Source organism: Mesorhizobium sp. M0292, from assembly GCF_040321695.1.
Lineage (GTDB): Bacteria > Pseudomonadota > Alphaproteobacteria > Rhizobiales > Rhizobiaceae > Mesorhizobium.
Genome location: NZ_JAMYSB010000006.1, coordinates 1 through 52,870 on the forward strand (window position 1 = coordinate 1; position 52,870 = coordinate 52,870).

The window sequence follows — 52,870 nt, forward strand, 5'->3', positions numbered from 1 at the left end:
ACAAGCATCTCAAATCCACCAACATGCTGGAGCGGCTCAACGAGGAAATCCGCCGGCGCACCTATGTCGTGCGCATCTTCCCCAATACCGAAAGCTGCCTGCGCCTGGTCAGGGCGTTGGCCGTCGAGACCAATGAAAACTGGATGGAGGCCAACCGATACATCAACATGGACGACCTGCGCGAGCACAAGAAGCTCGCTCTGCGCCAAGCCGCATGACCAGCATCATGGCCGCCCCATTTTGCAGAACTTGACGCACACAACCTTTTCTCCTTCTTCTGCTTGGCCCTAGGCGTGTTGAGATTCAGGTCAGGCAGAGTCGAAAACGGTGACTTTCGAGAACCGGAGCGGAACGTACTTTCTGTACGTGAGCACCGGAAGCGCAGGAAGGCGCCGTTTGCAGGCCTGCCTCACCTGAATATCGGCGCGCCTAATCGAGCAACACAATCGCCGTCGGCGCATCCTCATGGCTTTCGGCAAGGTCCTCGAATTCGGTGATCTTGTCGATTTCCGTGCCCATGGAAATGTTGGTGACGCGTTCGAGGATGAATTCGAGCACCACCGGCACCTGGTATTCCTTCATCAGCCGCTGCGCTTCCTTGAACGCGCCGGCGAATTCTTCCGGCTTGCGCACCCGCACCGCCTTGCAGCCCATGGCTTCGGCGACCGCGACATGGTCGACGCCGTAGCCGGCCTCCGGATCGTTGGAGCGGTTGACGTTCTCGAAGGCGAGGCTGACCTCGAAATCCATCGCAAAACCGCGCTGCGCCTGGCGGATCAGGCCGAGATAGGCGTTGTTCACGACGACGTGGATATACGGCAGTTTGTGCTGTGCGCCGGCCGCCAGTTCCTCGATCATGAACTGAAAATCATAGTCGCCCGACAGCGCCACGATGGTGCGATCCGGATCGGCGGCGCGCACGCCAAGCGCTGCCGGCAGCGTCCAGCCGAGCGGGCCGGCCTGGCCGCAATTGATCCAGTTGCGCGGCTTGTAGACATGCAGGAACTGCGCCCCGGCGATCTGCGAGAGGCCGATCGTGGTGACGTAGGTGGTGTCACGGCCGAACGCCTTGTTCATCTCCTCATAGACGCGCTGCGGCTTCAGCGGCACCTGCTCGAAATGCGTCTTGCGCTTCATCGCCTTCTTGCGGGCCTGGCATTCCTTCGCCCAGCCCGACCAGTCGCGCAGCTTTCCTGCCGTCTTCCATTCGGTGGCGACGTCGAGCAGCATCTTCAGTGCCGCACCGGCGTCCGAGACGACGCCGAGATCCGGCGCGAACACGCGGCCGATCTGCGTTGGCTCGATATCGACATGAATGAATTTCTTGCCCTTGGTATAGACGTCGACCGAACCGGTGTGACGGTTGGCCCAGCGGTTGCCGATGCCGAAAACGAAGTCGGCTTCCAGCATGGTCGCATTGCCGTAGCGGTGCGAGGTCTGCAGCCCGCACATGCCGGCCATCAGCCGGTGATCGTCGGGGATCGTGCCCCAGCCCATCAATGTCGGTATGACCGGAACGCCGGTGATCTCGGCGAATTCGATCAGGAGATCGGACGCATCGGCATTGATGATGCCACCGCCGGCAACGATCAGCGGCTTTTCCGCGGCATTGAGCATCGCCAAGGCCTTTTCGGCCTGGGCGCGCGACATTCCCGGCTTGAACGGGACAAGCGGCTCGTAGGCATCGATATCGAATTCGATCTCGGCCAGTTGCACATCGACCGGCAGGTCGATGAGCACCGGGCCCGGTCGCGACGAGCGCATGAGATGAAACGACTTCTGCAGCGCCATCGGCACGAGATAGGGCTCCATGACCGTGACCGCCCATTTGGCGACGGGTGCGGCTATGGCGGCGATATCGACCGCCTGGAAATCCTCCTTGTTGAGCCGTGCCCGCGGCGCCTGACCGGTGATGCACAGGATCGGGATCGAGTCCGCCGCCGCCGAATAAAGCCCGGTGATCATATCGGTGCCGGCCGGGCCCGAGGTGCCGATGCACAGCCCGATATTGCCGGATTTGGCTCTCGTGTAGCCTTCGGCCATATGCGAGGCCGCTTCGACGTGACGAGCCAGGATGTGGCGGATCGAGCCCCTCGCCTTCAGCGCCGAATAGAACGGATTGATCGCCGCGCCCGGCACACCGAAGCCGCAGGAAACGCCTTCCTTTTCGAGAACGAGAACGGCTGCATCGACAGCGCGCATCCTGGCCATGTCCAGCCTCCTCAAGATTGTTGGTTGGTTAACAATGCCAGTGTCGTTTTCATTTTTCAATTTTTTCAGAATAATTTTTCATTTCGAGAAAACCGCTTCTATACCCTGATTCCCCTGGCTTTTTCGTTTTTCATGAATCCGGCCATCAAAATCGATGAAAAAGTTTTTCATTGCGATTTCGGCGAAACCGGCGACAATGCCGCCATGGAAACCAGCGAAAAACGCCAGCGCGGCCGGCCGCGCGCTTTCAACGGTCCGTCCGAGGCCGGTTCTGTGCAGTCGCTGGACCGGGCCTTGCGCATCCTGGCCATCGTCGCTGAAGGCAGTGGCCTGTCGCTGAGCGAGATTTCGGCGCGTAGCGAGCTCGCGGCGTCCACCGCCTACCGCATGCTGACGACGCTGCAGAACCACGGCATGGTCGAGTTCGATACATCGGACCAGCTGTGGTCGATCGGCGTCGAGACCTACCGCATGGGTGCCGCCTTCCTGCGCCGCCGCAAGCTTGTCGACCGGGCCCGCGTGGTCATGCAGGAATTGATGGAGAAGACCGGCGAAACCGCCAATCTCGGCGTCGCCGAGGACGATTGCGTCGTTTTCGTCAGCCAGGTCGAGACCCATCAGGCGATCCGCGCCTTCTTCCGCCCGGGCACGCGCAGCTCTTTCCATGCCTCGGGCATCGGCAAGGCGGTGCTGGCGCAGCTCGAGCCGGAACGCGTCGCCGCCATCCTGCGCAAGTCGGGCCTGCAGCGCTTCACCGACAAGACGCTGTCCGACATTTCGGCGCTGGCCCATGACCTGGCTGTCATCAAGCACCGTGGCTGGTCGGTCGACGACGAGGAGCGGCATCCCGGCATGCGCTGCGTGGCCGCCGCCATTTTCAACGAGTTCGGCGAGCCGATCGGCGGTGTCTCGGTCTCCGGACCGACGGTGCGGGTGACGATGGAGCGGCTGGACGAGATCGGGCCGCTGGTGCGCGACGCCGCCGCTGAGGTGACGAGGATGATCGGCGGGTTCCGATTATAATGCGGAGAACGCTTCAGCTTTTGCTCGCCGCTTCACTGTGCGGATGCGTGGCGACGGCGCCCGAACCCGCCCCTGTCTCCCAGCAAGTCAGCGAGATTCCGATCTCGCTCGCTTTGGAGGAGACAATCACGATCGGCATTCGCCAGCATTTGCAGGATCCTGTATCCGCCAAATTCGGGACGATGCGCGCCGGCGAGCGGACGCTCAACGGCCGCCGGGAAATCGTGGTCTGCGGCCATGTCGCCGCGAAGTCATCGTCCGGTGGTCATACAACAGACCAACCGTTCGCCGCCAAGATCTATCCGGATGAAGGAAGCAGCTTCGAACTCATCGCCATGGGCGATCAATCGCTGAATGCGAGCGGTGGTGTTGTCGGCACCTGCCATGCAGCCGGATTACCGATCTCCAAACCGTAGCTGACACTGCCACGCGCTCAAATGTAGGAAAGAGGGGCTGCGTACAGCCCCTCCTTCTTGTGGGGAGCCTCCTCTTAGAGGCGGCAATAGTGGCGGTAGCCGTCATAGCCGACATAGGTGTCGGAGTACGGATCGTAGCTGGCGTAGCGATTGGCGCAGCGGCGGACGTGCCAGGAACCACCCTCGTCGTCGACATAGACGGTGCGGGGCTGCTGGTTGAGCAGGCTGCCGAGCACGAAGCCGCCGACGCCGGCGGCGATGCCGATGCCGATTTCGCGGTTGTGGTGATGGCTGTGGGCGGCCGAGGGCTGGACGGTGCCGACCAGCGAGGTGGCGGCGACGGTGCTGGCGATGAGGGCAGAAGCGATTTTGCGCGTGAACATGACGATCTCCTTGTTTCGTTGCGAGAGGCGATCCATCCGCCTCTTGATCATCTGTCGTTTCGGCGCGGAAAAGGTTCGAAAGAATTTGGGATTTTCTTGAAGGCCGGAAATCAGCCGATGGAAACCAAGATCTGATCGATCGAGCGCTCAACGCAAAAAAGGGCGGCCGAAGCCGCCCTTCCGCGAGGCAGGTCGTCTCGCTCAAAGGAAGATGATCACCTTGCCGTGGTGATGATGATGCTTGTGGTGATGGTGCTTGTGTTGATGGTTCCACCACCAAGAGGGCTTGTCGTGGTGCTTGTGATGGTGGTGATGATGGCTGTGAGCGGAGGACGACTGCACGGTACCGGCGAGCGCGCCGGTGGCGACGAAGATGGCGACCAGGCCCGAAGTAAGACTGCGCTTCAACATGATGATCTCCTTGATCGAGGCGACCATTCGCCTCTGGAGATCAGTCGCGGTGACGTGGTGAAAGGTTCGAGGTTTTGAGCGAGTAGTGAGTAGTCAATGGTCCGAAAGGCGTTCGCCCATTCACCATTCACCATTCATCCCCATCCCAGTCACATGCCGCAGCCAAAACGCCATCGCGATAAAACCGACGATGGCGGCGATGCCGGTCCAGTCGACATTGGCGCTCTTCACGTCCCTGATGAGCTTTACCGCAAGCAGCCAGGCAATGACGACAAGCGGCAGGATGATGACAAGTCTGATCATGCGACACCCCGTTCGATGCGTTTGCACCTGAGAGATATGTAGGGATCGCATTGGCGGTTTTCAGCATGGCGGCCCGCCCACCTCGGCGGGGTCCATTAGCGATCGAAAACGGAGTTTTGTCTTTACTGGCGCACGAAATATGCTAACCGGAGCGCCGTGCCCTTGTAGCTCAGCTGGTAGAGCAGCGGTTTTGTAAACCGAAGGTCGGCGGTTCGATTCCGTCCGGGGGCACCAGCAAAATCAAGCACTTACCATGCCCTTCCCTACCGTCAGCCTGATGACATTTAGCTTTTGGGTAACGTTTCGGGTAACAGATCCAGCAAAAAGCCCGCCACCTCTCGGCAGCGGGCTAATCCTGCAAATTTGCAGCTTTTTGTTCAGGCGGCGGCCTTGCGCTCGTCCATCAGCTTCTGGTGGCAAGCCGCAGCGGTTTCGGTCAACCGCTCTGTCAAGTCTCTGGCTATCCAAAGCAGATGCTGGACCTGCTGCATGGTCTTATCGTCTGAGCCCGCGTCGGAGACTGTGACGATCGTGCTGATGAGCGTCGACAGATTCGTGATGTCGCCCTCTAGGTCGTTCAGGTTGTCGCTCGGGCCGCTCATGCCTGCACCTTTGGGCCGTAGTTGAGGCGGAAACGCTCCTCGGCCATGAGGACGCTTTTGTGGTTACTGGTGGCAGACGGGCCGATGCGAAACCAGCGCTCGCCTTTACGGTCATGCTCTGGCGCGCGCCGGACGAAGATCTGCTTCACCTCGCCCCATTCGTAGGGGGATGCATACCAGCCATCGCCCTCGTACTTCGTCGTCGTGCGGAACGCTGCGATCAGAACACCGCATTGCTTGTCGCCGTTGGTGCTGACGGTCCAGTTGTAGATGTTCGGATCGAGCGCTTCGGCGGCGGCCCTCAGTTCGGCTACAGCAGCCTGGAAGCGTTCGACGGGAGTCTGATCGGCCAACGCGGCGTTTGCCGCTGCAGCGCTACCTACGGCCGGGAGGGAGGCGATTGCGCCAAGCGCGGCGCGGCGGGAAAATCTTCCAAGGAAGGCAGCGGGCATAGCTTCGCCGGCAGCCGGAACAAGCGTGTTCGGCATTGTAAATCCCCTTTGGGTTCGATATGCTGTTTACAAGGTAAACATGCCATTGCCTGTATACAGTGTCAACAGGTGCGGGAATGATCACGCCATCACAGTGCCGAATGGCTAGAGCCGCGCTTCAGATTGGCGTGCGCCAACTGGCTCACAAAGCCGGCATCTCATCCATGACGGTTACTCGCTTCGAAAACGGCCATTCTGCCGGCGCACCTGAGACGGTCGCCGCATTGCGTGCTGCCCTCGAAGCTGCCGGCGTCGAGTTCATCCCCGAGAACGGCGGCGGCGCCGGGGTGAGGTTGCGGAAACAAAATGGCTGAAAGACCAGTTTCAACCTGCGAGTCGCTAGGGGCTTTTTTTGTGTCCCCCGCAGCAACCAGCCGTTTACTCAGCGCTAGCACCCTTTGGCTCCGGCGTGATCTCCTCGACCTGCGCGTTTTCGCCGATCTCTCTCGCCCAGGCCAAGGCTTTGGCCTTGTCGTTGGTCGTAAGCACCGTTCGCCAGTTCGCCGCTTCAAACACGCTCACAACGTAGGTTGTCACCGTCTCGTCGACCATGCTCCACCTTTGCCTACTTCATAAAGGTGTGGTGCCTTCATGCGGGGAGATAGAGCCCCCGCATCTGCCTAAGATACGAGCATATTAGCAATCACGCAATTAACCATGTGGCGCTGCCCGGTCGAAACTCAGGCAAGGCCCTCTTGAAGGCTCAAACGAGAGGACAAGCTAATACCGTTGAGAGGCGCGGGCATGGACGACGGTATGGGCGAGCATCTTGGGGTTTTCGACCTTGACGCTTTGCGCAAGGCTTTCCTCGAGTTCGTAGAAGAGCATAAAACCACGGATCATCCTGAGTGGGGCGAACTCGCCAAGCTGTTCCTTGAACAACAAAGGGATCGCTACCGGCGAGCGCCGACCCTACCCAGCCGTTAGAGGTGGACGCACCAGCGCTGTGACCGGACCGGCGCAGAAGCCATGACCAGAACAAACCGGACGTGTGGCGCCCTATTCCGCGCCGTTGGCTTTGGAATGGCGGTGGCGGGTTAGCGTAGATCTGCCCCCGCGATGCGCCGCGTGAATGCCCGCTCGACTCCAGCAACAGCCTCATCCTTCGTTTCGACTGTTCCGTGCGCGCCGCCGTCATGGCACGTCCAGAACCAAGTGCCTGCGGCTGGGCCGTGCATCCTCTTCATGATGCGGCCGACCTTTTCCTGCTGAAACGCTGCGGTGAAATCGAAGGGCGCCGTCTGCCCTCCTATGACGGTCCGCGACCAGGCCAGCCACACGCGAGCACCCCGGCCGAGCACAAACTTGAAAGCCTCATCCTGTTTCTCGAACGTCTGGAGGATCGCGCTTCCGTCGAGGACCTGAAAGCCGATTTGATAGGCGAAGCGGACGGTAAGGCGATCTGCTGCTGGCATGGCTCCGATATAGCGTTCAATCTTCCTCGCGGAAATCCTGCAGCGAGGCATGGCGCAGGTCTTCTTCGCCGCGCAGGTGCTTCACGCGGCCAATGAGCCCCGGTTTGACCCATTGCGTTGCCGGTCGCTTCATTCCCTTCGGTGCCGGCCCAGCGTGCTCCTGGACGCGCTTCCATAGCCGTTCGCGAATTGCGCGGCTGGAGTTGATGAACGCCGAGCCGACATACTGCCCGGTCTTCCGATCGGCCATCAGCGCGAATGCAGGCTTGCCCGGCTCCCGCTCGATGCCGAGCAAATCGTATTCTTGCACCATGTAGCTCTTGATCTTCAGCCAGGCTGTCGACCGACCGCTGCGGTAGTTGCTGTCACGGCGTTTCGAAACCATGCCCTCGATGCCGGCTTCATCGATCAGGTGGAAGATGGCTTTTGCGTCACCGGGCAGCGCCTGACTGAATTGAATGCGAATGTTGGCGGGGATCATGCTCTCAAGGATCTCGCGCCGTTCCTGCAGGGCCATGTCGCGCAGATCGTGGCCGTTGAGGTGGAGGAGATCGAAGGCAACGAAGTAGAGGTCGTGCTGCCGGCGTGTGATCGCCTTGCGCAGTTCGCCGAAGTCCGACAGGCCAGCATCATTCAAGACGACGATCTCGCCGTCTATGATTGCGCTCTGGGCGCCGAGCTCCGCGCTTGCCGCCACGATGTCGCGGTATTTGGTTGTCCAGTCGAGGCCACGACGGGTGTAGATCCGCGTCCCGTTCTCGTCGATGATCATCTGCGAACGGTAGCCGTCAAACTTCACCTCATGAGTCCATCCATCGCCCTCGGGAGGCTTCTCCACCAAGGTCGGCATTAACGGCTCGATGAACTTCAAACGCATGCACTGACCCACACCCGGCGATTCAAGCCGCGAGCCCGAAATCGGTTCCGGAACATTTTAGACGAATTGCATGTTTGAAGAGTTATGAAGATTGAAGCCGACGAATGCCGGTCAGGCAATCTCCCACTTCGGCGCCGGCCATTTTCATTGCACCCCGCGCGGGAGCCGCCTTGGCTGACGTCCATTAGCTCCCGCTCATCTTGACCCCGGGCGCAATGTATTGTCCGTATATGAACTCGACGAGTGAGGGCACTGCATCGCCATGTAGGCGGTCGGCCCCCGCGGCTGTCGAGCGATGTTTGAGGGAGCAGCGCATTGTTCGTCGATTACTACGAACTCTTGGAGATCAGCCCAAACGCCAACTCGGAGACACTTGAGCGAATATTCCGCTACTTTGCGATGCGCTATCATCCCGACAATCAGCAAACTGGAAACGAAGCCCGCTTCAGCGAAATAGTAGAAGCACACAACGTCTTGAGGGATCCCGTTAAGCGCGCCCAGTACGATATCTCCTATCGAGAGCATGCCGGTGAGCGGCTTAAATTGGTCGAGGAGGCAAGCGACCCCAAAGGGGTCGAGAAGGACGCTTTGGTCCAGGCCAAACTGCTTTCGCTGCTCTATGTGAAGCGCCGCCAGGATGTCGGCAATCCGGGCATTGGCGACGTCGAAATCGAACGGTTGTTAGGCTGTCCACCAGAGCATCTGGAGTTTCATCTCTGGTACATGAAGGCGAAGGGGTGGATTGCAAGAATTGAGAACGGGACAATCGCGATCACGGTTGAAGGCGTCGATCGCGCCGATTCCGAACTGCGTCGCGATACCAGCACTCGGCTCCTGAGTAGAGACTAGAGAGGGTATCTGCCCAAGATTCCGCAAGGCTCCAGGGGAGCCTCGCGCGTCATGTGGCTCCGGTTCCCGATTGCCGCGCTGCCCTGGCTCTGGACCTAACACTTTAGCGGTAGAGCTGTGCCTCGTTGCGGAAATGCTTTGTCGACAAGGCTGTTGTTGGCAAACCCGCCATCGATTGCGGCTGGTGAAGCTCTAGCTTTCCCGACCTTACCGCCCTAACGGCTGCTTCGAAAGCGAGAGAAGTTCGGCCTCATCTTTTATCCCGGCCATGTAGTTGGCAATGATCCGAGAAGCCAACCGGCCCTGCGCATCAGGTGATTGGTCGTCGACCAGTTTAAGCTGCTCGAAAACGCGCCCTAGCAAGGCCAATTCGGCAGGCTTAAAAATCCCGGCATCCACGGCTTTTCGTCTGATGGGCATGACTGGTGTTCTTCCCTCACAGTCTCAAGCCGCCAACCTGAAATCGGTTCCGGAACATTTTAGCTAAAGTGAATGTTTCAATGGTTATGAAGATCGAAGCCGCTGAATGCCGGGCAGCGTTGACGCTCATCCGGCGCACAATCGAGGATCACTGCCCGCCCGGCGTGCTGCCCAGCGAGGAAGCTGTGAATGGTCTCTATGGGCCGGGGCTCATGGATGAGGCGGAAGCACTGGCGGCTGCCATCGTCGCAACAATCGACCAGATGCAACTGCGCGTGATGACGAAACCGCCGTCGCCTAGTATCAAATAGAGGCCGACACAGGGGAAATCGCCAGCGCCGTGAGAAAAATAACGGGATATATCTGGCAAAGGACAAGTCTACAAACTGAGAGCAGGCTGAGTTTCTCGCAGGATTTACCAGATTTGTTCTCTACTCTTGCGCCGATTTCAACTTTGGGAGATGCTAGCTCAGCCTTGGGAGGGCTGGGGGATGAAAATAGCAGCATTGATGGCACTTGGTGCCGCGGCAACGCTATGCGGTTGCCAAACAAGCAATCAAGCCGACTACATGCAAATAGGCTACGGGCCTAGTTTCGAGGTCGCGCACGCTCAGTGCGAGATGCGGAAAGGATCAGTGGACCAAGGTTATCTTGCGATCGGATCGCCGGCCTTTGTTGCGGGGGCTGGGATCGGCAATGCGCTGGGCAATTTGGCGGCTGAAGACCAGTATATGAAGAATTGCCTTATCCTGAGCGGATGGAAGCGTGCCCCACATGGCCAAAGTGCCGCCGCTGCGACCGCCGTTGCTTCTGGTACTACGCCGACACCCTACGGGATACAACGGGCACCTGGCAGCTGGATCAATACGGCACTGCTTGATTGGTCCGACGCAAATAAGAAATGCGTCGCCGGCGACAAGGCCGCCTGTGGAACGCGGGCGAATCTCGGAGCGCAACTGAGAGCCGCCGGCATAAGCCCGGCCCCGGTCTAGGGGTCATGGAGCGGAACCTGGCGGTCTGCGTTAGCATCATTCTGACACTGAGCGGATGCGCAGCGGACTATCTCAATCACTACGACAGCGTGACGCTCGCCGCCGGCGACGCCTACCGTGCCAACAGCCTTGCCCAGACCATCGACCCGCTCAATCCGAACAGTCAGAACACGCACATCGAGGGCGACGGCCACCGCATTGCTGGTATCGTCCAACAATATCGGGGACCGGCCAATGCCGCCCCAGCCGGGGGGAACTGTCCGAAGGACGGCAGCATAGCGGCCGATGGTTCGCGATGCGGCGGGCGCTCCGCTGAAAGCCGTCCCGGTGGAGCAATGTGATGAGCTTCCGATTTCGTCGTAGCTTCAAGATCGCCCCAGGCCTCAGGCTAAACGTTGGCAGGAAAAGCTTGAGTGTTCGGGCCGGAATCAAAGGTTTTGGGCTGACGTCGGGAACAGCCGGCAGCCGTATTAGCGGCGGGATTCCCGGCACGGGGCTTAGCTACACGAAAAGCATGAAGGGCCAAGGTTCTGCACCAGTGTTGGAAGCGGATGCGGCCGAGACACCTAAACCCCGGAGTCTTTTGGTCCGCCTGTTTGTCGGAGCGTTCGAGGTGGTGGCAGGCATATTGCTCCTCGGCCTGCTCGCAAGATTGTTGGGATATTGACGGGGTCGCAAGCGTGGACAAATACCGATACGACAATCGTTCTGATCACTGGCGAAAGCGGACTGGTGCCAAGCACAGCCGTGCGCGCCGATTGGCGAGCGTGCCGCTGCGCCTGATCTTTGTGACTGTGGTTGCCGCTGGCGCGCTGGTCGCGCAGACCGCCATCCAGCACAGCGAAAGTTTGCAAGAGATCAATGCATCGAACTGGTTCGGCTCGAAGCCGGCGCCGATCGCCGGCGTTGCATCGGTCATTGATGGCGACACGATCGAAATCCACGGCCAGCGCATCCGCTTCAACGGCATCGATGCACCCGAGAGCAAGCAGTATTGCGATGACGCCAAGGGGTTCGAATATCCTTGCGGCCGACGAGCAGCACAGGCGCTCGACAGATTCCTAGCGACCTCCAAGCCCGTGCAGTGCTCCTTTGTCTCCTGGGACCGCTATGGCCGCTTCGTAGGCGATTGCAGGCGTGCTGACGGCACCAGCGTGGCCTCATGGATGGTCGAGCACGGTCAGGCCTTGGATTGGCCCCGCTACAGCCGCGGAGCCTATGCAGGGCAGCAGGCGAAAGCCGAGGCGGCGAACGTCGGTCTGTGGGTCGGAAAGTTTCAGGCGCCCTGGGATTGGCGTGCAGGGCATGCGGATAAGGCACCAGCGATCAGCCAACCGCTAGGGATCATCAACAACCGAGTGGCACAAAGCTACTCCTGCCAACCGCGGCGAACGTGCCCGCAGATCAGTTCGTGCGATGAAGCAAATTGGTATCTGGCCAACTGCTCTTGGGGCGGCAAGCTCGATCGCGATAAGGACGGCATCCCTTGCGAGAGTCTATGCTGAGTGTCTTTCGAAAGAGTGCAATGCGAGCGCTATTACCTTGGAGAGTGCATCAGTTCGGTTCAGCCATGAGTCATCCCGAGAACGGCGGCGGCGCCGACGTAAGGATGGCGAAGCGAAACCCGTGAGCAAAGAGGCGGCTGAAGACGACAGGAACGAGCGGACAAATCCGATCGGCCTCTACAACTATGCTGTTTCATACCATGAAGCAGCGCGCGCTCTGGGGAATGTCAAAGCCAAAACGACGCACCCGGATTCGCCTATCTACTTTTTGCACTATCACGCAGTAGAGCTATTTCTGAAATCGTACCTGAGATTAAAGGGCGTTTCGGTCACTGAGCTTGCGAGCAACAAATTCGGCCACAAGGCCGGTCGCCTCGGAAACCGGGCCGCTGAGCTTGGGCTTTTCCTGTCAGTTGAGGACATTGAAATCCTAAGAATAATGGCGGAAACCGACATCGTGATCCGTGCGCGGTACATAAGCACTGGGCGTTTTTCGATACCCTCTTTGGATGCCGTTGACCGGACGTGTCAAAGCCTGCGTGAGTCGGTGTGCCAGGCTATAAAACAGACCGGTACCTTTGTTCGATCGTAAAGCGCGCTCGCTAGGCTGCACCCGGGGGCGCCCCCGCTTGCGCGCGCGCCGCGTTTGCGCAATTGTTGGCCGGGGAAATAAACGGGAGGGGTTTTACTATGCCGCATATAGAACGCATCGAGAAACGCAAGCGCGGTTTCTTCGGCATGATTTTCTGGTGGATGTTCCTGGCCTTCAACGCGCTAATGGGACTGTGGGTATTCTACGCCATCAAGATTTCCAGCGAGCACTATCAAGCCACCTCAGATGCGGCCGGACAGGCTGGCACTGCCATCGGCGGGACACTCGCGGTCGGCATGCTGCTTTGGCTTTGGGTGTTCGGCGACATCATTCTGGGTTTGCTGGTCGCGCTCTCCCGCGGGAAGAAAGTCACGATTGAGCGGACCGTCGCCTGAATGCAGTACGAAAAATGGGAAGTCCTCACGCCCGGCCAAAGAATGCTGCGAAAGGCGGTCTATCTGGTCCCGGGAGCTCTGGTTGTAGCTGGTCAGATAATCGCCCTCGTTTTAATGAACATCGGCTTCGACAAGGTGCCGCTCAGCGTCATATTGGCGGGAGCGGCCGTCGTTTTGTTGGCTGGGTTCTCGATCTTTATCATGCTCTGCATCTTGGCCTACTGGACGAGAGAGCACCGCCGATGGCTGTATGGCTTGCTGGAGATCTTCTTTGCCCTCGTCTTGCTGGTCGTGACCGTCTATCAGTCGATGAGAGGGGTGCCTGTACCGCAGGGCTGGTCGTTTCCTCTCGTGGCCGACCTCTCGAAATATGCCGCCAGCCTCTACGTCATGGTGCGTGGATTCGATAACATCGGCCAGGGCTTGAAAGACGATCCAGTCTGGGGCCGCAGGTGGCGTTGGTTCAGCCTTCAAAAGGTCGACCCATAAGGGCCGCCAGCGCGCGTTCTTCGCCGCCGCCGTCCTACGCCCCCGATGCGCTCCGCGCGCCGTGGCGCCCGCCTGTGGCCAGCGCCATGCACTGCGACGCCATGTGCCGGGAAAGACCTTCCTGCTTGTCCAGCCATGGCCCAAAATGCCCGTGTGGCAATGAGGCCTTGTTGCGGAGGAGCCAGCGGCCGATGGCGAGCTTCTGATTGATCGACAGGTGGCCCCGCGGGATTACGCGCGTCTCGGCCGGCGCCGGATCTGCGAGCGGCACGACATTGCTCGGCGACATCAGTGCGAGATAGGCCTTGTGCACCTCATACTGCTTGTCGGCAGGCAGTTTGTTGAACTGGTGCATCGTCATCCCGCAACCGACCGCCAGCACAGCGGTATGGCGATCATCCCCACGAAGGCGCCTCAGCCGCTGGCCTTGCCACTGGTTTGGCAAACGATAGATGCCCACACCCTCGATCTCGATCTCGGTCATGCTGCCACCTTCTCGAAAAGCGACGTTCCGGCCAGCATCGGATACAGCATCGCCACCATGTTGTTTGCCGTGCTGCCTGGCATCGCCCTGGCAAGCCGACGGACGTGGCCAAGGTCGACCCTGTCGAAGGCCTCGAACAAGTCGGAGCCGATCGGCATGACCTCGATCCGGACCAGATAGGAAATTGCCTGCAGCGTGGCTGCATGGAGTTCGAGGCCGTTGCCCGTTGAGTTGATGAGCTTCAGCACCAGGGCGAGGTGCGATTCCCCGTACCGGCGCCCTATGACGCGGACCGCGGGTTTGCAGTAGCAGTGACCAGGCTTCCGGCCGGTCGAGCGATTATCGGCGCTGTCGTGCAGGGTGACGCCGCACGTGCGGGCAATGGCGTGGATATCGCAGGGATGACGATCTGTCCGTGCCAGCATGCCGCGCCTCGCTGTGGAGTACGCGGATATTGCATAAGTCTCGGCTTATAAGCAAGCCGCGCGGTCTGCGGATTGCTCTTCCATTAGCTTGAGCGCAGATTGTCGTCAGCCGGGAGTGATCTATCACTTTTCCGGTTAGGCCCGGCGCCTGTTGGCTCACCCCCTAAAGGCAGCCGGGCCGCCGAGCACTAGGCCAGCGCCAGCACCACGCCAGCGGCAACGGTGAAAGCGAGCCCAGCGATCATGCGGCTCCCTCGTGCCCATAGGCTGCTTGGATGATCTGGCCCGCCGACATCATGGCGAGCACGTATTCGTTGCCGAAGGCTTGCCAAAGCGTGATTGGAACCGACACGTTGACGGTCGTGCCGTCTTCCATGTCGAAGCGCATCCCGACCCACTCGCCTTTCGGCGCCGGCCCCATGCGGAAGCCCGCGATATGGCGACCCTGGAAGTCGCCGAACTCCTTTTGAAATTCAGCCTGGTTCGCCCGCACCAGAGGATTCTGAGGATCATAGGCCTCCGGGATGGTGGCCGGATCAAAGTCGGGAAAATCGCTCATTTGCCGCCCGGCCTCCTGCCTGCACTGGTGCTTGCTTGCCTCAACGAGAATTGCTGCAACCGGGTGGCGGTGAAGGTGTCAGTCACCAAGTCGAAGACATCACCAACGCCGAGGCCGAAGTCGAGCTTGACGTTCATCGTCCCACCGGAACCGGCAGGAGCCCCTGCAAGTTTGAGGTCGGCGAAGCCGCCACCGGCAAAGCGCGGAATGGCCATGCCACGAGTGAGACCGTCGGCCAGCCCGCCAAGGCTGAAGCCGCGCATAGCTCGGAGGGGGTCGACGCCCTGATTGAGTGCATGAAGGAAGTCCACGCCCAGGCTCCGCACGGCCCGGGCCTGCATCACAAACTCGCCGACCGACAGGCGGGCGAAAATTGAATCGCTGGTCGACGTGCCTGGGCCGTTGGCGAGGTAACCGCCGCGGGCGAAGCCCTGCGATCCGCCGCCGCTCGAGCCGCTATCGCTTCCAAGGCCGACAAGCTGCTTCGCCAGATTAATGGCCGACTGGACCTTCGCGACAATGCTGTCCACCAGCGCCGAGATCCGATTGAGCACGCTGCTTGCGATGCTGACCAAGCTGTTGAAGACGCTGGTGATCCGCTGCGGCAGCGTGCCAAACCAGCCGGCGATCCGCTCGACAATCTGCTGAGCGATCGATCCCAGGCTATCGACAAGGGCACTCCAGGCGCTGACGATCGATTCGACGATGCCGTTGAAGGCATCCACCGCCGCCTGCTGGCCTGACTGGAAGGCACCGACGATCTGCGCCCACAAGTCGGTCGCGCCCTGCACGATCGCGCCCCACGCGGCTGTGGCGCCGTCCTGTACGTACTGCCACCCTGCAGCCGAACCGGCTTTTACCTGATCCCAGAACACGGCAATTGCTATTCCCGCCGCAACTACGGCTGCTGTGATGGCCAACGGGATGCCGCCCACCAGACCGGCAAGGAGGCCGATACCGGCCACCACAGCGCCGATGGTCGACGCCAGCAGGGTGAATGCACCTACGGCGGACAGGATGGCGGTGCCGAGTGCGAGCTCGCCGGCTGTAATGTCCGTTCCGAAAACCTTGTTGATTTGCTCGGCAACGAATTGGGCGCCTTCGCGCAGCAGCTTGAACGCAGGCAGCACCAGTCCATTGAACACGCCCTGGACATCTTTGCCGAACTGCACGATTGCGGCCGACCATTCCTTGATCCAGGGGTTCTTGATGTTCTGGCTGTTGCCGCTCAACAGGTGGAGCAGGTCGCCGACCACGCTCAGAACATTGCGGTTGATGGTCTGGCCGAACTCGATCAGCAGATCGCGATTGTTGGCGATGACGTCGGCGAAGCCGTTGGCCAGAGCGGTGAGACCAGGCGCGAAGACAAGGCCGAGTTGCAGCCGGGCGCCGGCCGCGGCCTTTTTTACACCGTCCAGGCTGTCGCCGAGATCATCGCCGATCTGCGCTTGCACATCGGTCAGGGTGACGCCGAGTTTCTTTGCCTGCTCGCCGAGATCGAATAGGCCTTTTTTCCCTTCGTTCAAAAATGGCAGCAATTCGGCGCCGGCCTTGCCGAACAACTCGATTGCCAGCGCACTCTTCAGCGCGGAATCCGGCATGCGGGCGAAGGCGTCGGCGACGTCCAGAAGGATCGCTTCGTTGGTTCGCAGCTTGCCGTTGGCGTCACGGACCTTGACGCCAAGTCGTGTGAACACGTTCCCGGCATCCGCGACCTGCTTCGCAGCATCCTTCGTCTTCGCGCCGAAACGCGTAACTGACACGCCACTTGCGTCGAGCGTGTCGCCGGCCTTCTCGGTTCCTTTGGCCGCCTCGGCAATCGCTTTGTTGAGCCGGCCCATCCCCGAGACGAACTGCTCGTTGGAAACGTTGGCCATCTCGGCAGCGAACTGGAGTTTGGTGAAAGCCTCGACCTGTAGGCCCGTCGTTTCGGCGGCTTTCCCGGCATTGTCGGCGACCTCGCCGCTGGACTTGGCTACGCTCAATAGAGCAGCACCTGCGCCGGCCGCCGCCACCGTCAGGCCGGCGCCGACCAGGGCGACATTACGCCCGAATTTTACAAAGTCGTTGCTGGCCTTGCTGAGCGATGCCGAGAACTTGGCAAGATCGGCCTTGCTCACGGCGCTTTGAATGTCCTTGAAAGCCCGCTCACCAGCCGCACCGAGTGCCTTCAAATCGGCAACTATGCCGGCAACGCCATCGAAGCTTAGACGTGTTTTGATCTCGTTCGCCATGTCAGTCGTCCTTTAGGTTTTCGGCGAAATACGCGCCGAGCTTCGCAGCGTGGGCAGCGGTAATTCTGCGCAGGTTGAAGCGCTTCTTTAGGGTGACGTCGTCGACACCGACGAACAGTGGAACCGCCTGCTTCGGGCCTGCACCGGCCGCGCCCTTGCGCAACTTCGCGTTGGTGATCTTGCCAATGTTGCCGGTTGCCCGCTGCCGCGCAGAGATCCCGATGTTGGCGGCCAGGAGCGGCGCCTTTCCCACGCGGTTGATCGGGAAGAGCGGACCGATTTGCTTGACGTAGAGCGCCGGTGTCATGCGCTGCCGGCCTATTTTCTTCGGCGCGGAGGGCAGCGGAAGCCAGAGCATCGGCTTGCCGTGCACGGTCCCGCCAGTCTCGAAAATGTCGAAGTATTTGACCGTGTCGAAAATCAGTGCGGCGGCGCCGACGGATACCCCGCTTTTGGGATAGACGTTAGCGCGAAAACTGTTCGCGAACCGCCTGGAGAAGCCTCCGCTCACGATGTCGGTGCGGCCCTCTTTTTTGATATTCGTCGCTGCTTGGTTCATCGCGCCCGTGGCTGCATTGGCCATGATCGAGAGGTTGCGCTGCATTGCGCGCTCGATCGCACCAGTCGGGGTAATCATGCGAAACCCGAGCTTAGCCATCGGTCAGCGCGCCGACAGCATCAGGAGGATTTCACCTGCCGCCTCGCCCGTGGGCGCCGGCTTCAGCACGTGATTGCGAACGGTCCAGGTCTTGCCATTGATTTCGAGTGACGCGCCGCGCAAATCTGCGAGATCGACGTCGGCCAGGTCCACCGCGCGCACCATCGCGGCTGGGCCTATGTCCAGGACGTCGGCACCCTGAAAGCTGATGGTCTTCGACGCCGTCTTGTCGATCGCGCGCAGCGCCATCGGGGGATGGCCGCACGCCACAGTCAGCACGGCGTTAACCGCTATTGGAGATGCGTACAGCGCTGCATAGTGGGCGGCCCAAATGTTCATGGTCAGCGTCCAAACCTGGCCAACGGGTCCGAGACAGACCCCATCAGATATGAGGATCCACCCGACAGCCTGATCTGCGTCGACGATTCTACGGTGTGGAAAAACCCCGTGGCCATTTCGACCGCGCGCTCGGCACTGATTTCAGGCAGCGAAAGCGCGAGGTCGACGGCACCCTCGAGATGCCGACGGTTCCCGTCGCACAACCGAACGATGCTGGCGAAGCGTGAACGCTCCGCGGCGGCGCCTTCGCGCTTTCCCTGGATCAGACCCTCTGTAAAGCCGGCGTCGTGTGCGGCGCTGATCTTCTCGGCCTCCTCAGTTGATGGTGCCATTGGTGACGTCCTTTCGCGTTATGGCCAGCGGGTCCATTTTCCCACGGCGATCGGGCGGCTCTTCCGCCCGACTGGCTTGGGCTGTCGATCGTTAGAGCCGGCTGCCTTGGCGCGCGCGTACGCTGCTGCCGTGGCCTCGGAGTGATCCTCCGGCACCCTGGTCCGATAGAAGTCGCTCAAGGCCTGCCCGACCGTCTCCGAAACTGGCGTGTACGGCAGTTCGAAATCGGTCCTTTGAGGGGAGATCAGGACGCGCTCGCCCCACTCGTTCCGGACGAAAGGCATCAGGACTCCTCCTCATCGTCATCGTCGTCAGGCTCATCACCTGAGCGGAGGTTGTTGGAGAGCTTGGCGAAGTTGTCGGAAAGGCGCTGCCGGCCGGCGTCGACGATTGCTTCGATGCGCTGCCGCTCCCGCACATCCTTCGTGATCTGCGCGGGCAGCACTGACAGCATGGTGATAAAGCCGCCGACCACTTGGTCGAGACAGCCGTTACACTCTTCCATAGCGATGAGCTTCCGCTCTTCCCTGGCTATCCTGAGTTCGATTTCTCTCGCCCGGGCGTCCCGAACACGCGAGTCTGACGCTGATTTGGAAGCCTGCCGGCTGTCGTCCTTCAGGCAAGTGACGTAGCCCTGCACCACGTCGATCAGGTTCCATCTTCCGCGACCGATGGGCTTGAACCAGCCATCACCGGATAGCTTTTGGATATAGCGCGGCGTCACCTTGATCAGCGCAGCCGCTGTCGCGGTGTCGATCGTGTTGGCTTGCTGCTTTTCCGACTTTCGGGGCATGGGTTCAGATGCCCCCAAATGCGAAGCGAAATGGAAAAATCAAAACATGAAAAACACTCGCGTTACGGGCTAGCGCCCATCGCATAGCCTTGTACAACCTAAGGAGGAACCTACAACCGGGGATAGGTATAACCCTCCGGACCCCGACCCGCTCAGGGTCTCGGAGGGCAGCGCCGATCACTGGGCAAGTGCTCGACGGTTTCTTCATTCTTCAACCTCGCCCGCGCCTGCTGGCCTAGCTGCCCGCTGTGCCTGACGACGCGCATAGATAGCGGCAGCCTCGGGCATGGCCGTGCTTGGCTTGGTGCTGGCCACCGATTGCGTTGGCGCGGTGACTGTGTGGTCTTGTCGTGCGCGGGCCGGTGCCTTGGCCTTCTCGGCCTGAGGTGCTGAGCCCGTGATCGGCGAGCGGCGATTGGCGCGCTTGGCGTATATCTCGGATGCGAAGCTCATGCCGCTTCCTCGTTCTTCGAGGATACGTCGGCTTCCGCTGCATCAAGGTATTCAACGATGATGTCGGCCGTGTTGATCTCCGGTGCAGGACGCATCTCGGCGATCTGTGCCAGCTTGGCCAGGACAGAACGGGCATCGCTGAAGCTGGGTGATGCGAAGATCGGTGGATCACCTATCTTGAGGCCAGGTATCTCGATCGTTGCCAAGCCCACTGGCCGTTGCGGTGACTGCCAAGGAACGTATGTGCGGCGGATTAGGCGACGCCTATACGCTCGCCGCTGGCCCTGGACCGAACCTACATCCTCTCCCGGATGCCTCCGGTTCATCTCGTCCTGCTTATCTGGCGGCATGACCTGGATGCCGGGCGAGTCGTAGCACCACAGCGTGACCCGCTCTTCCTTCAGGGTCTTCTCGGGCTGGCCCGGCCTTCCGCGCATTGCGAACTCGGGATCAACCAGCGGCACGGCGCCATCAGGAAGGTTGTGGTTCGCAAGGTCGACGGCGAGTTGCGCCTCGGCCAGTGTCTTGAGCAGTGCAACAAACTCGCGACCGATCGCCGGATACTTGGTGGCGAGTAGCTTGGCGGCGGCATCTGCCTGGGCCTTGGCCGCGGCGTATTTGGCGGTTCGCTCTTGCTGGGTCTCAGTTATTGCAGCCGCCTCGAGCCGGCGCTCAAGCTCGGCCTTTGCCGCATAGGCGCGCTCGATATCGCGGTTTGCCGCGGCGATCTTGGTCTCGATCGCCTCCAGTTCCTTGTCTGTGCCATCGAGCAGTACCCGGCGACGATCAGCTTCAAGCTTCTCGGCAGCAGCCTCAAGTCCTTCGATGTCGATCTGGTCGAGCGTTTGCCGAAGTTGGTCGGCCGTGCTCGTCTGGCCTCCTCGCAACGACTTGAGAATATTCTGGACGTTCATTTGCTCCCCATCGGGTTGGACCTGATGTGGGGAAGGTGGCAGTCCAAACGCGATGGGCAAAGGGCTGCAAACGCGATGAAACGCGACGAAACGCGATACCCGTTAACCGGCCCGACGCTTGGCTCTGATGGATGAGGCAGAGACCAGCCACCGGCCCCCATCCTTTACACAAAACACCTTGTTCTGCCGGCACCAAAGCCGGACCGTATCTTTCGCGATATGGAACCGGCTCGCCGCTGCACTTGGCTCAATGAGGTCGTCGCTGCGAATGTCGGGTTGACGTGTGAGCGGCTGGAAATCGACAGGTTCGTTGCGTTCGGCTTGCATTGCCCGCGCAGCCTGTAAAGCAGCGGCTACCTGATCGGCGAGGCCTTGCAGATGATCGGCGAGAATGTCGAGTGGGTCCGTCATGCATCCCCCCTCGCAACAATCGGAACCAAACCGGAAAATGAGGGTTTCCTGATGGAAGGGATGAGAATCGAGGATGCCGAGGAATGGTTGAACTTTTGAACTTGGAAATGGCGATCGCCAGACAACGTGCGAAGCGAGCCGAAGTCTCTCTCAAGCAGGCAGAGAATTTGCTCAACGAGAACCACGGCATTGCTATCAGTCTTGCCCTTTGCAGCCGCATACGGGCTGGCCAAGCCAGTGCTAAAGCGGCCAAAAGGCGGCTGCAGAAGATTGCACCGCCAAGCGTGCATTGAGGACTCTAGACCATGATACTGTTCGGACCACTCGACTCGGACGGTCAAAAGCGCAGCGTGAATTACCATGCGGCCCGGTTGTCCATGCTCGGCTAGAAGCCGGATCTCGTCGCGGGCGGCCTCGCCAATGGATGACAGCCGCTCGAACAGCGTCCGCGCATCGTCGATGCTGGATCGAACAGCGATAACGTCGGCTCGCTCGACCACGCGGGCGCCGCCGGTGCGTATCCTGCCCCGGAAGGTATCCGCGGCGACCGACGTGACCGTGACGGCCCTGGCAACGAAACTGCCGGCCTTGCGATCGATCAGACAGCGCGGGAAGCTGCCTTCCTCGCGGTCGACAACCAGTGCGACGTCGCCTTTGCGAAGCGCCAGCGTCATGCAGCGTTCCCGTCTGGTCGGCTGCCACGATAGGTCAAGCGCGTCATCTCGGCGTCGACTGCCGACCAGAAGGCACCGAGTTGCTCGTCTTGCTCTTGTTCGGGAATGCCGACCCTGGTCATGTGCCCGAGCAAGCCGGTGGTCACCTGGTCACGGTAGCTTTCGGCATGGCGGTCGGTCGACTTGTCCAGCATCTTGCGGGCGACGTCGCGAACCTTGCCAATCCGTCGGACCAGAGGGAAGACGATCACATGGCAAGGAGGATTCCAGTCGAGCAAATCCATTTGAGCGGTCATGCAGCTTTCCCCTTGGCCTTGGCGTAGCTGTTGGTCTGTTCCTCTCCCTCGCGCATGTAGGCGCCAAGTTCTGTTCCGTCAGAGCGGTCTTTGGTATCCCTAAGGTTTCCCTCTAAGGTATCTACTTTACGGTCACCGTAAGGATCTCGGTTACCGGTCACCGTAAGCTTGTCGTTACCGGTCACCGGTATTTTTCGTTGCTGTTTGCGAAGCCTCCCATCCTTCAGCGCGGCGCCCTCCTCCCCCTTGGCAAACTGAGGCTTGGAAACCAACTCGGCCATGTCTGCCGCCCAACTGAAATTGAGCTTGATGAACAGGCCTCGCTCGCCCTTCCGTGGGGCGATGGTGGCGGGGACGTCGCGTCGGTGAAATTTCTGGAGAGCTCCGTCTGCCCTCATTTTGGAGATGGCAGGGCTGATCTTTTCCGGCGTCAGATTGAGTTCTGCCGCGAGCCGATCAAGAGACGGATAGGCGAAGCCGTGTTCGGGGTTGTAGAAGTCGGCGATCTTGGTGGCGACTCGTCCAAGGATGGTTTCGCGCTTCCATTTTGGCGCCGCGTTCACCGCATCGCGCCAATCGTATTTCGTCATTTCCGACAGTTCCTTTCGGAACCAGGGCTTGGGCTGTTTGCTCATGCATCACCGCCTTTGCCCTGCCAGGCACGGTAATGGTCGATCTGGTCGACGTAGTCGCGACGGCTATCGAATAGAGGCGTGGCCGGTGGCGTGGACGCGCGCGGCTTCGGCAAATCTTCCAGTTCGATCTCCGGTAGTTGCTCCTCAATCTCCTCGGCTATCTCTGGCCAGAGCGCCTCCGTTTCTGCCTCGATTTCTAAAACCTCGGCCTTGAACCCATCGAACGCGGCATTGTAGCGACTTTCGATAGAGGCGATGTCGTAGTTGCTCAGCACCTCGGCACGGAAGTTTCGGACGTTGCGTTCGATACTCCACTTCGCTTCTCGCACACGAGCAGGAAGTGTGGGGTCGACATACCGCTCGACCTCGCTCCGCACGATTGTGGCCAGCACCCCAGGGTGAAGGGCTTCCAAGGCGTCGAGTTCTGTCGCGCCGCTTCCGAATCGTTCCTCGAACTTGGCGGCTCGCCGCTCCGTTTGCTTCAGCGGAATCCGAGGCAAACGATATGCCTCGCATTGCTCAGGCGTCAGAACGATCGGCTGGAGCGTGATGTCGAGGTCAAGGTCGGCATCACGAACCCAGTATTCAATCTTGCGGGCCAGCGCGACAGGCATTGATCTGCCACCAGGGTCAAAATCGCTGACGTACAGAATCCGCATCGGCCGCTGATCTTGAACAACTCGTTCGACGGCAAGCCTCGCGAGCACCTCGGAAGTTTCGCCAGTGCCTGGTACCAGATTGAAGCCGACCGTCTGCGCCAAAGGCACAAGGACGTCGTTCATCGTCGACTTTTCGATCCACACCTCGACCAGATATTCTTGGCAGGCGTCGAAATGATTCAGCGATGCAAATGGTGGATATATGGATGCCGGTTCCATGCCGAACTGCAGACCGGCCCCGCCCCTGCCATAGACCTCGAACGAAGGCGTTCCGGTTGCCGCTGGACCTGCATGGATGATTGGCGGATCGTTCCGGGCATCCGACAAGGCGCCATCCGGTATCAGGCGCAGGTAACGCGCCGACAGTGACGCTGAGGCGAAGTATTTCCAATCGTTTTCGGTGTTTTGATAGGGCTCGCCATTGGGCCGCAGGATTGGCGTCTCGCGGGAAACGAGATTGTAGTGAAGCCGGCGCGGATGACTGCCGACCACCCATCCACACGAGAGCCAGAGACCGGCAAACCATTCGGCCGCCTCTCGCCTGCTCGCGACACCAGCGTAGAATGGATCGTTGCCAGGCGTCAGCGCGATCAGGTCGGTGATATTGCAACCGATCTCTGAAGCCAGCCCTTTGATGAAATCGTAATCAGGCCGCAAGGGTCACCTCCAACCCGCGCCGGCGGCATTCGGTGATCAATGCGTCGTCGGTTGCCTTGCCGAGCATGCGCTCGACCATCGAACCAGACACCTCCTGTTGCGGCGTGGGGAATTCCCCACGGTCGGTGGCTGCGACTGATCTGGCCTTGGGGAATTCCCCACCGCCGCCCGTGATCTCCCGACGGATGCTGCCGACCGTCTTGTGGTCGACGGCGCATCGCTTGCCGATTTCCCGATCTGATTGTCTCGACCATTCCGGGTCGCGCAGCATTGCCAGTACTGACCGTCGCTTGTCTGCCGTGGTGCGCCGAAGACCGTGAGATGCATTGGCTCCGACTGCAAACAGGATCGCATCGCGCTTGCTGCCATGCCGAACGTCGGCCATCGCCGTTGCTCGGCTAGTCCGTCTTGCAGCTTCGATGCGATGGAAGCCGTCACCAGGCCAATATACTGCGCCATCGAAGAACAAGATAATCGGCGGGAACTCAGCGCCGTCGGCCATGGCTTCGGCATAATCGGTCACCACACCTACATCGAGGCCGGCAGTGCGCATCTGCAAGTCCGGGTCGTTCTGGATCAAATCCAGATTGATGGACTCGCTCATGCAGCGCGTGCCCTGATCAACTGGGATTCGCGAATAGCCGCGCAGACATCAACGGCTGACAGCCCGAACATTTCCCGCATGGCCGGCACAAGCGGCGCTGGGCGCTGCCGTGGTGGCGTTGTCGCGAGCCATTGAGCGGCATGGTCGATCGCAGCGCTATGCTCGTGCTCGGGCGGGGAGAGGTCGGCGGCGCTCATGCGGCCTTCGCGGCACGAGCGCGCTCCCAGGCAACGAGATCAGCCTCGAGGAAGTACCGACGCCGGTTGATCACCATCGGCTTCGGAAAGGAAAGTTCAGGGTTGTTGAGCCACCGGTGAAGGCTCATGTCGCTGATATGGTATCGCGCCAGCACTTGCCGGGCAGTGATGTAGACTTGTGTGGTGGACATCAATGGTGCCTTACGTTGATAACGTTAGGCCCCTAACCATATGCATTTCCGTCCCAAAGAATACAGCACTTTGCGCGATTATTTCGGGTCTAAACACGCACCACGGTTTAGACATGACACTGCCGCCTAAACCTTAGGACTGGAGCGCTCGTCGCTTCCCCTTCCTGTAGGCAATGACGTGTCGCTCGATATTCTCGCGTGTGAGCGGATTATCCAGGAAGATGGCCGCGCCGGTTTCGAGAAAATTCATCGCCGCGCTGCCAGAGCTGGCCGACAGTTTGATGTCGTGCTCGGCGATTTTCATCGCTTGGCACCAAAGCCGGACAAGTCCACCAATGACGACGGTGATTTCCGGCTGCTCATTCTTGACCGGTCGGGAAGCGTGGTTCTGGACGTGATATTTGAGCAAGTCGCCGGATCTTTGTACAAGAGCGCTCAACACGCGACGGGTGGCCTGGATTTCTTCCTCACTGAATTCCGGCGGTACTGACCACTTTTCCAAGTCTTCCATCGTGACGTTGTATGGTGTCGAGTCCCAAGCATCATCGAAGAATGGAGCATCATCACGGAGACCGACGGCGGTCAGATCGTATTCCCAGCGGTTCAAGAAATGAATCGTCGTGCGGATGCCATAAAAGTCTTCGTGCGCTTGATCCTTGACTGCCTCCAAGGTCGAAACGTCCCTACGCCTTACCGCCTGTTCATGATCCCAGTCGATCGCGTGAAGCCGGGTCATAAGCCAGTTTGGGCCAGGCTCAACAAATCCGCGCTCCTCAAGCATGTTGAGAAGCATGCCCATGCCTTGGTCGGTGAACCTCATTTCGATGCCCTCATTCGGACGACGTTGCTGGCCTTTTTGGTATCGACCAGCGTCATTAGGAAGCTCGCCCAAGAATCCAGCGCCGCCCGTTTCTCGTCGGCGTAATCGTGGACCTGATAGATGCCAGCGATGCCGCGGAACGATCCTGACTTATGGTTCAAGACCTTCTCCGTTACTTCCATTTTGACCCCGACCCGCTGCATGCCTGCCGCTACGGTGCGGCGGATGTCGTGGAGCGTCCAAGGCGGAATGTCGGTGCTCGCATCGACCTCGGCCGCATAGCCGGCCATGAGCTTGTCGAGGCGCTGCTTCATCCGTGAGAAGCCGCTGATAGGATGCTCGCCGTCCGTTGTGAAGAGATAGCCGCCCTTCCCCTTGATCTTCGGCACCGCTTTAAGGACGGCCAGCGCCGGCTTGGACAGCGGAACGACATGAGGTTCGCCGTTCTTAGAGCGCGCAGCTGGGATGACCCATTCGCGAGCATTGAGGTCGACCTCAGGCCATGTCATCTCGGCGACCTCGGAGCGACGCTGGCCGGTGAGGACAAGAAGTTGCAGGAAAGAGCCGAACGGCCCTCGCCCGGTGTCATCATATGATTGGCTCGCCCGCCAAAGCCATCGCAGTTCATCGTCGCTGGATCCTGGCACTTCCTTGCGCCGTATCAGGACGCGGTTGCGGCTGTCGTTCTCCTCGGATGGCGCCTGAAGGTCGGCCATGGGAGAGGTGTCGAGAATGTCTTTGCCGACGGTCCAATTGAAGAACTTGCGGAGCTCGGCGAAAGTCCTGTTTGCGCCGATTGGCGCGGCCGTAGCGATCGTTTCCAGATGTTCCCGAATATCCCGGCGGGTGATGTCATGGATGCGCTTGGCGCCCCACAGGCCGGCCGCACGGTCGGCATTCGTCTTCCACTCTCCATCCTGCTGGCGCATGCCGAGTAGCCGCGCCTTTTCGGGATAGTTCCGACGCTTGGCGGCATACTCTCTCAGGTAGCGGGTGGCGACGCTCAGGAAGAGATCACGATCGGCATCAGGCTTTGGTGCGCGCTTGGCCGCTTGCTTCTCGGCGCCGGGATCCTCGCCACGTCTAACCCGCTCCAAGACGCTCGCCGCTTCATGCCGCATGCGGGTCAATTCCTGGCCGGCCGCGTCAGCGTCATCACCGAAGAACGAATTGCCCAGCGTCACCTTTTTCGGTGCACCGGCCGCCCGATATCGAACTGCCCAAGCTTTCCGGCCTGTCGGTTGGATGACGAAGTAGAGTCCGGTCAAGACTCCGTCCGGAATCTCGCGCCGTTTTGCGGGGTCAGCTTTGAGCTTTAGGAGTGATGCAGCCGTGAGCGCCTTTCCCATTTTGATTTTCCCCCTGGGTAACGGTGGGGTAACGAATTGCTCTGTTATGCGCCGTTACCCGATGATGGCAACATATGCTAACACCGCACGGAAATAAAGGCTGCGTAAGGCTTTCAGGCCGGAAGATGTTCGGTTTTGTGGCGTCTCGTTAGGGATGGCGACAGGTTTTGTAAACCGAAGGTCGGCGGTTCGATTCCGTCCGGGGGCACCAGTTTCCACCCGACAATCCCCAGAAATCAAGGAACTCAAGGGTTTCAACGTCCCCCGAGGTACACCAAAAGGTACACCGAGGGGTACACCGAGGATGAAAATGGCACTGGAACACGTCCAGCCGCGCGGCAATCGGATGGTCTATCGAAGGAAGGTGCCAAAGGCCCTTCAAGGCATTCTCGGCAAGACTGAGATGGTGCTTCGCCTCGGGAAAACCGACGCCGAGGTGCGCAAGCAGTATGACGCCACCCACGCCAAGGCAGAGCAAATCTTCGCCAAAGCATGGGACGAGTTGCATGGAGTGAAGGCGCCGGCAGCGAAGCTCACAGCGCGCGAACTGTTCGACCAAGCGACCAAGCGACTTCGGGACCTTGGCTTCAATCCGTATCGCGCCGGCAGCGGCGATCCCGACGATCCTGACGAGTTGGCCGAATGGATTACTCGCGACGTCGTCGCCGAGGGGATCGTCAAAGGCTATCCGAGGGACGAAGAGACCGACCACCCCGTTGGCGTCTCTGACGAGGACCGGGCACTGCTCACGCTACTGACCTCCTCAAACAAGCCCGTCGGTCCCGCGCCCACCCTAGAGGATGCCAAACGGCTCTATCTGAAGGTCCGGTTCACCAAGACCAATCCTTCGGAGAAATCGAAGAAGCGGGACGAGCAACAGGCCGACCGCGTCGTGGGACATGTCAAATCGGCCTTGGGTTATGATCCGGTATTGGCAGACATGAAGCGCGCCGATGCCAGAAAAGTTGCTGACGCCATGTTGAAGGAAATCCCGACTGCAGCGACTGTGGACCGATACCTCAATGTCGTGCGCGCCATCGTTGCCCATGGCATTCGCGAGTTCGACCTAACTGGCACAAGGAACCAATTCGAGAAGCTTGATGTTGCCGACAGCGGACGCGAACCCGACAAACGAAAGAGGCTCCCCTTCACCCCAGAACAATTGGTGGCAACTCGGGAGCGCGTGCTCGACCGCGCCGCCTCTGACCTCCAACAGATTTGGCGGCTGCTTGAGGGCACGGGCTGCCGTCTATCCGAGATCACCGGGCTTCGTGTCAGCGACGTAATGCTCGGTGCCCAGTACCCGCACATCGACGTCGAGTGGCATGACGAGCGCCGGGTTAAGACCGAAGTCTCTCGCCGAAAGGTCCCCCTCATTGGGGACGCCCTGGAAGCGGCCAAGGAGGCCGTCAAAACGGCAGGTGAGAGCAAGATGCTATTCTTCCGCTACGGTCATGAAGGCGGCGGCGACAAAGCCTCGGCGGCGCTTGGAAAGCACGTCAGAGCCGTCGTAACGGACAGGAAGGTGACAACCCACTCGTTGCGCCACCGCATGGAGGACTTGCTGGTAATTGCTTGGGTCCCAGAGAAACTCAAGCGGTCCATCATGGGTCACTCAGGTGGCGGCTCTGCGGACAACTATGGGGGTGAAGAGGCGCGGCTTAAGGTGGCGACCGAGGTGATGCTGAAGGCTTTCGGAGTGGCAACTGAAGCAGGGCATTTCCAGTCTGCCACAGGCGTGCCAGCGAGCCTAAGCGACGGCTAGGTAACGGAGAAACCCCATGCCTTGTGTCGCGGAGAGCAGGGCAACATCTAACGGTGCTTCATGAACTTGATCTAGGGGGGCGCCGTGTCGAAATGGATGTGCTGACTTCACCCACGCCTTAAACGCAGCAAGCAGGCGGTCAACTGTGTCGCTTGCGTCGGAGTAGCCGGTGTAGCGAGCTATCAGAATTGGTCTAAGGTGGCTGTCGATGGCTTGCGCATTCATTTGCTGGACCGATGATTGATTGATCACAACCAAAAAGGCGCTCTCTACAGCTTCAAAAACGCCCCGAATGAGCGCCTTTCCATTCTGTTTCACCGGTCCAAGATTGCTCAGAGCGTCATCAAGAGCATGTCTAGAAGCGGTGAACCGCTGTGCACCAAGCCCCGCCAAGGTTGCGTCGGCAAGCTGTTTGAACTGTTCATCCAACAGAAAGTGAACTCCACCAAGGTCATCAAGTTCGTATTGGAGGTGTTCTTCCGCAAAAATCCTTTTGACCCCGCTCAAGAAGCTTTCAGCGTCTCGAACAGAAAGCTCTCTCGGAAATAGCGTAATTGCGCTCAAGAAATCGGAAATGTCGCATGACGGCCAGAACTTTTCATGAGCCGAGCCGTATTCATACGGGTATTCTATCCCGAGCTCACCCTTGACCGCATTCACGAACTTCTCTTGCGCGCTGATAGAGCCCGTCTCTGAAAAGAGAGTGAGCACCCTTCGGCGGGCGCGTGGGCTATCTGCCAAAAGCTTCTCATTGCGAATGTAGTTTCGACGAAACAATTCGCCAGCTTTCGGGGCTTGTTCCATTGCGTGGTGCTCTCCCTAGCCCTCAGTTCGTCTCGTCGACGATGCTGTCAAAGTCTCGACCAACAAGGAGCAGCACGAAGCCACCAAGAAACGTTATGCCCGTGATGGCGATCAAACCGAGCGCCCACCATTCAGGCACTGAGAAATACCAAGCCCAGCCGAGTGCCTGTAGTAGCGGCGAAACCACCAACATCCAGGCGCCATAGACGCCGTCGGCGTTAAGGCGGCTCCTTGTAGTTACTCTGTATTTGATCGGCATGTTTCGCTCCCCCGCGCCTATGGTGTCTGACCATTTTTTGTTGCAGCTTAGTAGCCATGTGCAACCTCTACAACCTCACCACGTCGCAAGAGGCCATCCGCCAATGGACGGGGGCTTTGCGGGACATCTTGGGCAACCTTGAGCCGTCCCTAGATATCTATCCCAACCTGCCGGGTCCGGTGGTCCGCAACGCGCTAGATGGTCAGCGTGAGGTTGCCAAACTGCTCTGGGGGATGCCGACGCCTCCCGAGCGGGTCAAAGGCAAGGCCGACTATGGCACCACCAACATCCGCAACCCGCAGTACTCCCACTGGCAACAGTTTGTCGGCGTCCAGAACCGCTGTCTGGTGCCGGTGACGAGCTTCGCGGAACCTAGCCCCACGCCGGGCGACAAGGACCCCGAGACAGGCATTCAGCGGAACTATTGGTTCGCACTCAATGAGGATCGCCCGCTGTTCTTCTTCGCGGGCCTCTGGTCGCGGTGGCACGGAGTTCGCAAGGTCAAGGACGGCCCCGGCGACTTCGAGCTTTATGGCTTCATGACGACCTCGCCCAACGCTCTCATCAAGCCGATCCACGAGAAGGCCATGCCGGTTATCCTGAGGACGCAAGAAGAGACCGAGACGTGGCTGACCGCGCCGTGGTCTGAGGCGAAGCAGCTACAGCGGACGGCACCGGACGATGCCTTGGTGATCGTCGAGAAGCCCGCCACACAGATCAAGTTCCCCTTGCAGGCGCCGGCACAGGGTTCGCTGTTCTAGCTCAGACGGCAACATGGGGCTGCTGAAAGCCTGCGGGTGGATGGCGACGCATGGTGAATGTGCCTATGCTGTCGTATGGTCGGCGTCATCGCGGGAATAGACAGCACCAAAATTACGATCTTCGGTCATGGGATCGCCATCCCCGAGCGTTTCGAGCTTTCGCCGGGAATTTCGCTAAATCCCGCAATCCCACCGCTGGACATTTCAAAGGCGGCCGATGGGAGCCGCCGTTTCTCCGACTATGCTGCGGCTCTTCAAGGGGACGAGATAGCATCGTTCGTCTTGGAGATTGAAGACACAGCCGGCGGCGAGGAGTTAGCAGCAAAAGGATGGAACGCACTTTGGTTGTTCCATTTGCTGAGCGTCGCCTGCCGCACTCCATGCCTCAGTCTGTACGCTGTATGCGATGGTAGCCAGCCGGCATACTCCGCTGCCAACCGAACCCCTTTTGTCAGCCCGCTATCCGAAATTCACCTCGCGACAACAGAGCAATTGGCGTGGGCCAGGGAACACTTAGCGAGCTTTGACAGCCTGACCAAGGTTCCTGAGTTTAGCTCGGCTATGAAATGCTTCGGCAATGCTCACTACCTTCCGGATCACGATATTCGTATCATGCTACTATGGGCAGGCATCGAAGGACTGCTTTCCGTGGATGCAGAGCTCAGCCGACGACTGGCGCTGTATGCGGCGATTTTGATGGACGGCACGCCAGATGAGAAAGCAGCGTATTTTGAGGAAGTGAAGAGAGCCTATTCTATTCGCTCACAGGCGGTGCATGGAGCAAAAGCAAAGCCCGATAAATTGGAGACTGGTTACCGTCTGGCTAGTCGCATCCTGATTGGACTGCTGGCGCGCTGCGTGGAAATTGGCAGGGTACCTTCTCCGGCAGAGCTTGACCGATTGGCCGTGGGCGCAGTCATAAAGTAACGTCCGCAATGGGTCGAAGCAGCCCTCCTCAGCTATTCATCCCTCCAAACCACTCGCCGGACTATCCTTATTTCAGCCAGTCGCGTCACTCGAATGCCCTGCCGTTCTCGTGCCGACGGGTTTTGCGTCTCGGCGTGCATGTATTCGTTCTTGCCGCACCGTCTGCAGCTCATTTTGCTCCCTACTAGCTCGGCGTCAATGTCCCCGAAGATTTCCTTGAGATCACTCGGCAGGTACCAACGCTTGACGTTGCACAGCCCACAGCGGACCAACACCAGCTGCCCAATCTCATGGGCATTGCTGAACTTCCATTCGCCACCGCGCTTTCCTCTCCCACCAGTTTCAGGCATGCCCAAAATAGGAACGCATTCCTCTTCCGGTCAATTCGTCCTTGACATTTATGTTCTCTTTTTGTTCACTGTGGCAATGCAGTGTTTGGAGGTAATCCCATGGACAACATTCTGACGCTCGACAGCCGCCAAGAGGCCGCGCTTCAAGCCGTCGCCGATAAGTTCGTCGCCGTCCACAAGGGCGACGTGATGAAGGCGCTCAAGGAGATGATCGTTCTCAACGGTCGTCTTCAGGACCAGCTTGACGCGCGTTCGGCACCACGCCGGGCGGCACGGTAGAGGACCGGCAATGGGCATCATGCATTTGGACGCTGAGGCCAAAGCCGAACTGCATTCGGAAGCGGTGAAGCTGATCGCTCGGTACGAGAGCCCGCTTGAGACCGTGAAGGCGCTTATGGCCTACAACTGTGAGCTTGAGACCAAGATACTCGCCATCGCTCACCGGCATCCGGGGGTAGCCACCGTCAGCTATGACGATACCCCGGTAGTGTTGGGGTGATGATGGACGCGAGCGACGAAATCAGGCTCCCAAGGCCCGAACACGTCACAGCCCCCGGCATCCAGCATCATTGGTGCGAGCGCCCTGGCTGTGGGAAGGATGGGGGCTGGGGTTTCGCGAAGCCAAAGCGGGAACCGCACTGGTTCTGTTTCGAGCATCGCGGCGATGGTGAGAAATACCTGTGAGACCGAGCAATGCCAGCCGAGCAACAGTAGTCGATCCAAACGCGATGGACTGGGAGCTTGCCGCTGATCAGGCTATAGCGACCTGCGGCGGGGATGCCCGAGAGGCAGTGAAGGCACTTCTTGTCGCCAACGCCTCATTGGAGCGCGAGGTGGCTCTATGGGCTCCTGCTGTCAGCTCTGGGTTTAGCCGGGGGTGGCATCGACGCCCGCGCGGTGGGGCCGACTAACGAACCTGCAACGAAGGGCAGCAGCATGTCAGACAACATCCTTCCGCAACCGAAGATGCCCAAGCTGATAGTCGTCACCGCCTTCGACCGCGATGAGAGCGGCGACCTTCAGCCTGTCTTCGGACCAGTTGAGCAGCAGACCGAGGACCGGGCGATAAGGACGGCGAAGGGCTTGGCGGGGAAACATGCCGGGGTCATTGCGTGGTCACGCGATGCAAACCCGTCGCTGGGCGAATACGGGGAACCGACAACGCTCTTTGTTGGCGGCGACGTCCCCGACATGGAGTGACCTATCGGCCTAAGCAAAGTCGTAGTGCGTTGTTTCCTCGGTGTCAGCCCCACATACGGCTGGGGTCAAAATCCAGCTTTGCGGCCTTCATCTCTGTAACGAGCTTTGCCTTCCATCCCTCCGAAGGGTCCAAATCGATGTAGAGAACCCCGTAGAGGTCGGACGGTATCTCAACATTCCCTTTGCGGAGCAGGCATACCTTGCCCCGCCCCAGATGTCCGGCAAAATACCCAAGCTCAAATATCACGTTCTGGCGTGCCCGATGGTTCTGTTCAGTCGCAGTCTGGGAGGCCCCGACGTCGTCGGGCGTGAGCAATACGACCGCAAAAGCCACTTCACCCGCGATCTGCTCGTACTTCTCGATGATCGTTCGACCTTGGTTAGGTAGCTCCTGGAGGACCACGGGCTCGAGACCAAGTCTCTCAAGAAACCTAGCGAGGCCGTGCCGGGCGCCATCATCGTGGCCGTGGACAATGAAGACCTTGTTCGATCCTAACCCAGTCAATCGTGCCTCCCGGCTATTGGTCGAGGCGGGCAAAATCAAGCGCACGCCACTATCGTGCTTGCCCTCAACGTAAGACTTGTAGTCCCGGAGGAACGGGATCAGCAGTTGCCCAACGACTGAGTGGATAGCCGCGCTGAGTTTGCTACCGGAGTGGAAGTAATGGTGCCCGAAGGTGAGCAGCATTTGAGGTTCCTCGGCGAACCTCAAGATCAGCAGCAGCGTCAGGCCAAGCGTCTCGTTGGGGTCGTCTGGCCAATCGAGGGTGTCGGAGCCTACGAGGCCTCCGCGCGGGGTTTGAGCCCCAAGAAACTTATCCAGATCGAGACCCAGGGTTAGCTCGGCGTTGATCGCAGCAAGGTCGGGATTTTGCAGCAGACGGGCCAGTGCCTTGAGGGGCCGCTGGTAAGTTTGATACTGCGATGCTTGGAGATCGAGCAGCGCGTTATTCATCTGCTTGAATAGGTCAGTCGCCATCGGCGTCCCCGTCCTGCCCGAGCCGCGCCTCAGCGGCCCTATCCAAGATCCCCTGCCTGTATTGCTCTTTCATGCCCTCGATCAGAGGTGCAATCACGGGGTTTCTCTCATAAGGACCAAGTCGCTCGTCAATCATTGCTCCGACGCTTTGAATGGCGGCTTCAATACTGGCTGGGTCGTCGGGATCGAAACTCACAGTCCCAAGTTCGCCGTCGACTTCCCTGAGAGCCTTTTGAGCCTGCTCAAGTGTCTTGGTCAGTTTGTCGAGCCCCGTTATTTTGATCATTGCAATCCCCGTCAATTAGCAATGTTGCATAAATAGGCACAGAGGTAGATGCGACGTAGCGTCAATTGTGCCAGAACATCAAGCGACTTGACCAGTCGTTGACCTCGCCTAATCACTCGAACATCGGAAATAGGGGCGGGCAACATGACGCGGACCATCATCACCCAGAAACTGACAGAGGCCGGCATCCTTGGAGTGATCCTGATGCTCGTCGGCCCTGCAATCGTCGGCTTCGCATTTATGGGGCTTTCCGGGGCCAGACACGGCTTTGACGGCATGCCGCCCGATGTCACTTGGCTCTACGTCGTCGGAGCGGTCGGTACTGTCCTGTCCGCAATGGCATTGCCGCTCATCATCGTGGGCCGGCAATACACTGCCACAAAGGCCGAGTAGATGGAGGTGGAGAAGGCCTCGGCGACCGGGACTGCTGACGACCTCGCGGCGCTCACTCTGTTGATGAACGCTTTGCAGAGGTTCAACCAGTTCGACCCCAAGATGCAGGTCTCGACGGTTCTGACACTCTTAGAGATCGCTGCGGCAGAACAAGCCGACAGGGAGATTTCCGTTCAAGACATCGAAAGACGGGTCGGCCTCAAGTCAGGCACTGCGTCCCGCAACTGCTACTACTGGGCCGAAGGCCACAAGGACATGACGGGCGGCTACGAGATGATCCGCATAGACTTCGACCAGAACGACCGCCGAAAGCGTTCGCTGACGTTGACCAACAAAGGACGGGCATTCATCAGAAATCTCGGTTCGGGCCTCAAGAGGGGGGACTGATCACACCGTCGCAGCCTATGACCCGCACCAAGGGCGAGGTGTCGGCGGGCAGCTCGTTGCCCCGCAAATGAGCGGCACAGCCAGCCCCTCAGAGATCAGCACGTCACGCATGTCGAAGAGGAATTGGCGCTGCCATTGGCTGAGGTGGCCGCGAACCAATGCAGCCTCGATACGGGACTTCAGATCGTCCTCAGGCTCCATTTTGGTTGCCCCGTCCCCTCCCCCCACAATACTTGGCAGCCGGCGATGTGTGAAAAGTGCGCAGGGACCTATACGTTCGGGGGCAGGACACCTTCTGCCTTCGCGGCCAGACCATCATCCGGATCAGCCAGGAGCAGCGATGCAGCAGCTCCTTGGAACAAGGGCGGCGGTTCCATGCCCACGGCGCGCCGGGGCGCGGATTGAGAAATCAGGTGGGGAAAAGTAAAGACCGCGGATCCAATGGCCCACCTCAAAGTTGTGGAGCCCCCGAAGGGGAAGTACCGTGCACCACTTAGTTTGGGCGGGCGGGCTTCAGATGGGCGTTGTCAACAAAGAAATACCACTCGGTTCATATACGGTCTCCGTGGAGAGCCTACGGAAGATTTACAGGGGGCTACAGCGTACCGTTGCCGAAGAGGCAGACCTTGCGTTAGCAAAGTGGGAGTTGTTACCTGACCAAACGAAGGAGCAATTCGAGGCTCGAAAGAAGGAGGTCCGGGAGAAGGCGTTCCTAGTAACTGTGAGCATCTATCGTGAAGACGGCTCACATACCTACGGAGACACTGAGGAGATCTTTGATTTCCCGAATGACGCTCCCTTTGTCACGAGAATTTATATGACCAATCAGGTCGCCTTCAGGGCGGTGGCAAACTCTAATCCTGCGAACTCGTTTGAGCTAATGCTGGATTTCTCCCAACCCCCACTGCTCGATGCGAACAACATTGTCTCAAGCCCAACTCAAAATGCGAGCAACCTGACCATAGGCAGCATCCGTGAGGGCTGGCTTGCGGGCGTCGAGAAGATCGTATTGAGCCATCTCGACAAACGGCACAGATTAAGGAGCAGATTTCACGGGCCGTTTGTCTATGACCACGGCATGGTGGTCTTCGGACTTCCGCTAGGCTTCTATGCTTGTTGGCTGGCGTCCGATCTCGTCGACAAATGGACGGGCAACAACCAATTCCTGAAGAGCGCTTCGTATGTCTACATCGTGGTAGCGAGCCTCTGGGTCTACCGTATCTTGTTTGGCTACACGAAATGGGCATTTCCCCTAGCGGAACTGAAGGAGCAGCGAAGCAGACCAAAGGTTCACAGGCGGTTTTGGTGGGCGCTCGTCGCCCTGTTGGCTGGCAAGGTATTTTGGGATTTCTTCGATCCGTACCTGTCCATTGCGCACTGGCTTCAATCGCCAGCCCCCTAGCGAGGTCGGAATATTTAGCGAAAAAATCCGCCTGGGTGATCCGATAGCTGGCTCGCGCGAAGACCCCCCGTGCCCCCTCAATTCCATCTCACGGGACCCCAACGGCTGCCGCTGGATGAAGGCCGCAGGCGGGACTGCCGAGGATCAAGCCAAGACGGGGTTAGGGTAACAACTAGCACTTAGCAGCGGTCACGTGCACAAACCTATACGTTGGTGCACATGCTGCTTGACATGTCCACTAAGCGTCCACTAAGTGATGCACACCAAAGCTCTTAGAGGAAAGTGAACAGCCATGATCGTCGGATACGCCCGCGTTAGCTCGACCGGACAAGACCTCGACACCCAGCTTGAGAAGCTCGCCGCTGCAGGGGCCGAGAAGGTGTTTAGCGAGAAGCGGTCTGGCTTGGATGAGACAAGGCCCGAGCTTGAGAAGGCGCTGGAGTTTGCCCGCGAGGGTGACGTGTTCGTGGTGACCAAGGTGGACCGTCTGGCGAGATCAGCGGCGCACCTTCACCAGATCGTCAAGACGCTCGACAGGAAGGGTGTCGGCTTCAAGGTGCTGGACGACGCATCGCTGGACACGACCACTCGGACGGGCAAGCTGGTGTTTGGCATCCTTGCCAGCATTGCAGAGTTTGAGACCGCTCTTCGGAAGGAGCGTCAGATGGAAGGCATTGCGAAGGCGAAGGCCAAGGCAGAGGCCCAAGGCGAGCCATGGAAGACCGGCAGGCCCGTGAGGCTCGACCATGAGCTGATCAAGGCCCTGAAGGCTGAGGGGCGCTCTGTGAGGCAGATTGCCAAGGAGGCCGGGTGTTCACCTTCGGCGGTCCAGAAGGTTCTCACAGCAGCGTGAATGCCATTACCCCTTCCACTCGCTTTGGAAGGCGAACATTAGAGGCCGCTGAATAGGTGACCACTGGCACCTACGAAGGGCCATAACCCACCCACTAGGACTACGAAGGCGATTTGGTCTCCAAGAGCCCATACCCACTCCACTAGCACAGGGCAACGCCACGCGCGCTTCACCGCCCGCTCTTCACCCAAGCTGCCCCGTGCAGCTCTCCCCTGTTGCGACCGCCTGTTGCCCTGTTTCGCTCCTTCTGGGGTGACTGGACGTGGCGCTTGGCGGGGCAGCTTTGGTGAGGCGCGTGTGTCCCTCTATCTGTCCTCCGATTTTGTATGAAATCACCCGTCAGTTGTTTTTTATGAAGCACACGAAAGGAACCAACATGACCGTCTTCCGTCCCGTCGAGGCGGATTTCTCCGAGGTCTCGGATCACTGGACTGCCGAGGTTGAGGCATTTCAGAGGAAAGGCCCCCGGTGGACAACCCAACTCTACCAAGACGCCACCCGCAAGGACACTGAACGTGCCCCAGAGTTCAACCATAAGGCCGCCCTCGTCCTACGCGCTGAGGGCTTCTCGCAGCCCGCATCAGCGAGGGTGCTGGGGATCACCGACCGCGCTGTCCGGTCCCACCTGTCGCAGCCCTGTGAGGCTCTGGAAGCTGAACGCAAGGGGATCGCTTGGCGGGGCCGTGTACAGCGCCACGAGGTAACCAAGCGTGGACGCGCTCCGTTCGATGTCTGGGCATACCTGAAGGCGACTGACGTTCCTGTGGTCGCCGACCTTCTCGGCTTCGATCCGTGGACAGCCGAGGGGCTTGGGGCCAGCACCCGCGAGAAGGTCGCCTTCTACATCGTAGACGGATGGACGCAATCCGAGGTGGTGGCGCTGCTCGGCATCTCGAAACAGGCAGTGTCGAAGCATGTCGCTGCAATCAAGGCCCAGGTCGCGGCACGAAAGCGTGACACAAGAAGATTGTTCAAACCGAAACGAACCCGGAAGTTATAAAGACGTAGAAATGAGATTTTACAATGATAACAATGGCATAATTGGTTGACTACCGCATATAGGCATAACTCCCCTCAGGGACTTTCCCTTCGGGTGTTACCTTGGTCAGGCTTTCGGGCTCCCTATCGACGACAGGCTTATCCGAAGATGACACCAAGGTTCTCCTGAGTTGCTCAGGGACATAAGACACCCCTCTAGAAGCCCTCTGTAACCAGAGACAGCCTAGAGATACCCTCATTTCTGAATTGTCCTTGGTCGCTTCGCTCCGAAGACCATGGAATGTGTCTCCTGAGTACCTGATCAACCTCAGCACAACTTCACTCATAGCTTTGGTCTACTCTCTGCATTTCCCTTGTTCCAAGGTCGTAGCCAGAAGGAACCCAAAGGACCCGTGAAGTCTGGCCACCCGATGCTTGGATGACTGATGGTCTCCCCTCCACAGGTCTTCACCCTTCCACGTCAAACAGAGGCGTCCCTTTAAGGGAAGCTCTCGAATGTCACCACGAACACCTCACCCGAAAGGATCACAACAGATGAACATCACCACAGGAGCCGACCCCTATCATGTCGACTGAGGCCGACCGCATTGCATGGCGGATACACGGTCGAGAATGGCGAGCAGCGAACCCGGCTCGCGCCAAGGAAATCAGCCGAGAATGGTATCACCGCAACAAGGCCCGGGTAGCCGAGGCACGGAAGATGAAGCGAGAGGCCGCGCGTCTGGTCAAGGAGGCAGCCAATGGCTGAGACAACCCGCCAGATCACCCCGGCAATCCGCGTTATCGAGACCGACCGCGAATGGATCGTCCAGATGGTCGAGATGAAGCGGACCCGCAGGCGAGGTGTTCAGTCGACCGGCGAATGGATCGACCGCGCGTACATCACCAGCCGGTCAATGCTGAACATGGAGCTGAAGCGGCTGGCCGGCAAAGGGGCAGTCAAGGCTGGCCTTCGCGGGCATGTCGAACTGGACGCCCTAGACTGGTTGAACCGCCTGCCCGTTCGGCATCCGTCGCGGGACAATGAGCCTAGCGTTATCGACATGCTGGAGGCGTCTACAGCGGGCAGCGAGCATGGGGAAACCTTCCATGACCATCTGCCCCTAATCGTGAAGCACGGGCCGCTCAGGTGGCGCAACGATAGGAACGCCCGCTTTGAACCTTGACGACATCAGGCGGCGGGATTGGGTCGCGACCTACCCCACGCGAGAGGCTGCCCTTGCCTTAATCGAGTGGATCAAAGCGGACGACTGGGGGAACATCTCGCAGCTAGACCGGAGATTGCCGGGGATAGGCATCGAATGGACCCAGAGCTTCAACACGGCTGCTGAACGATGCTTTGAAATCTATGGCTACCCCGAGCTTGAGGCTGTGGCAGTCGCACGGCGTATTGCCGAGATGTCTATGAGACCCACAGCGCTGCGTGGAAGGGTCGCCGGAGGCAGCTATGATCTAGCCGGAGCAACTACCCCAACGGGCCTTAGCGAGCGTCCTGAGCGTCCTGAGGCGATGACCTACGGGTTCTCTCCGAGGCGCTAACCACTACACCCACCAGCCAGATTGGTGGGGGTCGCGACTATCACCACCAAGCCTACCCGCACCCGGAGCAATGACGCGCCGGGGCGATCAACCATGACCAAATTGAAGGAACGAATATCATGAACGATTTCAACAAGGCCAGCGGCCTCATCACCACGGGCACAACCGACATCCGCGCTCAGGAAGCACGGGAGCGACAGGCCCTTGAAGGCCGGGTGGATCAGATGCGGCGCGACCTTGAGCAGGCCGAGAGGGACCGCAGGGAGGCCGAGTTCAACGAGCAGATCGCGGCACAAACGGAAGCAGGCCTTCGGGCAAATCAACAGCTTCAGGCTAAGCGCCTTGGCATCAACACCGGGCAGGCCCTGACCGAAGGCCAGAAAGCCCAGATAGCAGCGGCTAAGCCGATGAACGGCTCGGCTCCGCAGGCCCTTGTGGATCAGCTTCCGGTGACCGTTGGTTGCATCCAGTTGGGACCCCAGCAGGCCAAGGACATGGCGGCACGTGGAGAGATCAGCCAGGGCGATTACGTCGCGGCTGTGAACGCGGCTCTGGTCCCCTACGGCTATTCTTTCAGGTAACCACGGAGGCCGAGAGTGACGACGGGGCTTCGGCCCCTGAGTTGCCCACCGTGGATGACAAGGCCGGCGAGGCCGATGAGGAACTGACCGACGACGAGAGAGAAGAGAAACAACATGCCGAGTTTGTCCGCATGGCTGACCAGAGCCTTGACCGCTTCAGGGATACCCACAGCGACGCCCAGCAGCAATTCATTGTGGACGCCTATGTGGAGACCGGAGAAATCCTTACCGGCGAAGCATACGGGATCGACCCGGTGGAAGCGGCTGTGGTCGAGACTGCGTTCTCTCAGCATTTGGACCGGAATGTCCTTCGGCAGCATGGGCTGACGCTGGCGACGTACTTCGAGCATGTCGACGAGGCCGACTACCCTGCGCTGCGAAAGGCTGCGGCTAAGGGCGAATGGCACGTCTTCCACGGCCATGCCCAGGCCATAGCAGCCGCCCGGAAGACCGGCACAGCCTTCACTGAGTGACGCCTCCCAGCCCCCGATGCATCGCCCCAAGAGGTGTGTCGGGGCGGGTGGTAGGCCCTCTTTCAAACACGATCAGAACAGTTTGCGGTATGAGCGCCGGGGGCATCGTGGTCTCGCCGGAAAAATCTACCGTCCAAGGTAAATTTTGCGGTGTTCGGCCTTGTTGCGCCTATCGCTTATTGGAGGCGACGTCTATACAGGGTCGGAAAATGAACCGAGGGGTTGAAGATTGCCTACTACTCCAGAAATTATAGTTCGATTTGGCGTTAGCGTGATCGCGCTTCTCGGGGGCGGCAGCTTTGTACTTATTGCTGTCTGCGCATATATAGCTAAACTTGTGGCGGATCATTCAATAGAGGGACACAAAGGCGCGCTCAATACGGAGCTAGAGCGCCTCAAAAACGAATTAGCAAAAGAAAGTGATCTGCACAAACTGAAGCTTCGGAAAGCAGAAATCCTTTTCGACAGGGAGCTTGTGGCGGTGGTCGATTTCGGCAAACTTTATCGTCAGATAGCACCCTCATACTCACATCCCGATATGGACTGGGACGACGCTTGTACCGATGTCGCTAATCGGTTCTCTACCATCGAGAAGCAACTCGACAACTACCTCACGAACCATGCTCCCGTATTAACTGAAGAGTTGCGGGAAAAGCTTGGCCGTTGCGCAACGATAGCATCGCACAACAAATTTGCTGGAGATGAGATGCCAGGAGCTCAAGCTGCGGCCACTACTAAGGCTGAAGCAGCCAAGCTTTTGGACGAATTGCAGGTTGTACAGAATGGTCTCTTCGCGATGGTTAAAAACGAGACGCGAGGTTGAATTTGTTTCGTTGGCCGGATCGTGCGGCTTGGGGCTTACGCTAAACGAAAGGCAACCGGAACACGGATGAAAACCCGTTGACAGAAGGTACACCGCTCGGGCACATAGAGGTACACCGAGCTTAACCGCTTCGGGGGAAGAGCCCCTTCTAAGCCCTTGATTTTTAACGGTTAATTCGGGTGGAACGCCTCAGTTGGATTTGGCATTTAGCGCCGTCCTGGGGCACCACCCTTCGCTCTTCGAGCTTCGGGTGGCAGGCCACTCGAAGCTCGTTAGTCGAAGGAGGACTGCCGACGGTTCTATTCGGCGGAGCTGGCAGCACGACATCAGGCCAACTCGCAGCCGTCGGACCTTCTAGGAAAATGTCGCAGCCTGTATGGCCGCCGTATCGCCGAACGTGTTTCTCACCCTGACCGATCTGTATACATAAGCGGCCCAGATCCCTGTGACTATGAAGGATGCCAAAGGTGTAACCAGAGCTCCTCCGGCAAGCAAACGGTTTACCGGGACACCAAGCACAGTCGATATCCAAACTGTGTCCAGTACGAATAAGAGAGGGATCGCGAACCACAGACATATGAACAGCTGCGGAAAGCGGTGGCTTCGCCGCAGCATCGAAACAAGCACGACCAGCTGAAGCACCAGAAATGCCAGATTGAGGGCTGCCTCGCCATAGATGGCCAAGGCCCCGTTGGGCACTGTAACAAGCTGTTGGTAGGTTTTGACCAGACTGGCCATATCGACAAGTGTGCGCAACGGCGAAAGGGACAGGCTGATCGCCAGCAGGATCAGCCAGCCGCCGAACCCCACGAGGTCATCTGGGCTCTGTGAGGATTTGCGCGACGACCGGACGGCGAAGAAAACCGGCACGCCAATCAGCAACAGAAGTATCGCCCAATGCCACATTTACCCACCCTCGAATGCATCCCTGGGTTGTTTAGCTTGCACCTCTGGATTGTGCAAGCGTTTTTACAGAGATCAAGGCATCGTAGAGATTTTCGGGTTTAGGTTTGCAGAGGACGCTTTCGTCGCTCGCAATGGCCGCATCTCACCCCAAGTCAAAATGCCGCGGAAAGGCCTGGTGCAGCAGGAGCAGCATGGTCTTGCGCAGCACGTCGGTGTCGCGGCTGGACGGGTTGAGATGGTCCCAATACCAGGCGCCATGCACCAGATAGTTCAGGCTCTCCGACAGCGTGTCTATGTCGACGCCGGTGTAACCGCCGCTGCGTGAAATCTCGATCAGCAGCTCGCGCGCTTCGGCCGTGTAGGCGAGATCGCTCGGCAGGCCGATTTCATTGTAGATCTGCATGCTCTTGCGGTCGCTGGAAAACACGACGAAGACCGAGACCCATTTCGGATGCTGCCGGGCAAAGCGCTGCGCGCAATCGACCGCGCCCAACACCCGCTCGACCGGCGACAGGCCGGGCGCCCGCACCAGCGTCAGCCACAGCGCGTCATATTGGTCGCTGAGATATTGCAGGACGGCCCGGAACAGGTTCTCCTTGCTGCGAAAATGAAAGACCACCAGTGCGTTGGACGAGCCGACATGCCCGGCAATGCGCTGCATGGTGACGCTGGCCAGCCCCTCCTCCGCGATGAGCTCGATGGTGGCGTCGATGATGCGCTGGACGCTCGCTTCGCCGCGCTCGCGCCGGCGGTCCTTGGGCGCGGCGTCGTTCGCCGCGCCCTTGGCCGCCTTGCTTTTTCCCGCATCCGGAGTGGCTATGCGTTGCGCCATTGTCGTCAGGCCTTTCCCCGGCGGCCGAAACATCCCGCCGCTGCCTTGGCATGCCGGCGCCCTGCGGACTCACAGCGCCGGGCGTGTCCCGGCATTCGTGTACCACTGACCACGAGCCGTCTCATAGGCCATACCCGCCCGGAACACGTCAGCGTCGCTATAGGTGCGGCCGACAATCTGGATGCCGGTGGGCACGCCATTGGCGGCGCGGCCCGACGGCACGGACAGAACCGGGCATCGGCTCAGCATGTTGAACGGCGTCGTCATCACCCAGCCCAGCGACGGGTTCACCTCTCGTCCATTGATCTCGACCTTGCCTTTGGTCTGATCGAATTCCGCCGGCACTGCGGGAAGCGCATTGGTCGGGCAGATCAGCACGTCGTATTTTTCCAGCAAAGGCCCCAGCGTCAGGTACATCCTGGCCGCCACATCGAGGGTCGCGACAAAATCCGTCGCCTTCGACTTCTGCCCGTCCTGCGCGAACTGCCTGGCATAGCTGGTCATGTCCTTGCCGTTCTTGGCGAGCAGCGGCGACAGCGAGGCGCCGAAGAGATGTTCGAGATAGGCCATGCCGGCCTTGAGCACCTCGTCGCCCCAGCCGAGGTCCACCTCCTCGACAGTGGCGCCGAGCGAGCGGAACACATCGCAGGCAGCAAGCGTGTTCTTGCGCACGTCCGCATCCACCTCGAAGGACCCGAGATCCATGGAGAATGCGATCTTCCAACCCTTGATCGGCTTGTAGTCGAGCGGCAGGCGCAGTTTCGGGCGCAGCGTGGCGATGTCGAGCGGGCTCGGCCCGGCCATGACGTTCTGCAGCAGGATCGCATCCCCGACGTTTCGGGCCAAGGGCCCGGTGTGACAGTAGAAATCGAGATTGAACGGCGGCTCATCGGGATTGCGGCCGTAAGGCGGCTTGAAGCCGACCAGGCCGCAGGCCGAGGCAGGGATGCGGATTGAGCCCGCTATGTCCGAGCCGGTTGCGATCGACGACGTGCCGGAGGCCAGCGTTGCCGCCGAACCACCCGACGAGCCGCCCGGCGTAAAATCCGGATTCCAGGGGTTGCGCGTGACGCCCCAGCGCTTCGACCAGGTATAGCCGGCGCAGCTGAATTCGGGCGTCGCGGTGCGGGCGTGCACGATACCACCCGCCTTCATGACACGCTCGTTCATCGTCGAGGTATGGCCGCCAATGGCATCCTTCGACAGCAGCGAGCCATGCGATGTCGGCTTGCCCTTGATGTAACTCTCATCCTTGATGCCGATCGGCAAGCCCTCGAGCGCGCCGGTTCTGGCGCCCTTGGTGTATTTCGCCTCGGCTTTTCCGGCGAGAGCCATCGCCTCGTCGAAATGCGTGAAGGTAAGGCAATTGATCGTCGCCTTGGTCGCCTCGGCGCGGCGGATGGTGGCCTGCATCAGTTCCACAGGCGACAGTTTCTTCGCCTTGAACAGCCGCAACGCCTCGCTGGCCGGCATGTAGCAAAGGTCGAGATCGGACATAAAAAATCTCCCGCGGCTGCTTTACGGCATCTGGCATTGGCGATGGCAGGGCCGCGATCCGCGGCCCGATGTTTGGTGGTCAGCTTCGGCTGGCGGGGCCGCTATTTCTGCAGATCGGTCCAGATCCTGGTGTAGAGCGCCTGGACGTCTGCGGGACAGGCCGGCATGAATTGGCCCTTGTCGGCAAATTCGGCCGGAACATCCACTTCGGGCGCGCCCTTCATATCGGCCGGCAGGAAGGGCTCGGAGCCCTTGATGCCGTTGGCGTAGTGCGCGAAGGCCGAGATCATCGCTGCATTCCTCGGGTCCATGATGAAATTCTGGAAGAGCTTGGCGTTCTCGACGTTCTTGGCATCCTTGAGCACCGCGACATTGTCCATCCAGATTGGAAAGCCCTCCTTGGGATAGCCGTAGACGATCTTGTCGTTCTCCAGCCGCTCGCGCAGCGATATGCCGTTCCAGTTGACGCCGGCGGCAATGTCGCCCCTGCCGAGACCGTCGACGGCAGCGTAATCGAGCGACAGCCATTTCGCTTTCGCCTCGATGAGCTTGTCATGCACCTTCTTCAAAAGCACCTTGTCGTCGGTGCAGTACTTGCCACCCTCATAGGCGATGGCGAGGAACATGATGTCTCCCATTTCGGGCACGACATTGATCTTGCCCACGAGTTCCGGCGGCGGATCGAGGAAAATCGCCGAGGTGTTCGGATCGCCCGCATAGACCGATTTGTTGACCGAGATGCCGGTCGTGCCCCATTGCCACGGCACCGAATATTTGCGGCCGGGGTCGAACGGCACGTCGACCCATCTCGGATCGACGTTTCTAAAGTTCTCCATCGTGTTGGGATCGGTTTCCAAGAGCAGGCCTTCGCTGATCCAGATCGGCATCACGCTGGCCGATGGAACGACGATGTCATAGCCGGAAGCGCCCTGGCGGACCTTGGCCAGAGCCGTATCGTTGGAATCGTAGTCGGTGACGGTAACCTTGACCTTGTAGGTTTCCTCGAACTTCTTGATCAGGTCCGGGCTGGTGTAGTTGCCCCAATTGTAGATTTGGAGTTCGCCCTCGGCGCGGGCAATGCCGGTCATCGCCAGCAGCGACAGGCCGAGCGCCGTCGCGGTCGATTTCAACTGCATGCTTGTGTCTCCCATTGTTGGGACCGGCGGGATTGCGCCTCGAGTCCCTAAGTTCCCTTCGTCCTGGTGATCATTCACCGGCGAATGCCGGCTGACCAACTCGGTATGTCTGGCAACGGTATTAATTACTAAACATACAGTCAATATCTTTTAGCGACACAACTGCATCATCGGCACCGGCAGTGCGCCGGCGAAGCCGACATGATATGGTCAAGGTTGGGCCATTGATGAATTGGGGCAAGCCGTGGCGTGAGCGCCGCAGCCTGCAGGGCTTGGATCACGGTCATGCGCCTTTTTCTGGCGGTCGTGCTGCTGATGACCATGGCGCTCTTCTCCGCTGCGCGCGGCGAAGAGCGGATAGCGCTGGTTGTCGCCAATCCGGCCTCTGAGGGCTCACCGGCAATCGCCAACGCCGACCTCAGTGCCGAACTCGTTGCAGCGACACTACGATCGCTTGGCTTCACCGTCCGGCAGGTGTCGGATGGCGACCGCGCCGATGTCGCGCGCGCCATGCATGATTTCGCCCAATCCCTGGCCAAACCGGACTCCGTCGGCATCTTCTACTATGTCGGCCACACCGCGCAGGCCAACGGCAGGAACTATTTACTGACGCGCGGCACCCGGATCGATTCAAAGGAAACGGTCGACCAGACGGCATTGCCCCTCGATCTGTTCATGCAGGCGCTCGAGGCAACCCCGACATTGAAGGTGGTTCTGCTCGACAATCCCGGCGATGGCCACAACCCTACTTCCGGCGTGATGCAGGGTCTGGCGGCGGTCGATCCCCTCACCCACGCCATCGTCGCTCTGTCGGCCAAACCCGGAACCGTTGCACTGGACGAAGCCCGCCCCGTCACCGTATTTGCCGATGCGCTCACCGCTGCGCTGGTCAAGCGCGGCGCGGACATAGCCATCATCCTCGCCTCGGTCAGGCAAACCACTATCGACAAAACGTCAGGCGCCCAGTGGCCATGGATGGCATATGGCCGCTCGGCAGACGCTGCCTTTGTGCTGACGCCGGACCAGGTGGCCGGCGCGGCACCGGCGCTGCCGCTTGTGCCGGAACCGGCACCGCCGGCGATGGCGAGCGGCGGCTACATCTCCGGGAGTGGCGGTTGGGAGCCTGACGGCAGCGACTACGCCGATGGCAGCGGTCAGGAGCCCTACCCCATGGACGTTGCACCGGGCTCCGGCAGTCCCGATGCCGCGATGGGCGACAGCGCCAAGGAGGCGGCGCTCTACGAGGAATACAAACGCCAGGAACAGCAGCGCCAATTGCAGGAAGAGCAGGCTCGGCAACGATACGAAGAGGAAAAGCAACGTCTTGAAGACGCAGCTGCGGCCGCTGCCCAGAACAATCTCGGCGGGACCTATCCGCAGGATGGCGGAGCCACCGGCGCCGAACCGCCCCCCGATAAGGCAGGGATCCCCCCTGAGGACGGCATGACATCGGCCCCGCCACCCGCGACCGGCGCCGAAAGTCCGCCGGAGGCGCAGGCGCCACCGAAACCAGCGCCGCCGCCCATCGACCAGGCGCAAAGCCCTCCTTCCGGCGGCGCCCTTCCACAACCCGAGACGGGCGCTGTCGAGGTGGTGCGCCATCCAACCATCGATGCGCCGGATGAGATTGTCGCCGGCGAGACGGTGACCGTTTCGATCGCCCTTACCGAAGAGCAATTCACGCCCGAAGTGAAGGTGAAGGCAGCGCCGGGCTCGTCGGTGACGGAAGATGGCGCCCTGGCCATGGCGATGCCGGCGGGAACCGAGCAATGGCCGATCGATATCGATCTGTTCGCCTCCGGCTTCGATCTCGCTGACGGCGGCAAATGGAGCCGACGGACGACGCTCTACCGCCAGGGCGACAGCGACTTCGTCCGCTTCGACGTCAAGGCGCGGCCGATCGCCAAGGACAGCAAGCCGGCCCAGTTCATCGCGCGCATCTACAGCGCCGGGAGGTTCCTGGGATCGGCATCGCGGTCGGTTATCATTCGCCGCACCGCGCCTGTCGAGGCAGCCGCTCTGAGCGCCACAGCCGAACGCTCCGCAGCACCTGCCATGCTGATGCTGGCCGCAGCGGCGCCGCAGCCGGCGGTAACTGGCAATGTGACGCTCGGCGGCGCAGCCGGCGATGACGTCCCCGATCTCGACGTGACCATCCTCTATGACGATCCGAGCGGGCTGGGTTCGGGGCAGATCATCATCCATTCGCCGCATCTGGCCGGTCCGGTGACCGATACGTTCTCGACGCCACCTGAGATGACGGCATGGCTGGACTCCGAATACCGCCGCCTGCTGCAGCTCGGATTGAGCCTGCGCGGCGCCGTTTCGCTGCAGCAGCCTGCCGCAAGCAGCGATACGGGGGCGCAAAAGCGCTTTGTCACGCTCGCCGCCGAAGGTTTTGGCGATGCGCTCTACCGCGACTATGTGCCGAAACCGTTCAAGGACGTGTTCTGGTCGCTGCGCGGCAAAGGCGAACTCCATTCGATCCAGATCACCTCGAACAGCCCGACGCTGCCCTGGGAATTGATCCGCCCGCGCAGCGCCGACGGCGCCGTCGCCGACGGTTTTCTCGGCATGGGCTACCGGCTGGCGCGCTGGGCTCCGCGCAGCAGTGCCTCACAGGTCGACAACCCGCTCGACCGCATGACCTTCACCGGCGTCGCGGCCGTCGCGCCCTCCTATCTCGACAAGCGCTCGCTGCGCTTTCAGCAGGACGAGATCGCGGCGCTGAGCAAGCTTTACGGCTACCGCCGCTTCGATGGCGATTTCACCTCTTTCGAGAAACTGGTCGGTGAAGTCTCGACCGGTTTCATTCATTTCTCCGGTCATGGCGAGGTCAACCAGCTGAGCAGTGGCCGGCCGGTCTTTGCCATCGATCTCGTCGACCAGTCGCTCGACCCCGATACATGGGCCGCGCTGGTCGCGGCCGCGCATGGCAAGGGCAATCCGTTCTACTTTTTCAACGCCTGCGACACCGGCCGTTCGCAGATGCTCGGCGGCTTCGTGCAGGGCTGGGGTCCGGCAGTGCTGGCGGGCGGCGCTTCCGGCTTCATCGGCGGCATGTGGCCACTGACCGACCGCGCGGCAGCGGCCTTCTCGACCGGTTTCTATGGCGGCATCAGCACGCGGATCAAGGACGGGCCGGTCTATCTGGCCGAGATCCTGCAGGATGTGCGCAGAGAATTCTACCAGACCGGCGATCCGACCTATCTCGCCTACACATTCTACGGCAACGCCAATCTGCGGATTGTCGCGCAGTGAGCGATGGATCGTCGTTGGTGGATTGGCTTCAGCCTACAACGCGTTTTGCGGGCATGGCACGCCGGCGCCGCCGCAGCGTGAGGCCATCGGCCTGGAGCTCATGTCTTCGGACTGCCGAACAAGCTCAGCAAAGAGAAGGGCGAAACTTCCCAGCATCAGGAAGACGATAATCAGGCGTGTCACCGGCAATAGACAGGTCTCGACTGGCTAGCCCCCCAGCCACCCATCCTCTGTCGGCTAACATGATCGATCAGGCTTTACGAGTGTTTAAGCTCGCTCTTAACCATCACATTCGCCGTTCCGGCGACATGAAGCGCGAGCCGCCGATTTCGTTTCGCCGCGGCCGCAACTGCGCCGGACGATGCCTCCCTTTGCAGATGCGCTTGCCCATGCTACCCCACGCAACCGCCGCCGACCGCCATCGGCCGACCGCCATCGGAATGTCATGAGCAAAGCCAATCTCGCCTTCGTCTCCTCCGACACTGCCGATGCCAAGGCGGCGATGGAGAGCCTGTCGGCCCGCTATGGCCAGGCATCCTTCGACGACGCCCAGGTGGTGGTGGCGCTGGGTGGCGACGGCTTCCTGCTGCAGACCTTGCGCGACACGATGAGCACGGGAAAGAAGGTCTACGGCATGAACCGTGGCACCATCGGCTTCCTGATGAACGAGTACCGCGTCGGGGGCCTCACCGAGCGCATCGCGGCCGCCGTCGCCGAAACGATCCGCCCGCTGGAAATGCTGGCGTTGACGCATGAGGGCGAGACGGTTTCGGCACTCGCCATCAACGAGGTGGCGCTGTGGCGTCAGTCCTACCAGACGGCAAAGATCCGCATCACCGTCGACGACCAGGTCCGCATCGAGGAACTGAACTGCGACGGCGTGATGATCGCGACGCCGGCCGGCTCCACCGCGTACAATCTTTCGGCGCACGGGCCGATCCTGCCGCTGGATGCGCCGTTGCTCGCGCTGACCCCGGTCAGCCCGTTCCGGCCGCGCCGTTGGCGGGGTGCCTTGTTGTCAAACAAGGCGACCGTACGCTTCGATATTCTGGAGTCGGAAAAGCGCCCGGTGAACACCGCCGCCGATCACACCGAGGTCAAGGCGGTGGCTTCCGTAACGGTCCGCGAATCGCCGACTGCGACGGCAACGCTGCTGTTTGATCCCAACCATTCGTGGAACGAACGCATTCTCGCCGAGCAGTTTCGCTATTGAGCCGGCGCAAAGAGTGACTACCTAATTAAGCATCGCGATTAAGCTTACCTTTTCACAATCGTGCCAATCCCGCCCGTTTCTGTTGACAAATCGCGGGCTTGCGCCTAATCGCAATACCAATCTTGCAGGCACGCTGTGCTTGCCGCGACGGATGCCGTTGCGCTTCCCCGAACCAGCCAAAGACAGCAACTCTTGTCCTCAGACACCACGACCGCTCTAGAAGCGTTGACCTTTTCAGACCTCGGCCTGTCGCCCAAGGTCCTTTCCGCAGTCACCGATGCGGGCTACACCGTGCCGACGCCGATCCAGGCTGGCGCGATCCCGCATGCCTTGCTCGGCAAGGATATTCTGGGCATAGCACAGACCGGCACCGGCAAGACGGCTTCCTTCGTGCTGCCGATGCTGACCCGCCTCGAAAAAGGCAGGGCCCGTGCCCGCATGCCGCGCACGCTGATCCTCGAGCCGACGCGCGAGCTCGCCGCGCAGGTCGAAGAGAATTTCATCAGATACGGCAAGAACCACAAGCTCAACATCGCGCTGCTGATCGGCGGCGTCTCCTTCGACGAGCAGGACAAGAAGCTGGAGCGCGGCGCCGACGTGCTGATCGCCACGCCCGGCCGTCTGCTCGATCACCGCGAGCGCGGCAAGCTGTTGCTCAACGGCGTCGAGATCCTCGTCATCGACGAGGCCGACCGCATGCTGGACATGGGCTTCATCCCCGACATCGAGCGCATCTGCGAGATGATCCCGTTCACCAGGCAGACGCTGTTCTTCTCAGCGACCATGCCGCCGGAGATCACCAAGCTCACCGAGAAATTCCTGCATGCGCCGGTGCGCGTCGAGGTGTCCAAGGCGGCATCCGCTGCCACCAACATCATCCAGCGCCTGGTCAAGTCCGGCTCCAAGCCGTGGGACAAGCGCGAGACGCTACGCAATCTGATAAAGGCCGAAGACGCCGAGCTGAAGAACGCTATCATTTTCTGCAACCGCAAGGTCGAGGTAGCGGAGCTGTTCCGCTCGCTGTTGAAGTATGACTTCGACGCTGGCGCCCTGCATGGCGACATGGACCAGCGCGCCCGCATGCAGATGCTGGCCAATTTCCGCGATGGCAAATTGCGCTATCTCGTGGCGTCCGACGTCGCCGCGCGCGGCCTCGACATTCCCGACGTCAGCCACGTCTTCAACTACGACGTGCCGATCCACGCCGAAGACTATGTCCACCGCATCGGCCGCACCGGCCGCGCCGGACGCTCGGGCAAATCCTTCACCATCGCCACCAAGTCCGACACCAAATACATCGACGCCATCGAGCGGCTGATCGGCAACAAGATCGAGTGGCATGACGGCGACCTGTCGACCGTGGTCGCCAGCGAAGGCGGCGAGGACGAAGCGCCCCGCCGTGGCCGTGGCGCTCCGCGCCGCGCCGGCCGCAAGGACGAGGACCGCAAGCCCCATGATCGCAAGGACGGTGGCGAGCGCAAGCCGCGCGAACGCCATGCCAAGCGCAGCGACGACGCGCCGGCGGCAGATGCCGCGCGCGAGGAACAGCCGGTGGTAGCCGAGGCCGCGGTCGCCGACATCGGCGAACGGCATCAGCGCAAGGAAGCGATCCGCTCCGAAAACAGCGACCGCAAGGTCTCCGATCGCAACAACGAGAACCGCGCCCCGGAACGCGGTGATACACGTCCGCAGCGCGCCAGCAACAGCCGCCCTGCCCGCGGCAACAACCGCGGTGAAGACAATGACGGCACCGTCGGCTTCGGCGACGACATGCCGGCCTTCATGAAGATCGTCGCCAAGGTCTGATCCCATGAGCCGCGGCGTCCCGAGGACGCGCGGCTTGCCTGGACGCGACGGGGATGTGAGATCTGGAGCCCGCTCCAGGATCGGCGCCATGCGCGGTAACCGCAAAACAGGCTCGATCTACCCGATCGCTTCCGGTCTGGAGGCTTAAATAGCCCGTCGATGTTACAGGCTTTTCAGTTCCAGGCGGGATGCCAATAAATCCAGAAACGCCCGAACCTTGGCCGAAGATGACCGGCCTTCCTGCCACAAGGCATGGATCGGCACCGGTGCCGGCTCGAATTCCGTCAAAACCAGTTCGACGAGACCGTCGTCGACCAAATGTCTTATCTGCCACAGAGGCGAGAAGCCCAAACCCAGTCCGTGGATTGCGGCGGCATAG

71 protein-coding genes and 1 tRNA gene (1 of these 72 cut by a window edge) are annotated in these 52,870 nt (G+C 60.1%); 34 read left to right on the forward strand and 38 right to left on the reverse strand.

Annotated elements, in window-relative coordinates; translation table 11 throughout:
* On the forward strand, nt 1–218 hold a 218-nt coding region (locus NKI96_RS11000), incomplete at its 5' end, for an IS256 family transposase (RefSeq protein WP_023690563.1).
* A 211-nt stretch (nt 219–429) separates the two neighbouring features.
* Here NKI96_RS11000 and gcl read toward each other — a convergent pair.
* The gene (gene gcl, locus NKI96_RS11005) at nt 430–2,211 is read right to left on the reverse strand and encodes a glyoxylate carboligase (protein WP_352804301.1); all 1,782 of its coding nucleotides are present in this window, start codon (nt 2,209–2,211) and stop codon (nt 430–432) included.
* Between the two features lie 204 nt (nt 2,212–2,415).
* Between gcl and bhcR the strand changes: the two genes are divergently transcribed.
* Entirely contained in the window at nt 2,416–3,234 is an 819-nt protein-coding gene (gene bhcR / locus NKI96_RS11010; protein ID WP_023681470.1) for an HTH-type transcriptional regulator BhcR, read from the forward strand.
* 47 nt (nt 3,235–3,281) lie between these two features.
* Nucleotides 3,282–3,650 carry a hypothetical protein gene (locus NKI96_RS11015; RefSeq protein WP_245261846.1) on the forward strand — a complete coding sequence of 123 codons (369 nt, stop codon included), beginning with the start codon at nt 3,282–3,284 and terminating at the stop codon, nt 3,648–3,650.
* A 74-nt stretch (nt 3,651–3,724) separates the two neighbouring features.
* Here the strand turns inward: NKI96_RS11015 and NKI96_RS11020 are convergent, their stop codons facing one another.
* From NKI96_RS11020 to NKI96_RS11030, 3 genes are all read right to left on the reverse strand, one after another.
* Entirely contained in the window at nt 3,725–4,033 is a 309-nt protein-coding gene (locus NKI96_RS11020) for a BA14K family protein (protein ID WP_023667455.1), read from the reverse strand.
* Nucleotides 4,034–4,234: 201 nt separating this feature from the next.
* Nucleotides 4,235–4,444 carry a hypothetical protein gene (locus NKI96_RS11025; RefSeq protein ID WP_023688402.1) on the reverse strand — a complete coding sequence of 70 codons (210 nt, stop codon included), beginning with the start codon at nt 4,442–4,444 and terminating at the stop codon, nt 4,235–4,237.
* 120 nt (nt 4,445–4,564) lie between these two features.
* On the reverse strand, nt 4,565–4,747 hold the full coding sequence (locus NKI96_RS11030) for a hypothetical protein (protein WP_023667458.1): 183 nt from the start codon (nt 4,745–4,747) through the stop codon (nt 4,565–4,567).
* A gap of 158 nt (nt 4,748–4,905) precedes the next feature.
* Between NKI96_RS11030 and NKI96_RS11035 the strand changes: the two genes are divergently transcribed.
* Nucleotides 4,906–4,981: transfer RNA gene (locus NKI96_RS11035), tRNA-Thr, on the forward strand.
* A gap of 143 nt (nt 4,982–5,124) precedes the next feature.
* Here NKI96_RS11035 and NKI96_RS11040 read toward each other — a convergent pair.
* Nucleotides 5,125–5,349, reverse strand: coding sequence for a hypothetical protein (locus NKI96_RS11040; RefSeq protein WP_352804305.1), 225 nt, complete (start codon nt 5,347–5,349; stop codon nt 5,125–5,127).
* Nucleotides 5,346–5,837: a hypothetical protein gene (locus NKI96_RS11045; RefSeq protein ID WP_352804307.1), complete on the reverse strand. Its 492-nt coding sequence runs from the start codon at nt 5,835–5,837 to the stop codon at nt 5,346–5,348. The genes NKI96_RS11040 and NKI96_RS11045 overlap by 4 nt, the downstream gene beginning before the upstream one ends.
* Before the next feature lie 80 nt (nt 5,838–5,917).
* Here NKI96_RS11045 and NKI96_RS11050 point away from each other — a divergent pair, with 80 nt between their 5' ends.
* Nucleotides 5,918–6,154, forward strand: coding sequence for a helix-turn-helix domain-containing protein (locus tag NKI96_RS11050; RefSeq protein WP_352768885.1), 237 nt, complete (start codon nt 5,918–5,920; stop codon nt 6,152–6,154).
* A gap of 64 nt (nt 6,155–6,218) precedes the next feature.
* Here NKI96_RS11050 and NKI96_RS11055 read toward each other — a convergent pair whose 3' ends face one another.
* Nucleotides 6,219–6,392 (reverse strand): hypothetical protein, encoded by a 174-nt coding sequence (locus NKI96_RS11055; protein WP_352804310.1) that lies wholly within the window; start codon nt 6,390–6,392, stop codon nt 6,219–6,221.
* A gap of 192 nt (nt 6,393–6,584) precedes the next feature.
* On the opposite strand from NKI96_RS11055, the gene NKI96_RS11060 reads away from it, so the two are divergent.
* Nucleotides 6,585–6,767, forward strand: a complete 183-nt coding sequence (locus tag NKI96_RS11060; RefSeq protein ID WP_352804312.1) for a hypothetical protein — start codon at nt 6,585–6,587, stop codon at nt 6,765–6,767.
* A 110-nt stretch (nt 6,768–6,877) separates the two neighbouring features.
* Here NKI96_RS11060 and NKI96_RS11065 read toward each other — a convergent pair whose 3' ends face one another.
* Nucleotides 6,878–7,255 (reverse strand): hypothetical protein, encoded by a 378-nt coding sequence (locus NKI96_RS11065; protein WP_352804314.1) that lies wholly within the window; start codon nt 7,253–7,255, stop codon nt 6,878–6,880.
* Between the two features lie 16 nt (nt 7,256–7,271).
* Entirely contained in the window at nt 7,272–8,132 is an 861-nt protein-coding gene (locus NKI96_RS11070) for an ATP-dependent DNA ligase (protein WP_352804316.1), read from the reverse strand.
* A 315-nt stretch (nt 8,133–8,447) separates the two neighbouring features.
* Between NKI96_RS11070 and NKI96_RS11075 the strand changes: the two genes are divergently transcribed.
* Entirely contained in the window at nt 8,448–8,981 is a 534-nt protein-coding gene (locus NKI96_RS11075) for a J domain-containing protein (RefSeq protein ID WP_023749100.1), read from the forward strand.
* A gap of 207 nt (nt 8,982–9,188) precedes the next feature.
* Here NKI96_RS11075 and NKI96_RS11080 read toward each other — a convergent pair whose 3' ends face one another.
* On the reverse strand, nt 9,189–9,401 hold the full coding sequence (locus NKI96_RS11080; protein WP_023713651.1) for a hypothetical protein: 213 nt from the start codon (nt 9,399–9,401) through the stop codon (nt 9,189–9,191).
* Between the two features lie 80 nt (nt 9,402–9,481).
* On the opposite strand from NKI96_RS11080, the gene NKI96_RS11085 reads away from it, so the two are divergent.
* The 8 genes from NKI96_RS11085 to NKI96_RS11120 all read left to right on the forward strand — a co-directional run bounded on the left by NKI96_RS11085 (nt 9,482) and on the right by NKI96_RS11120 (nt 13,374).
* Nucleotides 9,482–9,712 (forward strand): hypothetical protein, encoded by a 231-nt coding sequence (locus NKI96_RS11085; RefSeq protein ID WP_352804321.1) that lies wholly within the window; start codon nt 9,482–9,484, stop codon nt 9,710–9,712.
* Between the two features lie 180 nt (nt 9,713–9,892).
* Complete coding sequence (locus NKI96_RS11090; protein ID WP_352804324.1) at nt 9,893–10,393, forward strand: hypothetical protein; 501 nt, start codon at nt 9,893–9,895, stop codon at nt 10,391–10,393.
* Between the two features lie 5 nt (nt 10,394–10,398).
* Complete coding sequence (locus NKI96_RS11095) at nt 10,399–10,734, forward strand: hypothetical protein (protein WP_352804327.1); 336 nt, start codon at nt 10,399–10,401, stop codon at nt 10,732–10,734.
* A complete protein-coding gene (locus NKI96_RS11100) occupies nt 10,734–11,060 on the forward strand; it encodes a DUF4236 domain-containing protein (protein WP_352804329.1) in 327 nt (108 codons plus the stop codon). Before NKI96_RS11095 ends, NKI96_RS11100 begins: the two co-directional genes overlap by 1 nt.
* Nucleotides 11,061–11,073: 13 nt before the next feature.
* Nucleotides 11,074–11,898, forward strand: coding sequence for a thermonuclease family protein (locus NKI96_RS11105; RefSeq protein WP_352804332.1), 825 nt, complete (start codon nt 11,074–11,076; stop codon nt 11,896–11,898).
* Between the two features lie 121 nt (nt 11,899–12,019).
* The gene (locus NKI96_RS11110; protein WP_352804335.1) at nt 12,020–12,490 is read left to right on the forward strand and encodes a HEPN domain-containing protein; all 471 of its coding nucleotides are present in this window, start codon (nt 12,020–12,022) and stop codon (nt 12,488–12,490) included.
* Between the two features lie 98 nt (nt 12,491–12,588).
* A complete protein-coding gene (locus NKI96_RS11115; RefSeq protein ID WP_352804338.1) occupies nt 12,589–12,885 on the forward strand; it encodes a hypothetical protein in 297 nt (98 codons plus the stop codon).
* Nucleotides 12,886–13,374, forward strand: a complete 489-nt coding sequence (locus NKI96_RS11120; protein ID WP_352804341.1) for a hypothetical protein — start codon at nt 12,886–12,888, stop codon at nt 13,372–13,374. It abuts the gene before it with no gap.
* A gap of 34 nt (nt 13,375–13,408) precedes the next feature.
* Here the strand turns inward: NKI96_RS11120 and NKI96_RS11125 are convergent, their stop codons facing one another.
* The 19 genes from NKI96_RS11125 to NKI96_RS11220 all read right to left on the reverse strand — a co-directional run bounded on the left by NKI96_RS11125 (nt 13,409) and on the right by NKI96_RS11220 (nt 27,059).
* Nucleotides 13,409–13,858 carry a hypothetical protein gene (locus NKI96_RS11125; protein WP_352804343.1) on the reverse strand — a complete coding sequence of 150 codons (450 nt, stop codon included), beginning with the start codon at nt 13,856–13,858 and terminating at the stop codon, nt 13,409–13,411.
* Nucleotides 13,855–14,283, reverse strand: coding sequence for a hypothetical protein (locus tag NKI96_RS11130; protein ID WP_352804345.1), 429 nt, complete (start codon nt 14,281–14,283; stop codon nt 13,855–13,857). Before NKI96_RS11130 ends, NKI96_RS11125 begins: the two co-directional genes overlap by 4 nt.
* A gap of 241 nt (nt 14,284–14,524) precedes the next feature.
* Nucleotides 14,525–14,842, reverse strand: a complete 318-nt coding sequence (locus NKI96_RS11135; protein ID WP_352804348.1) for a hypothetical protein — start codon at nt 14,840–14,842, stop codon at nt 14,525–14,527.
* Nucleotides 14,839–17,076, reverse strand: a complete 2,238-nt coding sequence (locus NKI96_RS11140) for a phage tail tape measure protein (RefSeq protein WP_352804350.1) — start codon at nt 17,074–17,076, stop codon at nt 14,839–14,841. Before NKI96_RS11140 ends, NKI96_RS11135 begins: the two co-directional genes overlap by 4 nt.
* A gap of 1 nt (nt 17,077) precedes the next feature.
* Nucleotides 17,078–17,734 (reverse strand): DUF6441 family protein, encoded by a 657-nt coding sequence (locus NKI96_RS11145; protein ID WP_352804354.1) that lies wholly within the window; start codon nt 17,732–17,734, stop codon nt 17,078–17,080.
* Between the two features lie 3 nt (nt 17,735–17,737).
* Nucleotides 17,738–18,073, reverse strand: a complete 336-nt coding sequence (locus NKI96_RS11150) for a hypothetical protein (protein WP_352804356.1) — start codon at nt 18,071–18,073, stop codon at nt 17,738–17,740.
* Nucleotides 18,074–18,075: 2 nt separating this feature from the next.
* A complete protein-coding gene (locus NKI96_RS11155) occupies nt 18,076–18,405 on the reverse strand; it encodes a hypothetical protein (protein ID WP_352804359.1) in 330 nt (109 codons plus the stop codon).
* A gap of 284 nt (nt 18,406–18,689) precedes the next feature.
* Nucleotides 18,690–19,217, reverse strand: coding sequence for a hypothetical protein (locus tag NKI96_RS11160; protein ID WP_352804362.1), 528 nt, complete (start codon nt 19,215–19,217; stop codon nt 18,690–18,692).
* Between the two features lie 186 nt (nt 19,218–19,403).
* Nucleotides 19,404–19,652, reverse strand: coding sequence for a hypothetical protein (locus NKI96_RS11165; RefSeq protein WP_352804365.1), 249 nt, complete (start codon nt 19,650–19,652; stop codon nt 19,404–19,406).
* Nucleotides 19,649–20,566, reverse strand: a complete 918-nt coding sequence (locus NKI96_RS11170; RefSeq protein ID WP_352804367.1) for a hypothetical protein — start codon at nt 20,564–20,566, stop codon at nt 19,649–19,651. The genes NKI96_RS11165 and NKI96_RS11170 overlap by 4 nt, the downstream gene beginning before the upstream one ends.
* 102 nt (nt 20,567–20,668) lie before the next feature.
* Nucleotides 20,669–20,977 carry a helix-turn-helix domain-containing protein gene (locus NKI96_RS11175; protein WP_352804370.1) on the reverse strand — a complete coding sequence of 103 codons (309 nt, stop codon included), beginning with the start codon at nt 20,975–20,977 and terminating at the stop codon, nt 20,669–20,671.
* Nucleotides 20,974–21,651: a hypothetical protein gene (locus NKI96_RS11180; protein WP_352804372.1), complete on the reverse strand. Its 678-nt coding sequence runs from the start codon at nt 21,649–21,651 to the stop codon at nt 20,974–20,976. The genes NKI96_RS11175 and NKI96_RS11180 overlap by 4 nt, the downstream gene beginning before the upstream one ends.
* Entirely contained in the window at nt 21,648–21,947 is a 300-nt protein-coding gene (locus tag NKI96_RS11185) for a DUF6074 family protein (protein WP_352758561.1), read from the reverse strand. Before NKI96_RS11185 ends, NKI96_RS11180 begins: the two co-directional genes overlap by 4 nt.
* The gene (locus NKI96_RS11190) at nt 21,944–22,582 is read right to left on the reverse strand and encodes a hypothetical protein (protein WP_352804375.1); all 639 of its coding nucleotides are present in this window, start codon (nt 22,580–22,582) and stop codon (nt 21,944–21,946) included. The genes NKI96_RS11185 and NKI96_RS11190 overlap by 4 nt, the downstream gene beginning before the upstream one ends.
* Nucleotides 22,579–23,898, reverse strand: coding sequence for a hypothetical protein (locus NKI96_RS11195; protein ID WP_352804378.1), 1,320 nt, complete (start codon nt 23,896–23,898; stop codon nt 22,579–22,581). The genes NKI96_RS11190 and NKI96_RS11195 overlap by 4 nt, the downstream gene beginning before the upstream one ends.
* Entirely contained in the window at nt 23,888–24,502 is a 615-nt protein-coding gene (locus tag NKI96_RS11200; RefSeq protein WP_352804381.1) for a hypothetical protein, read from the reverse strand. Before NKI96_RS11200 ends, NKI96_RS11195 begins: the two co-directional genes overlap by 11 nt.
* A gap of 193 nt (nt 24,503–24,695) precedes the next feature.
* Nucleotides 24,696–24,890 (reverse strand): DNA-binding protein, encoded by a 195-nt coding sequence (locus NKI96_RS11210; protein ID WP_352804386.1) that lies wholly within the window; start codon nt 24,888–24,890, stop codon nt 24,696–24,698.
* Nucleotides 24,891–25,023: 133 nt separating this feature from the next.
* Nucleotides 25,024–25,710: a hypothetical protein gene (locus tag NKI96_RS11215; RefSeq protein ID WP_352804389.1), complete on the reverse strand. Its 687-nt coding sequence runs from the start codon at nt 25,708–25,710 to the stop codon at nt 25,024–25,026.
* Nucleotides 25,707–27,059, reverse strand: a complete 1,353-nt coding sequence (locus tag NKI96_RS11220) for a tyrosine-type recombinase/integrase (RefSeq protein WP_352804392.1) — start codon at nt 27,057–27,059, stop codon at nt 25,707–25,709. The genes NKI96_RS11215 and NKI96_RS11220 overlap by 4 nt, the downstream gene beginning before the upstream one ends.
* Before the next feature lie 310 nt (nt 27,060–27,369).
* On the opposite strand from NKI96_RS11220, the gene NKI96_RS11225 reads away from it, so the two are divergent.
* Complete coding sequence (locus tag NKI96_RS11225; RefSeq protein WP_352804395.1) at nt 27,370–28,824, forward strand: tyrosine-type recombinase/integrase; 1,455 nt, start codon at nt 27,370–27,372, stop codon at nt 28,822–28,824.
* On the opposite strand, the gene NKI96_RS11230 is transcribed toward NKI96_RS11225, so the two are convergent.
* Both NKI96_RS11230 and NKI96_RS11235 read right to left on the reverse strand, forming a co-directional pair.
* The gene (locus tag NKI96_RS11230) at nt 28,810–29,628 is read right to left on the reverse strand and encodes a hypothetical protein (RefSeq protein WP_352804398.1); all 819 of its coding nucleotides are present in this window, start codon (nt 29,626–29,628) and stop codon (nt 28,810–28,812) included. The genes NKI96_RS11225 and NKI96_RS11230 overlap by 15 nt on opposite strands.
* Before the next feature lie 22 nt (nt 29,629–29,650).
* Nucleotides 29,651–29,887: a hypothetical protein gene (locus NKI96_RS11235; protein ID WP_352804401.1), complete on the reverse strand. Its 237-nt coding sequence runs from the start codon at nt 29,885–29,887 to the stop codon at nt 29,651–29,653.
* 56 nt (nt 29,888–29,943) lie between these two features.
* Between NKI96_RS11235 and NKI96_RS11240 the strand changes: the two genes are divergently transcribed.
* The 5 genes from NKI96_RS11240 to NKI96_RS11260 all read left to right on the forward strand — a co-directional run bounded on the left by NKI96_RS11240 (nt 29,944) and on the right by NKI96_RS11260 (nt 33,125).
* Nucleotides 29,944–30,648, forward strand: a complete 705-nt coding sequence (locus NKI96_RS11240) for an SOS response-associated peptidase (protein ID WP_352804404.1) — start codon at nt 29,944–29,946, stop codon at nt 30,646–30,648.
* A 75-nt stretch (nt 30,649–30,723) separates the two neighbouring features.
* The gene (locus NKI96_RS11245) at nt 30,724–31,575 is read left to right on the forward strand and encodes a hypothetical protein (RefSeq protein WP_352804408.1); all 852 of its coding nucleotides are present in this window, start codon (nt 30,724–30,726) and stop codon (nt 31,573–31,575) included.
* A gap of 449 nt (nt 31,576–32,024) precedes the next feature.
* On the forward strand, nt 32,025–32,204 hold the full coding sequence (locus tag NKI96_RS11250; protein ID WP_352804411.1) for a hypothetical protein: 180 nt from the start codon (nt 32,025–32,027) through the stop codon (nt 32,202–32,204).
* Nucleotides 32,205–32,214: 10 nt separating this feature from the next.
* Complete coding sequence (locus tag NKI96_RS11255; protein WP_352804414.1) at nt 32,215–32,424, forward strand: hypothetical protein; 210 nt, start codon at nt 32,215–32,217, stop codon at nt 32,422–32,424.
* Nucleotides 32,425–32,861: 437 nt separating this feature from the next.
* On the forward strand, nt 32,862–33,125 hold the full coding sequence (locus NKI96_RS11260; RefSeq protein ID WP_352804417.1) for a hypothetical protein: 264 nt from the start codon (nt 32,862–32,864) through the stop codon (nt 33,123–33,125).
* A gap of 43 nt (nt 33,126–33,168) precedes the next feature.
* On the opposite strand, the gene NKI96_RS11265 is transcribed toward NKI96_RS11260, so the two are convergent.
* Nucleotides 33,169–34,104, reverse strand: a complete 936-nt coding sequence (locus tag NKI96_RS11265) for a TIR domain-containing protein (RefSeq protein WP_352804420.1) — start codon at nt 34,102–34,104, stop codon at nt 33,169–33,171.
* Nucleotides 34,094–34,390 (reverse strand): YuaX family protein, encoded by a 297-nt coding sequence (locus NKI96_RS11270; RefSeq protein ID WP_352804423.1) that lies wholly within the window; start codon nt 34,388–34,390, stop codon nt 34,094–34,096. The genes NKI96_RS11265 and NKI96_RS11270 overlap by 11 nt, the downstream gene beginning before the upstream one ends.
* A gap of 144 nt (nt 34,391–34,534) precedes the next feature.
* On the opposite strand from NKI96_RS11270, the gene NKI96_RS11275 reads away from it, so the two are divergent.
* The 10 genes from NKI96_RS11275 to NKI96_RS11325 all read left to right on the forward strand — a co-directional run bounded on the left by NKI96_RS11275 (nt 34,535) and on the right by NKI96_RS11325 (nt 41,840).
* On the forward strand, nt 34,535–34,783 hold the full coding sequence (locus NKI96_RS11275; RefSeq protein WP_352804426.1) for a hypothetical protein: 249 nt from the start codon (nt 34,535–34,537) through the stop codon (nt 34,781–34,783).
* A complete protein-coding gene (locus NKI96_RS11280; RefSeq protein WP_352804429.1) occupies nt 34,784–35,170 on the forward strand; it encodes a hypothetical protein in 387 nt (128 codons plus the stop codon). It abuts the gene before it with no gap.
* 517 nt (nt 35,171–35,687) lie between these two features.
* On the forward strand, nt 35,688–36,572 hold the full coding sequence (locus tag NKI96_RS11290) for a hypothetical protein (protein ID WP_352804432.1): 885 nt from the start codon (nt 35,688–35,690) through the stop codon (nt 36,570–36,572).
* A 292-nt stretch (nt 36,573–36,864) separates the two neighbouring features.
* The gene (locus tag NKI96_RS11295; RefSeq protein WP_352804435.1) at nt 36,865–37,425 is read left to right on the forward strand and encodes a recombinase family protein; all 561 of its coding nucleotides are present in this window, start codon (nt 36,865–36,867) and stop codon (nt 37,423–37,425) included.
* A 376-nt stretch (nt 37,426–37,801) separates the two neighbouring features.
* Nucleotides 37,802–38,425, forward strand: a complete 624-nt coding sequence (locus NKI96_RS11300; protein WP_352804438.1) for a hypothetical protein — start codon at nt 37,802–37,804, stop codon at nt 38,423–38,425.
* A gap of 564 nt (nt 38,426–38,989) precedes the next feature.
* The gene (locus NKI96_RS11305; protein WP_352804441.1) at nt 38,990–39,172 is read left to right on the forward strand and encodes a hypothetical protein; all 183 of its coding nucleotides are present in this window, start codon (nt 38,990–38,992) and stop codon (nt 39,170–39,172) included.
* Nucleotides 39,165–39,590, forward strand: coding sequence for a hypothetical protein (locus NKI96_RS11310; protein ID WP_352790773.1), 426 nt, complete (start codon nt 39,165–39,167; stop codon nt 39,588–39,590). The genes NKI96_RS11305 and NKI96_RS11310 overlap by 8 nt, the downstream gene beginning before the upstream one ends.
* A gap of 492 nt (nt 39,591–40,082) precedes the next feature.
* Nucleotides 40,083–40,544 carry a flotillin family protein gene (locus NKI96_RS11315; RefSeq protein WP_352804444.1) on the forward strand — a complete coding sequence of 154 codons (462 nt, stop codon included), beginning with the start codon at nt 40,083–40,085 and terminating at the stop codon, nt 40,542–40,544.
* Between the two features lie 50 nt (nt 40,545–40,594).
* Nucleotides 40,595–41,017 (forward strand): hypothetical protein, encoded by a 423-nt coding sequence (locus NKI96_RS11320; protein WP_352459048.1) that lies wholly within the window; start codon nt 40,595–40,597, stop codon nt 41,015–41,017.
* A 271-nt stretch (nt 41,018–41,288) separates the two neighbouring features.
* Complete coding sequence (locus NKI96_RS11325) at nt 41,289–41,840, forward strand: hypothetical protein (RefSeq protein ID WP_352804448.1); 552 nt, start codon at nt 41,289–41,291, stop codon at nt 41,838–41,840.
* Between the two features lie 354 nt (nt 41,841–42,194).
* Here the strand turns inward: NKI96_RS11325 and NKI96_RS11330 are convergent, their stop codons facing one another.
* From NKI96_RS11330 to NKI96_RS11345, 4 genes are all read right to left on the reverse strand, one after another.
* On the reverse strand, nt 42,195–42,746 hold the full coding sequence (locus NKI96_RS11330; RefSeq protein ID WP_023688401.1) for a DUF2569 family protein: 552 nt from the start codon (nt 42,744–42,746) through the stop codon (nt 42,195–42,197).
* Between the two features lie 142 nt (nt 42,747–42,888).
* Nucleotides 42,889–43,578: a TetR/AcrR family transcriptional regulator gene (locus tag NKI96_RS11335; protein WP_352804451.1), complete on the reverse strand. Its 690-nt coding sequence runs from the start codon at nt 43,576–43,578 to the stop codon at nt 42,889–42,891.
* A gap of 69 nt (nt 43,579–43,647) precedes the next feature.
* Nucleotides 43,648–45,075, reverse strand: coding sequence for an amidase (locus tag NKI96_RS11340; protein ID WP_352804454.1), 1,428 nt, complete (start codon nt 45,073–45,075; stop codon nt 43,648–43,650).
* A gap of 101 nt (nt 45,076–45,176) precedes the next feature.
* Nucleotides 45,177–46,211, reverse strand: a complete 1,035-nt coding sequence (locus NKI96_RS11345; RefSeq protein ID WP_023707000.1) for an extracellular solute-binding protein — start codon at nt 46,209–46,211, stop codon at nt 45,177–45,179.
* A 285-nt stretch (nt 46,212–46,496) separates the two neighbouring features.
* Between NKI96_RS11345 and NKI96_RS11350 the strand changes: the two genes are divergently transcribed.
* From NKI96_RS11350 to NKI96_RS11360, 3 genes are all read left to right on the forward strand, one after another.
* Nucleotides 46,497–49,472, forward strand: a complete 2,976-nt coding sequence (locus tag NKI96_RS11350; RefSeq protein ID WP_352804457.1) for a caspase family protein — start codon at nt 46,497–46,499, stop codon at nt 49,470–49,472.
* Between the two features lie 445 nt (nt 49,473–49,917).
* Complete coding sequence (locus NKI96_RS11355; protein WP_023729798.1) at nt 49,918–50,685, forward strand: NAD kinase; 768 nt, start codon at nt 49,918–49,920, stop codon at nt 50,683–50,685.
* A gap of 192 nt (nt 50,686–50,877) precedes the next feature.
* The gene (locus NKI96_RS11360; RefSeq protein WP_031203971.1) at nt 50,878–52,491 is read left to right on the forward strand and encodes a DEAD/DEAH box helicase; all 1,614 of its coding nucleotides are present in this window, start codon (nt 50,878–50,880) and stop codon (nt 52,489–52,491) included.
* Between the two features lie 162 nt (nt 52,492–52,653).
* Here the strand turns inward: NKI96_RS11360 and NKI96_RS11365 are convergent, their stop codons facing one another.
* Nucleotides 52,654–52,870, reverse strand: the final stretch of a protein-coding gene (locus NKI96_RS11365; RefSeq protein WP_023681484.1) for a LysR family transcriptional regulator. Its footprint extends 677 nt past the window's final position; the window shows 217 of its 894 coding nt (coding positions 678–894); its start codon lies beyond the right edge, outside the window; it ends in the stop codon at nt 52,654–52,656.

Bases quoted from the DNA above. Each gene is read 5' to 3' on its own strand.
- gcl (WP_352804301.1), bottom strand. From the start codon at position 2,211: ATGGCCAGGATGCGCGCTGTCGATGCAGCCGTTCTCGTTCTCGAAAAG.
- NKI96_RS11125 (WP_352804343.1), bottom strand. From the start codon at position 13,858: ATGACCGAGATCGAGATCGAGGGTGTGGGCATCTATCGTTTGCCAAAC.
- NKI96_RS11055 (WP_352804310.1), bottom strand. From the start codon at position 6,392: ATGGTCGACGAGACGGTGACAACCTACGTTGTGAGCGTGTTTGAAGCG.
- NKI96_RS11100 (WP_352804329.1), top strand. From the start codon at position 10,734: ATGAGCTTCCGATTTCGTCGTAGCTTCAAGATCGCCCCAGGCCTCAGG.
- NKI96_RS11260 (WP_352804417.1), top strand. From the start codon at position 32,862: ATGTCAGACAACATCCTTCCGCAACCGAAGATGCCCAAGCTGATAGTC.
- NKI96_RS11190 (WP_352804375.1), bottom strand. From the start codon at position 22,582: ATGAGCAAACAGCCCAAGCCCTGGTTCCGAAAGGAACTGTCGGAAATG.
- NKI96_RS11340 (WP_352804454.1), bottom strand. From the start codon at position 45,075: ATGTCCGATCTCGACCTTTGCTACATGCCGGCCAGCGAGGCGTTGCGG.
- NKI96_RS11135 (WP_352804348.1), bottom strand. From the start codon at position 14,842: ATGAGCGATTTTCCCGACTTTGATCCGGCCACCATCCCGGAGGCCTAT.
- NKI96_RS11060 (WP_352804312.1), top strand. From the start codon at position 6,585: ATGGACGACGGTATGGGCGAGCATCTTGGGGTTTTCGACCTTGACGCT.
- NKI96_RS11255 (WP_352804414.1), top strand. From the start codon at position 32,215: ATGGGCATCATGCATTTGGACGCTGAGGCCAAAGCCGAACTGCATTCG.
- NKI96_RS11265 (WP_352804420.1), bottom strand. From the start codon at position 34,104: ATGGCGACTGACCTATTCAAGCAGATGAATAACGCGCTGCTCGATCTC.
- NKI96_RS11330 (WP_023688401.1), bottom strand. From the start codon at position 42,746: ATGTGGCATTGGGCGATACTTCTGTTGCTGATTGGCGTGCCGGTTTTC.
- NKI96_RS11305 (WP_352804441.1), top strand. From the start codon at position 38,990: ATGTCGACTGAGGCCGACCGCATTGCATGGCGGATACACGGTCGAGAA.
- NKI96_RS11150 (WP_352804356.1), bottom strand. From the start codon at position 18,073: ATGAACATTTGGGCCGCCCACTATGCAGCGCTGTACGCATCTCCAATA.
- NKI96_RS11230 (WP_352804398.1), bottom strand. From the start codon at position 29,628: ATGGAACAAGCCCCGAAAGCTGGCGAATTGTTTCGTCGAAACTACATT.
- NKI96_RS11275 (WP_352804426.1), top strand. From the start codon at position 34,535: ATGACGCGGACCATCATCACCCAGAAACTGACAGAGGCCGGCATCCTT.
- bhcR (WP_023681470.1), top strand. From the start codon at position 2,416: ATGGAAACCAGCGAAAAACGCCAGCGCGGCCGGCCGCGCGCTTTCAAC.
- NKI96_RS11185 (WP_352758561.1), bottom strand. From the start codon at position 21,947: ATGACCGCTCAAATGGATTTGCTCGACTGGAATCCTCCTTGCCATGTG.
- NKI96_RS11345 (WP_023707000.1), bottom strand. From the start codon at position 46,211: ATGCAGTTGAAATCGACCGCGACGGCGCTCGGCCTGTCGCTGCTGGCG.
- NKI96_RS11045 (WP_352804307.1), bottom strand. From the start codon at position 5,837: ATGCCGAACACGCTTGTTCCGGCTGCCGGCGAAGCTATGCCCGCTGCC.
- NKI96_RS11050 (WP_352768885.1), top strand. From the start codon at position 5,918: ATGATCACGCCATCACAGTGCCGAATGGCTAGAGCCGCGCTTCAGATT.
- NKI96_RS11300 (WP_352804438.1), top strand. From the start codon at position 37,802: ATGACCGTCTTCCGTCCCGTCGAGGCGGATTTCTCCGAGGTCTCGGAT.
- NKI96_RS11115 (WP_352804338.1), top strand. From the start codon at position 12,589: ATGCCGCATATAGAACGCATCGAGAAACGCAAGCGCGGTTTCTTCGGC.
- NKI96_RS11280 (WP_352804429.1), top strand. From the start codon at position 34,784: ATGGAGGTGGAGAAGGCCTCGGCGACCGGGACTGCTGACGACCTCGCG.
- NKI96_RS11070 (WP_352804316.1), bottom strand. From the start codon at position 8,132: ATGCGTTTGAAGTTCATCGAGCCGTTAATGCCGACCTTGGTGGAGAAG.
- NKI96_RS11155 (WP_352804359.1), bottom strand. From the start codon at position 18,405: ATGGCACCATCAACTGAGGAGGCCGAGAAGATCAGCGCCGCACACGAC.
- NKI96_RS11120 (WP_352804341.1), top strand. From the start codon at position 12,886: ATGCAGTACGAAAAATGGGAAGTCCTCACGCCCGGCCAAAGAATGCTG.
- NKI96_RS11090 (WP_352804324.1), top strand. From the start codon at position 9,893: ATGAAAATAGCAGCATTGATGGCACTTGGTGCCGCGGCAACGCTATGC.
- NKI96_RS11250 (WP_352804411.1), top strand. From the start codon at position 32,025: ATGGACAACATTCTGACGCTCGACAGCCGCCAAGAGGCCGCGCTTCAA.
- NKI96_RS11020 (WP_023667455.1), bottom strand. From the start codon at position 4,033: ATGTTCACGCGCAAAATCGCTTCTGCCCTCATCGCCAGCACCGTCGCC.
- NKI96_RS11295 (WP_352804435.1), top strand. From the start codon at position 36,865: ATGATCGTCGGATACGCCCGCGTTAGCTCGACCGGACAAGACCTCGAC.
- NKI96_RS11200 (WP_352804381.1), bottom strand. From the start codon at position 24,502: ATGAGCGAGTCCATCAATCTGGATTTGATCCAGAACGACCCGGACTTG.
- NKI96_RS11335 (WP_352804451.1), bottom strand. From the start codon at position 43,578: ATGGCGCAACGCATAGCCACTCCGGATGCGGGAAAAAGCAAGGCGGCC.
- NKI96_RS11030 (WP_023667458.1), bottom strand. From the start codon at position 4,747: ATGATCAGACTTGTCATCATCCTGCCGCTTGTCGTCATTGCCTGGCTG.
- NKI96_RS11290 (WP_352804432.1), top strand. From the start codon at position 35,688: ATGGGCGTTGTCAACAAAGAAATACCACTCGGTTCATATACGGTCTCC.
- NKI96_RS11080 (WP_023713651.1), bottom strand. From the start codon at position 9,401: ATGCCCATCAGACGAAAAGCCGTGGATGCCGGGATTTTTAAGCCTGCC.
- NKI96_RS11175 (WP_352804370.1), bottom strand. From the start codon at position 20,977: ATGACGGACCCACTCGACATTCTCGCCGATCATCTGCAAGGCCTCGCC.
- NKI96_RS11180 (WP_352804372.1), bottom strand. From the start codon at position 21,651: ATGACGCTGGCGCTTCGCAAAGGCGACGTCGCACTGGTTGTCGACCGC.
- NKI96_RS11310 (WP_352790773.1), top strand. From the start codon at position 39,165: ATGGCTGAGACAACCCGCCAGATCACCCCGGCAATCCGCGTTATCGAG.
- NKI96_RS11095 (WP_352804327.1), top strand. From the start codon at position 10,399: ATGGAGCGGAACCTGGCGGTCTGCGTTAGCATCATTCTGACACTGAGC.
- NKI96_RS11145 (WP_352804354.1), bottom strand. From the start codon at position 17,734: ATGGCTAAGCTCGGGTTTCGCATGATTACCCCGACTGGTGCGATCGAG.
- NKI96_RS11225 (WP_352804395.1), top strand. From the start codon at position 27,370: ATGGCACTGGAACACGTCCAGCCGCGCGGCAATCGGATGGTCTATCGA.
- NKI96_RS11235 (WP_352804401.1), bottom strand. From the start codon at position 29,887: ATGCCGATCAAATACAGAGTAACTACAAGGAGCCGCCTTAACGCCGAC.
- NKI96_RS11210 (WP_352804386.1), bottom strand. From the start codon at position 24,890: ATGTCCACCACACAAGTCTACATCACTGCCCGGCAAGTGCTGGCGCGA.
- NKI96_RS11220 (WP_352804392.1), bottom strand. From the start codon at position 27,059: ATGGGAAAGGCGCTCACGGCTGCATCACTCCTAAAGCTCAAAGCTGAC.
- NKI96_RS11025 (WP_023688402.1), bottom strand. From the start codon at position 4,444: ATGTTGAAGCGCAGTCTTACTTCGGGCCTGGTCGCCATCTTCGTCGCC.
- NKI96_RS11085 (WP_352804321.1), top strand. From the start codon at position 9,482: ATGGTTATGAAGATCGAAGCCGCTGAATGCCGGGCAGCGTTGACGCTC.
- NKI96_RS11065 (WP_352804314.1), bottom strand. From the start codon at position 7,255: ATGCCAGCAGCAGATCGCCTTACCGTCCGCTTCGCCTATCAAATCGGC.
- NKI96_RS11245 (WP_352804408.1), top strand. From the start codon at position 30,724: ATGGTCGGCGTCATCGCGGGAATAGACAGCACCAAAATTACGATCTTC.
- NKI96_RS11240 (WP_352804404.1), top strand. From the start codon at position 29,944: ATGTGCAACCTCTACAACCTCACCACGTCGCAAGAGGCCATCCGCCAA.
- NKI96_RS11170 (WP_352804367.1), bottom strand. From the start codon at position 20,566: ATGAACGTCCAGAATATTCTCAAGTCGTTGCGAGGAGGCCAGACGAGC.
- NKI96_RS11270 (WP_352804423.1), bottom strand. From the start codon at position 34,390: ATGATCAAAATAACGGGGCTCGACAAACTGACCAAGACACTTGAGCAG.
- NKI96_RS11215 (WP_352804389.1), bottom strand. From the start codon at position 25,710: ATGAGGTTCACCGACCAAGGCATGGGCATGCTTCTCAACATGCTTGAG.
- NKI96_RS11350 (WP_352804457.1), top strand. From the start codon at position 46,497: ATGCGCCTTTTTCTGGCGGTCGTGCTGCTGATGACCATGGCGCTCTTC.
- NKI96_RS11315 (WP_352804444.1), top strand. From the start codon at position 40,083: ATGAACGATTTCAACAAGGCCAGCGGCCTCATCACCACGGGCACAACC.
- NKI96_RS11165 (WP_352804365.1), bottom strand. From the start codon at position 19,652: ATGAGCTTCGCATCCGAGATATACGCCAAGCGCGCCAATCGCCGCTCG.
- NKI96_RS11040 (WP_352804305.1), bottom strand. From the start codon at position 5,349: ATGAGCGGCCCGAGCGACAACCTGAACGACCTAGAGGGCGACATCACG.
- NKI96_RS11355 (WP_023729798.1), top strand. From the start codon at position 49,918: ATGAGCAAAGCCAATCTCGCCTTCGTCTCCTCCGACACTGCCGATGCC.
- NKI96_RS11130 (WP_352804345.1), bottom strand. From the start codon at position 14,283: ATGCTGGCACGGACAGATCGTCATCCCTGCGATATCCACGCCATTGCC.
- NKI96_RS11140 (WP_352804350.1), bottom strand. From the start codon at position 17,076: ATGGCGAACGAGATCAAAACACGTCTAAGCTTCGATGGCGTTGCCGGC.